The organism is Pseudidiomarina fusca (genome assembly GCF_032227045.1).
Lineage (GTDB): Bacteria > Pseudomonadota > Gammaproteobacteria > Enterobacterales > Alteromonadaceae > Pseudidiomarina > Pseudidiomarina fusca.
Genome location: NZ_JANFPJ010000022.1, coordinates 1 through 55,182, shown reverse-complemented (window position 1 = coordinate 55,182; position 55,182 = coordinate 1). Strand labels below are relative to the sequence as shown.

General features: G+C 48.6%; 47 protein-coding genes and 1 riboswitch. Of the genes, 17 read left to right on the top strand and 30 right to left on the bottom strand.

The annotated features are described in order from the left end of the window. Positions 1–80 precede the first annotated feature (80 nt). On the bottom strand, positions 81–2,237 hold the full coding sequence (locus NOG12_RS10630) for a S46 family peptidase (RefSeq protein ID WP_313933258.1): 2,157 nt from the start codon (positions 2,235–2,237) through the stop codon (positions 81–83). Between the two features lie 499 nt (positions 2,238–2,736). Between NOG12_RS10630 and rnk the strand changes: the two genes are divergently transcribed. Beyond that, positions 2,737–3,129 carry a nucleoside diphosphate kinase regulator gene (gene rnk, locus NOG12_RS10625; protein ID WP_313933257.1) on the top strand — a complete coding sequence of 131 codons (393 nt, stop codon included), beginning with the start codon at positions 2,737–2,739 and terminating at the stop codon, positions 3,127–3,129. Positions 3,130–3,217: 88 nt separating this feature from the next. Here rnk and NOG12_RS10620 read toward each other — a convergent pair whose 3' ends face one another. Next, a complete protein-coding gene (locus tag NOG12_RS10620; RefSeq protein ID WP_313933256.1) occupies positions 3,218–5,749 on the bottom strand; it encodes an ExeM/NucH family extracellular endonuclease in 2,532 nt (843 codons plus the stop codon). 104 nt (positions 5,750–5,853) lie between these two features. On the opposite strand from NOG12_RS10620, the gene NOG12_RS10615 reads away from it, so the two are divergent. Further along, positions 5,854–6,291 carry a DUF488 domain-containing protein gene (locus NOG12_RS10615; RefSeq protein WP_313933255.1) on the top strand — a complete coding sequence of 146 codons (438 nt, stop codon included), beginning with the start codon at positions 5,854–5,856 and terminating at the stop codon, positions 6,289–6,291. 109 nt (positions 6,292–6,400) lie between these two features. Next, positions 6,401–7,096, top strand: coding sequence for a 2OG-Fe(II) oxygenase (locus tag NOG12_RS10610; protein ID WP_313933254.1), 696 nt, complete (start codon positions 6,401–6,403; stop codon positions 7,094–7,096). A gap of 19 nt (positions 7,097–7,115) precedes the next feature. Here NOG12_RS10610 and NOG12_RS10605 read toward each other — a convergent pair whose 3' ends face one another. Then, entirely contained in the window at positions 7,116–7,559 is a 444-nt protein-coding gene (locus NOG12_RS10605) for an OsmC family protein (RefSeq protein WP_153826879.1), read from the bottom strand. Between the two features lie 70 nt (positions 7,560–7,629). On the opposite strand from NOG12_RS10605, the gene NOG12_RS10600 reads away from it, so the two are divergent. The 3 genes from NOG12_RS10600 (at position 7,630) to NOG12_RS10590 (ending at position 10,894) form a co-directional block, all read left to right on the top strand. Next, on the top strand, positions 7,630–9,309 hold the full coding sequence (locus NOG12_RS10600; protein WP_313933253.1) for an NAD-dependent malic enzyme: 1,680 nt from the start codon (positions 7,630–7,632) through the stop codon (positions 9,307–9,309). 100 nt (positions 9,310–9,409) lie between these two features. Then, entirely contained in the window at positions 9,410–10,387 is a 978-nt protein-coding gene (locus tag NOG12_RS10595) for a hypothetical protein (RefSeq protein ID WP_313933252.1), read from the top strand. A gap of 18 nt (positions 10,388–10,405) precedes the next feature. Further along, the gene (locus NOG12_RS10590) at positions 10,406–10,894 is read left to right on the top strand and encodes a methylated-DNA--[protein]-cysteine S-methyltransferase (protein WP_313933251.1); all 489 of its coding nucleotides are present in this window, start codon (positions 10,406–10,408) and stop codon (positions 10,892–10,894) included. 6 nt (positions 10,895–10,900) lie between these two features. On the opposite strand, the gene NOG12_RS10585 is transcribed toward NOG12_RS10590, so the two are convergent. Beyond that, a complete protein-coding gene (locus NOG12_RS10585) occupies positions 10,901–11,419 on the bottom strand; it encodes a WYL domain-containing transcriptional regulator (protein WP_162014575.1) in 519 nt (172 codons plus the stop codon). Between the two features lie 216 nt (positions 11,420–11,635). Here NOG12_RS10585 and NOG12_RS10580 point away from each other — a divergent pair, with 216 nt between their 5' ends. After that, entirely contained in the window at positions 11,636–11,920 is a 285-nt protein-coding gene (locus tag NOG12_RS10580) for a hypothetical protein (RefSeq protein WP_313933250.1), read from the top strand. Positions 11,921–11,931: 11 nt separating this feature from the next. Here the strand turns inward: NOG12_RS10580 and NOG12_RS10575 are convergent, their stop codons facing one another. Then, the gene (locus NOG12_RS10575) at positions 11,932–13,029 is read right to left on the bottom strand and encodes an NAD(P)/FAD-dependent oxidoreductase (RefSeq protein ID WP_313933259.1); all 1,098 of its coding nucleotides are present in this window, start codon (positions 13,027–13,029) and stop codon (positions 11,932–11,934) included. Positions 13,030–13,311: 282 nt separating this feature from the next. On the opposite strand from NOG12_RS10575, the gene NOG12_RS10570 reads away from it, so the two are divergent. After that, a complete protein-coding gene (locus NOG12_RS10570; protein WP_313933249.1) occupies positions 13,312–14,202 on the top strand; it encodes a MaoC family dehydratase in 891 nt (296 codons plus the stop codon). Positions 14,203–14,216: 14 nt separating this feature from the next. Here the strand turns inward: NOG12_RS10570 and NOG12_RS10565 are convergent, their stop codons facing one another. The 5 genes from NOG12_RS10565 to recC all read right to left on the bottom strand — a co-directional run bounded on the left by NOG12_RS10565 (position 14,217) and on the right by recC (position 26,356). Continuing rightward, positions 14,217–16,706: a penicillin acylase family protein gene (locus NOG12_RS10565; RefSeq protein ID WP_313933248.1), complete on the bottom strand. Its 2,490-nt coding sequence runs from the start codon at positions 16,704–16,706 to the stop codon at positions 14,217–14,219. Positions 16,707–16,835: 129 nt separating this feature from the next. Then, complete coding sequence (arfB, locus tag NOG12_RS10560; protein ID WP_110075498.1) at positions 16,836–17,255, bottom strand: alternative ribosome rescue aminoacyl-tRNA hydrolase ArfB; 420 nt, start codon at positions 17,253–17,255, stop codon at positions 16,836–16,838. A gap of 2 nt (positions 17,256–17,257) precedes the next feature. Then, positions 17,258–19,243: an exodeoxyribonuclease V subunit alpha gene (gene recD / locus NOG12_RS10555; RefSeq protein ID WP_153826886.1), complete on the bottom strand. Its 1,986-nt coding sequence runs from the start codon at positions 19,241–19,243 to the stop codon at positions 17,258–17,260. Continuing rightward, positions 19,233–22,928: an exodeoxyribonuclease V subunit beta gene (gene recB / locus NOG12_RS10550; RefSeq protein ID WP_313933247.1), complete on the bottom strand. Its 3,696-nt coding sequence runs from the start codon at positions 22,926–22,928 to the stop codon at positions 19,233–19,235. The genes recD and recB overlap by 11 nt, the downstream gene beginning before the upstream one ends. After that, on the bottom strand, positions 22,925–26,356 hold the full coding sequence (recC, locus tag NOG12_RS10545; RefSeq protein WP_313933246.1) for an exodeoxyribonuclease V subunit gamma: 3,432 nt from the start codon (positions 26,354–26,356) through the stop codon (positions 22,925–22,927). Before recC ends, recB begins: the two co-directional genes overlap by 4 nt. A 174-nt stretch (positions 26,357–26,530) precedes the next feature. Between recC and NOG12_RS10540 the strand changes: the two genes are divergently transcribed. From NOG12_RS10540 to NOG12_RS10525, 4 genes are all read left to right on the top strand, one after another. Continuing rightward, positions 26,531–27,040, top strand: a complete 510-nt coding sequence (locus NOG12_RS10540; protein ID WP_313933245.1) for a protein tyrosine phosphatase family protein — start codon at positions 26,531–26,533, stop codon at positions 27,038–27,040. A gap of 72 nt (positions 27,041–27,112) precedes the next feature. After that, positions 27,113–28,042, top strand: coding sequence for an oxygen-dependent tRNA uridine(34) hydroxylase TrhO (gene trhO / locus NOG12_RS10535; RefSeq protein ID WP_313933244.1), 930 nt, complete (start codon positions 27,113–27,115; stop codon positions 28,040–28,042). Between the two features lie 89 nt (positions 28,043–28,131). Further along, on the top strand, positions 28,132–28,605 hold the full coding sequence (locus tag NOG12_RS10530; protein WP_110075504.1) for a Dps family protein: 474 nt from the start codon (positions 28,132–28,134) through the stop codon (positions 28,603–28,605). Positions 28,606–28,762: 157 nt separating this feature from the next. Further along, positions 28,763–28,960, top strand: a complete 198-nt coding sequence (locus NOG12_RS10525) for a DUF3185 family protein (protein WP_110075505.1) — start codon at positions 28,763–28,765, stop codon at positions 28,958–28,960. Between the two features lie 96 nt (positions 28,961–29,056). On the opposite strand, the gene NOG12_RS10520 is transcribed toward NOG12_RS10525, so the two are convergent. The 6 genes from NOG12_RS10520 to ubiD form a co-directional block, all read right to left on the bottom strand. Next, complete coding sequence (locus tag NOG12_RS10520; protein WP_313933243.1) at positions 29,057–30,412, bottom strand: MFS transporter; 1,356 nt, start codon at positions 30,410–30,412, stop codon at positions 29,057–29,059. Between the two features lie 58 nt (positions 30,413–30,470). Then, on the bottom strand, positions 30,471–31,250 hold the full coding sequence (locus tag NOG12_RS10515) for a phosphotransferase (RefSeq protein WP_181394900.1): 780 nt from the start codon (positions 31,248–31,250) through the stop codon (positions 30,471–30,473). Further along, on the bottom strand, positions 31,232–31,798 hold the full coding sequence (gene pnuC, locus NOG12_RS10510; RefSeq protein WP_313933242.1) for a nicotinamide riboside transporter PnuC: 567 nt from the start codon (positions 31,796–31,798) through the stop codon (positions 31,232–31,234). Before pnuC ends, NOG12_RS10515 begins: the two co-directional genes overlap by 19 nt. Before the next feature lie 9 nt (positions 31,799–31,807). Beyond that, entirely contained in the window at positions 31,808–33,958 is a 2,151-nt protein-coding gene (locus tag NOG12_RS10505) for a TonB-dependent receptor (RefSeq protein ID WP_313933241.1), read from the bottom strand. Between the two features lie 55 nt (positions 33,959–34,013). Then, a riboswitch (TPP riboswitch) is annotated at positions 34,014–34,124 on the bottom strand. A 21-nt stretch (positions 34,125–34,145) separates the two neighbouring features. Continuing rightward, positions 34,146–34,850, bottom strand: coding sequence for an NAD(P)H-flavin reductase (fre, locus tag NOG12_RS10500; protein WP_313933240.1), 705 nt, complete (start codon positions 34,848–34,850; stop codon positions 34,146–34,148). 31 nt (positions 34,851–34,881) lie between these two features. Then, a complete protein-coding gene (gene ubiD / locus NOG12_RS10495; RefSeq protein WP_313933239.1) occupies positions 34,882–36,360 on the bottom strand; it encodes a 4-hydroxy-3-polyprenylbenzoate decarboxylase in 1,479 nt (492 codons plus the stop codon). Positions 36,361–36,481: 121 nt separating this feature from the next. Here ubiD and NOG12_RS10490 point away from each other — a divergent pair, with 121 nt between their 5' ends. Further along, positions 36,482–37,462, top strand: a complete 981-nt coding sequence (locus tag NOG12_RS10490) for an endonuclease/exonuclease/phosphatase family protein (protein WP_110075511.1) — start codon at positions 36,482–36,484, stop codon at positions 37,460–37,462. Positions 37,463–37,513: 51 nt separating this feature from the next. Here NOG12_RS10490 and rho read toward each other — a convergent pair whose 3' ends face one another. Continuing rightward, positions 37,514–38,779 carry a transcription termination factor Rho gene (gene rho, locus NOG12_RS10485; RefSeq protein ID WP_110075512.1) on the bottom strand — a complete coding sequence of 422 codons (1,266 nt, stop codon included), beginning with the start codon at positions 38,777–38,779 and terminating at the stop codon, positions 37,514–37,516. Positions 38,780–39,007: 228 nt separating this feature from the next. After that, on the bottom strand, positions 39,008–39,334 hold the full coding sequence (gene trxA / locus NOG12_RS10480; RefSeq protein ID WP_110075513.1) for a thioredoxin TrxA: 327 nt from the start codon (positions 39,332–39,334) through the stop codon (positions 39,008–39,010). An 88-nt stretch (positions 39,335–39,422) separates the two neighbouring features. On the opposite strand from trxA, the gene rhlB reads away from it, so the two are divergent. Together rhlB and NOG12_RS10470 are read left to right on the top strand one after the other, a co-directional pair. Beyond that, positions 39,423–40,694, top strand: a complete 1,272-nt coding sequence (gene rhlB / locus NOG12_RS10475) for an ATP-dependent RNA helicase RhlB (RefSeq protein WP_313933238.1) — start codon at positions 39,423–39,425, stop codon at positions 40,692–40,694. 6 nt (positions 40,695–40,700) lie between these two features. Next, positions 40,701–41,633: a Ppx/GppA phosphatase family protein gene (locus tag NOG12_RS10470; RefSeq protein ID WP_313933237.1), complete on the top strand. Its 933-nt coding sequence runs from the start codon at positions 40,701–40,703 to the stop codon at positions 41,631–41,633. 1 nt (position 41,634) lies between these two features. Here the strand turns inward: NOG12_RS10470 and hemB are convergent, their stop codons facing one another. The 12 genes from hemB to trmH are packed head-to-tail and all read right to left on the bottom strand — an operon-like array spanning position 41,635 to position 52,994. Next, a complete protein-coding gene (hemB, locus tag NOG12_RS10465; protein WP_313933236.1) occupies positions 41,635–42,639 on the bottom strand; it encodes a porphobilinogen synthase in 1,005 nt (334 codons plus the stop codon). 26 nt (positions 42,640–42,665) lie between these two features. Then, positions 42,666–44,471 (bottom strand): sensor domain-containing diguanylate cyclase, encoded by a 1,806-nt coding sequence (locus NOG12_RS10460; protein WP_313933235.1) that lies wholly within the window; start codon positions 44,469–44,471, stop codon positions 42,666–42,668. Between the two features lie 7 nt (positions 44,472–44,478). Beyond that, on the bottom strand, positions 44,479–45,267 hold the full coding sequence (locus tag NOG12_RS10455; protein ID WP_110075518.1) for a TatD family hydrolase: 789 nt from the start codon (positions 45,265–45,267) through the stop codon (positions 44,479–44,481). A gap of 8 nt (positions 45,268–45,275) precedes the next feature. Then, positions 45,276–45,827, bottom strand: coding sequence for a hypothetical protein (locus NOG12_RS10450; protein ID WP_313933234.1), 552 nt, complete (start codon positions 45,825–45,827; stop codon positions 45,276–45,278). Positions 45,828–45,829: 2 nt separating this feature from the next. Beyond that, positions 45,830–46,594, bottom strand: coding sequence for a twin-arginine translocase subunit TatC (tatC, locus tag NOG12_RS10445; RefSeq protein ID WP_110075520.1), 765 nt, complete (start codon positions 46,592–46,594; stop codon positions 45,830–45,832). Then, positions 46,587–46,934 carry a Sec-independent protein translocase protein TatB gene (gene tatB, locus NOG12_RS10440; protein WP_110075521.1) on the bottom strand — a complete coding sequence of 116 codons (348 nt, stop codon included), beginning with the start codon at positions 46,932–46,934 and terminating at the stop codon, positions 46,587–46,589. Before tatB ends, tatC begins: the two co-directional genes overlap by 8 nt. A 3-nt stretch (positions 46,935–46,937) precedes the next feature. Continuing rightward, positions 46,938–47,162, bottom strand: a complete 225-nt coding sequence (tatA, locus tag NOG12_RS10435) for a Sec-independent protein translocase subunit TatA (RefSeq protein ID WP_110075522.1) — start codon at positions 47,160–47,162, stop codon at positions 46,938–46,940. Between the two features lie 17 nt (positions 47,163–47,179). Further along, positions 47,180–48,787 (bottom strand): ubiquinone biosynthesis regulatory protein kinase UbiB, encoded by a 1,608-nt coding sequence (gene ubiB, locus NOG12_RS10430; RefSeq protein WP_153826951.1) that lies wholly within the window; start codon positions 48,785–48,787, stop codon positions 47,180–47,182. A 47-nt stretch (positions 48,788–48,834) separates the two neighbouring features. After that, the gene (locus NOG12_RS10425; RefSeq protein WP_313933233.1) at positions 48,835–49,431 is read right to left on the bottom strand and encodes a ubiquinone biosynthesis accessory factor UbiJ; all 597 of its coding nucleotides are present in this window, start codon (positions 49,429–49,431) and stop codon (positions 48,835–48,837) included. Further along, entirely contained in the window at positions 49,431–50,186 is a 756-nt protein-coding gene (gene ubiE / locus NOG12_RS10420) for a bifunctional demethylmenaquinone methyltransferase/2-methoxy-6-polyprenyl-1,4-benzoquinol methylase UbiE (protein ID WP_110075524.1), read from the bottom strand. Before ubiE ends, NOG12_RS10425 begins: the two co-directional genes overlap by 1 nt. Before the next feature lie 43 nt (positions 50,187–50,229). Beyond that, positions 50,230–52,311 (bottom strand): ATP-dependent DNA helicase RecG, encoded by a 2,082-nt coding sequence (recG, locus tag NOG12_RS10415; RefSeq protein WP_110075525.1) that lies wholly within the window; start codon positions 52,309–52,311, stop codon positions 50,230–50,232. Then, entirely contained in the window at positions 52,308–52,994 is a 687-nt protein-coding gene (gene trmH / locus NOG12_RS10410; protein WP_153826905.1) for a tRNA (guanosine(18)-2'-O)-methyltransferase TrmH, read from the bottom strand. The genes recG and trmH overlap by 4 nt, the downstream gene beginning before the upstream one ends. A gap of 110 nt (positions 52,995–53,104) precedes the next feature. Here trmH and NOG12_RS10405 point away from each other — a divergent pair, with 110 nt between their 5' ends. Together NOG12_RS10405 and NOG12_RS10400 are read left to right on the top strand one after the other, a co-directional pair. Further along, a complete protein-coding gene (locus tag NOG12_RS10405) occupies positions 53,105–53,767 on the top strand; it encodes a TIGR01621 family pseudouridine synthase (protein ID WP_313933232.1) in 663 nt (220 codons plus the stop codon). 28 nt (positions 53,768–53,795) lie between these two features. Then, positions 53,796–55,088: an amidohydrolase gene (locus NOG12_RS10400; RefSeq protein WP_202912515.1), complete on the top strand. Its 1,293-nt coding sequence runs from the start codon at positions 53,796–53,798 to the stop codon at positions 55,086–55,088. Positions 55,089–55,182: the final 94 nt, after the last annotated feature.

Sequence of the window (55,182 nt, the reverse complement as noted above, 5' to 3'; positions counted from 1 at the left end):
GGTCAACCGATCGCTAAAATATTTCTTAACTGATCGGCATTAGCCCAAATGGCCCGTTTTTATTAGCTATAACAAGGTGATTATTTCACCCCAAGCTCACGCAATAGTTCATCTGCGCCGTCTACTTTTTCCATTTGCCAAAGCATGAAGCGAGAATCCACTTGAATAGAGCGAGTATTGTCTAGATTGAAATCCCAATCAGAAATAATCGAATCAAGCGTTCCATCAAAGGCGAGACCAACTAATTCTGCTTTATCGTTTAATACCGCAGAGCCTGAGTTACCGCCAGTAATATCAAGGGTTGCTAGGTAATTCACCGGTACCGAGTCTAAGCTCTTGACATAGTAATCACCGTAGTCTTTTGCCTTAATCTTGTCTAATTGCGCTTGTGGCGCATTAAACTCGCCCTCACCGGTAGCTTTATCGGCAATCCCACGTAAGGTAGTGAAGGCAGTCCACGCAGTACCATCATGAGTTCCATGGTCACGTCCTGTCACATTACCGTAGGTGACCCGCAAGGTGTTGTTCGCATCTGGATAAACAGCTTTACCTTGCGCCTTCATAAAGGCGATTTTTGCTTTCATGTAGTTTGCGTAAGCTTGCTGAACCTTACCTGCGTGCTCTTCGGCTTCTGCTTCTTGCTCACGGTCGTAATCCCACATAGCTACAGCCGCTTTAATGAAAGGATCTGAGCTCTGCGCAAACTGCTCAGGACTTTGCTCTAACAAGGCAGCCCGAGCCTTACCATCAGTAAACAAGGTACTGGCATACCAGCTGTCGATTAAGGCATGTAAATCGTTGGTGCTCATATTATCAGTAATGCCCATAGCGGCATCAAACTGAGCATCGCGCTCGGTCTTAGGTAGCGCAACGTAACGCGCTAAAAAGTGCTTATCTAAGGCTTTTTCAACGCTCACATCAAAACTACGATCTAAGCCTGCAACGAAGGCACGGTAGCGTGGTAAATCACGCTCTTGGAATCCGGCTTTACGTTCCGCATTAGGCTTGGTTTGCTCGTTACTCAAACGATACAGAGCTTTGGCCATACCCAATAAACGTGGTGTAGCCACATCTAACGTATAACTCTTGCGACCTTCGTCCTGGGCCTTTTTCAAAAGAGCTTCAATGGCCTCTAAATCAGCGGCATAAGCAGCACGATTCTTCTTATTGCTATTAACCCACTCTTTTAACGCTGTATGCTCAGCTTGCTTGCGCTCTAATAAATCGCTTTCTGCATAGCTATCGAGCATGCCTTGACGGTTCTTCATGTAGTTATTCAAACCCGCCACACGGCTTGCGTATTTCAGTTCAGCGTCTTTGTTGTCCGCAGTTTGCTCAGCAATGATGTCTAACGTTTCTTTAAAGCGACTAACCGTATTCGGGTAGCTCCATTCAAAGGTATCTAGCACTTCAGATGGCAGACGATGACGGTTAGTGCGGCCTGGATAGCCTAATGCCATCACGAAGTCGCCTTCTTGCAGTGGCTTTTTAGCTAACTTGATATGAAATTCTGGCTGATAAGGCACGTTATCTTCTGAATATTCAGCTGATTTACCTTCAGGGCTAACATAAGCACGATAGAAGCTGTAATCACCAGTGTGGCGCGGCCACATCCAGTTGTCAGTATCGCCACCAAATTTGCCCACCCCTTCGGCTGGAGCATGAACTAAGCGTACATCTTTAATTTCTAATTGCTTAATGAGATAAAACTCTAAACCACCGTAGTAAGAAGCGACCGTACAGCGGTGTCCTTCGTCAGCTTCACAGGCTGCTACTAAAGCTTTTTGGTTGGCCTCAATGGCATTAATACGAGCTTGACCAGTAAGCTTAGCCGTAGCTTTATCAATGATTTTATCGGTGACATTGTCAACGGCTTTGGTCACATAAATACGGCTACCAGGAGCTGCCGCTACTTCGTCACTAAGAGCTTTAGCTAAGAAACCATTAGCCAGCAGATCGTTTTCTGGAGTTGAGTTGTAAGCAATGCTGTTATAAACACAGTGGTGGTTAGTCGCCACTAACCCTTGCGGGCTCACAAAAGATGCTGAACAACCGCCCAAACTTACGATAGCTCCCATCGGGAACTCAGTCAGCTGAGTGAGCTCTTTCGGGTTTAGCTTTAAGCCAGCTGCTTTTAACTGCTTAGCGATGTCAGGTAGTTGTTGCGGCATCCACATGCCTTCGTCAGCTAGCGCCGGAGCACTTAACAATGCTAACGCAATAAGTGTTTTTTTCATGATATTGCTGCCATGTCTCTTGGTCTGTTGAAGTTGATATTTAATAAATAAGCCAGCTTGGCCTATCAATTAAATATGTAGTTAGTTAAGTCTTCTTAAATAAAGCTAAATTATCAGCTATAGGTTTCCCAATCATTCGCTGCTAGCGCGTCAAAGTCAATTATGAAATGTAACCAAGATTGTCGCAGCAGCCTTAATATCGACTCAGTCACAGGTTTATCTCAAGGTGATTGACGATTGCCTGTATTTAATCAATACTTAGGATATGTTCAAATCAAACTTTCGCATAATGAGCACCACGCTCACCTTTCCTAAGTTGGCCGGACGCAAGCAGCGCCCGGCACGAACTCGACTGTCCTTTTCGTAATATATTCGCAAGATAGTTTCATAGCTTAGTTATTTAACCCTTTCGTAGTTGATTAATACAAACATAGACACTGTTACATCTTAACTTGTTAGCTTCTAACAAGATTTTTTAAGCTGTCAGTTGGAGTAGATCATGCAAAACAAACCAGACATTATTTTAAGTGCGGCCGATGTCGCGACCATTGAACGGTATATAGAAAAAATGCCACACGCCAACGAGCAAGTGTTAGCGCTAGAAAACGAGTTAGCTCGCGCTAAAGTGGTGAAGCATCAAGATTTGCCCAGCGATGTCATCGCCATGGGTTCGCGCGTTACTTTTAGAATTGCAGAGTTGAACAAAGAGTTTTCCAAAACGCTGTGTTATCCAGAGCAGCTAGCCAATCATGAGGATGGAATTTCGATTTTCGCACCCGTTGGCAGTGCACTGATAGGTTTACGCGTGGGGCAAAGTATTGATTGGCCGCTCAATGGGAGCGTCCGTCATGTGGAGATCATTGCCGTCAGCCCTGCCCCTGTTGCGGCTTAACAAGATACTGTAAATCCAAATGAAAAAGGCGCCGGAGTTATCCTCAGGCGCCTTTTAAAGTTGTCGTTAACTGAATCCGCAGTAGCGCTTAAGCGCGGCGACGGAAACCTGCCATTAACAGGGCAACTAAACCAAACCACAGTGGGAACGAGCTGCTAGTAGTAGCATGATCGATGTTCACATGCTCTTCTTCTGGCGTTTCCGCACCTGGATCTTCTATGTCTGGGTCAGTACCGCCATCGTCATCTGGGTTAGACTCAACCGTGGTAAAGGCAACGATAACTGGATCGTGGTCAGAGCTACGATACGGGTCTTCGTTATAGTATTGAGTATCTAATGGGATATCTTTGTACTCAAGGTTGTAGTCGAATACCTTAGGTTCGTCAACATTGATGTGCCAAGCTTGAGCTGCAACAACTTTCGCAGTCATAGCTTCTGAACCGAACGCGTGCTCTAGACTACCTGACTCATCACGATACCAGTAAGTATAAGTAGCTTGACCTTCTTCTGCAAAGGCTGCCTTCAGGTTAGTAAAGCCACCTTCAACCATTGCAGTGATTGGGTCTTCCATGGTGTAAGCATTCATGTCGCCCATCACGATAACGTCTTCGTCAGTACGTCCAGTTGGGTGACCTGCTAACCACTCTTGTAACTTCTCTACTGCCGCTACGCGAGTCGCATTCCAGCAACCTTGGCCATCGCCAGTGTCTTTGTCACCATCAGCAGCGCTGCTGCTACAGCTTCCTTTAGAGCGTAAGTGCGCTACTACGAAAGTAAATTCATCTTCGTTCACTAAGTCTTTAAAGGTTTGTGCTACTGGAGGACGGCTACCGTAATCAAACGGTACCTGGGTGGTGAATACGCCAGTACCGGTTTCAGCAACACGGTCTGTACGGTAAATAATAGCGTTAGTAATAGCATCGCCACCGATAATACCTGAGCCGCCAACGTTAACGAAGGCCCACTCAGAGTCACCAGCGTCGTTAAGTGCTGCAACTAACTGCACCAACATGCTGTTTTCACCATTACCGTCATTTTCTAACTCAATTAAACCAACCACATCGGCTTGTAAGCCCAGGATGGCAGCAACTGCTTTAGGTAATTGACGATCGTATTCAAGAATATTGTTCGCGCCACGCTCGGTCGGGAAGCCACCGCCTTGGCCGTCACCGTTAAACAAGTTCAACAGGTTGAAGACAGCCACGCGCACGTCACCCATTTCTGCTGCTGCCGGAGCAGTAGTACGTGGGTTGACATCAACAAATTGTAAATCTTGAGTTGGTAACAAACGATACTCGTCAAACGAGTAGTGCATGATACCTTGTGGATTGGTGATTTCTGTACCTAAACGCAAGGTGTTATCGGCACTTAAACCGCCTGGAGGGAAAGGCACGTCGGTAGCATTAGTTACGCTGCGAGCGTCATCAATGCGGAACACACGCGCAGCTTTGGCAGCAGCGACCGCTTTAGCTGGTTCACCAGGTGCGGCAATTTCAGTAGGTGTCATAAGGCGCTCATCGGCCACTTTAAATTCACCGTACTGGCCTAATTGGTCGGTACCAGTCACTACTACTGGGTGTTGCACTTGTACCAACATACCTTCAAAACGCTCAAACTCGTCGCGTGAAGTAAGTGGCAGTTCTAATGCAGCTGGAGTCACATCTTGGCCTTCCGCACAAACAACCATGTTGCTGATGTTTGATAATTGAGTGCCATTAAAGTATTCAGCTACTTCACCTTGTATCCGTACTAATTGACCCGCAACTGGAGCATAAGTATCGGTTGGTGAATAAACGAAAATACCTTCTGAGCTGTTTGGATCATCGTCTTGATGAGCATCTTCTTCTTGCAAGAAGAAACCGTTTAACGGACGCTCGCCTGACTTATAAACACCAGTCACAACCGCTTCTACGATAACAATTTGGCCCACTAAAGGTGAGGCACCAGTAGCTTCAGATAAAGCGTTGCCTTGAATAGCTGAAATACGGTGGGCGCTGTCGCCACACACACCAAACTCAGTTGGTTCTGGCTCCGGCTCTGGCTCTGGCTCTGGATCGCTACCAGCATAACCAGCATGCGAACCTAAACCGTCAAAAGTATCCTGAGCAAAGGCATCCCATTCGACCGCTGGGTCAAAGGCATCTTCAAAGTTGCTATCACCAGTCATCACCGCATCTTTACGGCGCAAGGTCATATTTACTGTACTAACGTCACCGCTTTCCCACGCTGTGCCTGGGTCTTCACCTAATTTGCCGAAGCTATCAACAATCACGTCGCCTTTAACCAACGCCCAACCGTCATCACCGTTGTGGTTAATGTCTGTGGTTTCGATATCAGCATAACCTTTCAAGGTAGCGTTGGCTGATGAATGTACTAAAACGTAAGTTGATTTAGCTGCGAGAGTGCCGCTTAACGCAATGTTTGTTGGGCTGGTGCCACCATTAGAAAAACGCTGTAAAGCATACTGACTTAAGTCAACGGTAGCATCTGTGGTGTTAAAAAGTTCAATCGCTTTATTGTTCGAAGAACCTTCGATATATTCAGAAATGATAATGTCTGCACTAGCTGCGCTACTGGCCAAAAGCGCCGTAAGTGCAAGAGCAATATTGTGACGTTTCATAGTCTAATCTCTTGTTGTTGTGTAAGCCTAGAGTGTAGGGTCTTGTACTATAACCCAGAACGATTAACATTTTAATGACTTTTTGTGACAAACGGGTGACAAGATTGCAGATTAATGACGCTATAAAGTTAAAAAGAGTGTATGACGCGGCTCAGAGCGACGATGGTAAACGAGTGTTAGCTGATCGACTTTGGCCACGGGGCCTTAGCAAAACTAAAGCTCAGATTGATCTTTGGTGCCAGGCGGTTTGCCCCTCAACCAAGCTACGACAGCAATACCATCGTGGTGAATTAAGCTATGCTGAATTCGTACCTGCCTATCAAGCCGAATTAGCAGAGTTAGATCAACCCTTATTGGAACTCATGCGCATGATTCGGCAAGGGCCTATTACTTTGCTCAGTGCTGTTAAAGACCTGCAGCAATCCCACCTGCCGGTGTTGCAACATGAGCTAATTCAGCGTTTACATGCCGAAGATGTAGCAGCTAGCGATGAACCAAGCTCCCCCGTTTGCTACGGTAAGCAATTTAATCATTGGGATTAACAGCCGCAGCGCATCCTGCTAAGCTCAAGCAATTCAAAAAGCTGGCTATGAGCCATTTATGGACTACCCACATAGGTAGGCATCCACACTATTACTGCTGGAGCATGCTGTGACGACTGATTTTATTGAAGTGTATGATAACGCGCTATCTGCTGAGTTTTGCCAAAACTTTATTGACACTTTTGAGCAGAGCCCGCACCTCACGACCGGTCGCACTGGCGGTGGGGTGGATACCAACAAGAAAATCAGTGAAGACCTCTATCTTAACCAACATCAAGAGTACGCCGCACCACTGGCCACCATCTGTGATGTCACGACTCGTTATGCGCTCGAGTATTTCAAAAAATATCACTTTGCGTTGATTGCGCCGGTAGGTCTCCAAGTTCGCCACCCTAGCACCGGTGAACCGGTTCATCTAACCCACGAAAATTTTAATGAAGTTGCGGCCGGACAAGAGTTGGCCTTTATGCAGTTGCTGTATCGACTAGGCCCAATTCAAGCGCAAAAGTACGCGCAAGGGCGCGGCAATTATAATTACTGGCATTGTGAGGTTTTTCCAGAAAAGAACAGTACCGAAGCGCTGCATCGCACCTTGTTATTCATGTTTTATTTGAATGATGTAGAACAAGGCGGAAGCACCGATTTTTATTACCAGCAACGCTCTATCCAACCCAAACAGGGACGGATGGTGATAGCCCCCGGATACTTTACACATACCCACCGCGGCACTGTGCCTGTTTCTAATGATAAATACATTCTCACCAGTTGGATTTTATTGAATCAGGGCAACCGTATTTTTCCTTAACGGTTGCCCACAGGCGTGATTAAGTGTTAAGCACTTGACCATCGCTGTCTAACACAGTGACTGCAACATCAATACCACTGCGTACGCTCTGAGTAACCACACAGAAATCTTCAAACTGTTCCAGCACCCGCTCCAGTTTGTCGATACTGGCAGCTGGTTGCCCCAAATGTAGCTCTACCGCTAAGTTAGTGATGCGCCAACGACCATCAACTCGTTCTGGATCGCCACTTACACGCGCCCAAACTTGGCCTGGGTCACCTTTAAACTTGCGAATAGCAAACATTAAACTCGCCGCTAGACAGTTCGCCACAGCAGTGGCTAACAACTGACTTGGACCTGGCCCCTCACCATGCCCAACGGGCTCATGCTCATCCGTTACCATCTGCCCAAACTCACCGAAGTCAATTTCAAACTTGTAGTTCTCGATTAACTGAAGTTTTATATCAATTGCTGGATTTGCCATGCCGTACTCCTATTTTTCTGCAATAATAGTGCGTCGTAACTAATACCCCTTCGTGCAAGGAGAATGATTCATGAAGAATCCGTTGTATATTCCCTATGCAGGCCCCAACCTGTTAGAAACCCCATTGCTCAACAAGGGGAGTGCTTTTACACGCGACGAGCGTGCCGCCTTTAATCTAACCGGGCTACTGCCGCCACGATACGAAACGATTGAAGAACAAGTAAAGCGTTGTTACCTGCAGTATTCAAGTTTTGATACCGCCATCAACAAACATATTTATTTGCGGGCCATTCAAGATAATAACGAAACTCTTTTCTACCGCTTGCTCACCGATAATCTCGAAGAGATGATGCCGATTATCTACACCCCTACTGTAGGTGATGCATGTGAACAATTCTCTGATATTTATCGTTCTTCGCGCGGATTATTTATCTCTTACGAAGAACAAGATCAAATGGACGACATTTTACGCAATGCCACCAAACGTAAAGTTAAGGTGATTGTGGTTACCGATGGCGAGCGGATTCTCGGCTTAGGTGACCAAGGCATTGGCGGCATGGGTATTCCCATTGGTAAATTAAGTTTGTACACCGCCTGTGGTGGTATCAGCCCGGCCTATACCTTGCCAGTTTGTTTAGATGTGGGTACCAACAACGAAAAGCTCCTAAACGATCCTATGTACATGGGCGCTCGGCATAAGCGTATTGACCAAGCTGACTACGACGCTTTCATTGAACGCTTCATGCATGCCGTGAAGCGACGTTGGCCTGAAGCCATGATCCAGTTTGAAGATTTTGCCCAACCCAATGCTATGCCTATTTTGCGTAAGTACCGCAACGAAGTCTGCTGCTTTAACGACGATATTCAGGGTACGGCTGCAGTCACTGTTGGTACTTTGTTGGCGGCCTGTAAAGCTAAAAACGTGCGCCTACGTGATCAAAAAGTGGCCTTTGTGGGGGCGGGTTCTGCCGGGTGTGGTATCGCTGAGCAAATCATTCAGCAAATGGTTGCCGAAGGCCTTACTGATGCCCAAGCGCGCCAGCAAATCTTTATGGTCGACCGGTTTGGTCTATTAACCGAAGGTATGGCCGATTTACGCGACTTTCAGCAGGCCCTAGCGCAGCCGCTTAACCAATTACAAGACTGGCAACATAGCGGTGATTACGCCTCCTTGTTGGATGTGATGCATTGTGCCCAACCTGGCATTTTGATTGGCGTATCGGGTCAACCGGGGCTGTTTACTGAGCAGGTGATTCGTGCCATGCAGCAATACACTGAGCAGCCAATTATTTTTCCGCTGTCTAATCCATCCCGACAGATCGAGGCACATCCAGCCCATGTCATTGAATGGACTGACGGACAAGCTATTATTGCCACCGGTAGCCCGTTCGACCCAGTCACTTATAAAGGCCAGCAGTACCCTATAGCCCAGTGTAACAACAGCTATATTTTCCCGGGGATTGGTCTCGGTGTGTTGGCGGTGAAAGCTCGCATCATCAGTGATGAGATGCTAATGGCCGCCAGTAATACGCTGGCAGCTCATTCACCAAGGGTTACCGGCGAGGGTGATTGCCTATTACCTGGCTTAACTGCCATTGCCCAATTAAGCAAGGCAATAGCTTTTGCGGTTGCTAAAGTGGCCCAAGCGCAAGGCTTAGCCTTAGAGATCAGCGACGAGCAACTGCAGCAGAAAATTGATGCCAATTTCTGGACCCCGCAATACCGTCAATATAAACGTGTAAGTATTTAATGAATACGCTGGCATCGTTACCATAATCTTTGTATCTTCAAAGGCATCTATTAGCTGGAGAAGATACATGCGACGGCTGGGGCGATGCCTTTTTTTTAGTTTGCTGTGCGGTGTTGGGCTGGGGTGCTCAAGCACAGCTGCGCAAGCAGCAGAGCAAGCCAAACAGGTGGAGCAAACAGAACAAGCCGAGCAGACCGAGCAAGCCGACGACACAGCCTTGGTTGATAAATTTCGCGAAGGTTTAACCTACTCAGTCAACGCCTCTGCGCGTTGGCTAGACTCGTTTTTTACCGATGAAATCAACCCAGCGGATTACAACACCGCCAGTGGTAGCCTGACGCTAATCCCAGAGTGGGATGAATACGATGGCTTTTCGATTGATTCTAGTTTTCGCGCTAAAGTGGTTTTCCCTCATGCCAAACGTCGTTTTTCTGCCATTATCGGACGTGGTGACTTCGATGATTTTATTAACGATACCCAACAAACACGCCCCTCGGTGATTCGGCGTGACCAAGCCGACGAAGAATGGATGCTTGGGCTTGGCTTTGATCCCTATATTGAAGACCATCACAGCTTATCTTTTGGCGCTGGTATCCGCGGCGGAATTAATCTAGACCCCTACGTAAGAGCACGCTATCGTTACGAAACCATTGCCGATGAAAATACCGAATACCGACTGCAATCCGTTGCTTTTTGGCGCGATAGTGATGGTTTTGGCGTAGCACAAACCGTCACTGTTGATACCGCGCTCACAGACCGATGGTTCAACAAGGCGTGGGTACGCGGCACCTTTGCCGAACGCACTGAAGGCGTACGTTGGCATGCGTCAGAAAAAATCTATTACATGTACCACCACGAGCGCGCCATCGGCGCTGAAATTTGGTGGTATGGCGAAACCAGACATCAAGTTCCACTGCAAGATGTCGGGCTACGCGCCATCCACCGCAGTCGCTACTCACGCGATTGGCTGTATTTTCAAACTTGGGTAGGTGTCCATTGGCCGCGCGAAGTTGTTATCGAAACACGACAGCCACGCTGGCTAGTTGGCTTTGAAATCGAGATGCTATTTGGTAACTAAAACACGACGAGGTTTTTAATGATTTTTCAGCAAGCCATCATGAGTCCATTGGGGCCGCTTATCATTACCAGCCGTAGAGACTTGAATGAGCGCAACATCAAGGGTGTTGGTGAAGCCATAACCGCTATTGATTTTGTTGCTGAACCCGATGCTTTAGCCGCACCCAGTGCCCTCACCGAACAAGCGGCAAAGCAACTAGAGGCCTATTTTGCCGGACAATTAACCCAGTTTGACCTACCGTTAGCTGCGGCTGGCACTGCGTTTCAGCAACAAGTGTGGCAAGCTCTGTGTACCATTCCCTCTGGCACTACCGTCAGCTATCAAACCATCGCAAACAGTATCGCCAAGCCCAAAGCGGTACGAGCTGTCGGCATGGCGAATAGCCGTAACCCCATTGCGATAGTAATTCCATGTCATCGGGTGATCGGTGCCAACGGAACCCTTACGGGTTACGCTGGCGGCCTAGATAAAAAAGAAGCTTTATTACGTTTGGAAGGAAGTTGGTAATGCGCGCTAGGAGTGCGGATAGATCTCAACCATTTTTCGCAGCTGCTTGGCTATCTCAACACGCAGTTGTTTAGGCTCCAGTACCTCTGCATAGGGACCACAACTTAAGACCCAACTGATTAACTCTTTTGAAAGAGGCAACTGCGCCGTTAACAAAATTGACTCACCATTTTCTTCGATTTTCTGATTCGGCAACAACGGCTGCGATTTCAGAAAATGTCGTAAACATGGCTGACATTTTAGTTTGACGGTCTGCACCGCAAAATTGCTTTTACCATCAGACGGAATAGACAACAGCGGCAATAAAGGCGCATCTTGCACAATACTCCATCCATACGGTCGTGAGCGTTCATCTGCAACTAGCGGGAAAACTTCTGACAACTCAACTAAATTGCGTTGCACGGTACGAACGCTGACATCAATCCCATGCGTGACGAGCTTATCACATAGCGAACTCACATCTATCTTTTGAGGCTGCCGCGGAATATGCCGCAACAACATCAAATATCGCATCACTCTCTGCACAGACATACTCCTTGTCTCAACTACTTATTGTTTTTTTTTACTTTTGTAGCTTACCGCCAATATGCGTCATATCATGACGCATGCAATCCACCCTGTAAAGATAAAGCAAAAAGTTACTATGCTACATTGTATAGTCAAGCTTAATCCGCTTAACTTATGTGCTAGAATGCCTTTCTGGTTGTTATGGCATTGACCTCAACTTAGCGGAGAATACTTATGCGACATATTCTGATGATGATCTTAGCTGCGGCTAGCTTAGCTCTGTTGGCTCAACCAGCTCATGGACAAAGTAGCGAACAAAGCAAGGAACAAAGCAAACAAACGGCAGAACAGGCACGCGAAGAACTGAAAGCCAAACGCGACGCCCTACGTGAAAAAATGAAAGCCGAAAAAGAAGCTCTAAAAGAGCAACGCACCACCGAGCGTGAAGCGCTGCTCAAAGATAAAGAGAAAAAGAAAGACGATAACGGTAAGAAAAAAGACGATAATGGCCGCTATTAAGCGGCCATTGTTTATTTATCTTTTAACCGCTCTACACCCATAAACTTAAGTGCAATTCGCTCATATACCGGCTCACTAGTACCTCGTTTAACTTTAAACATAAAGTATTTCTCAAAGGCTATTTTGGCTAAATGAACCCATTTACCTGAGCCCGTCCAATTACGATTACGTGGTGGATTTTGCGGTACTGCCAAAAATGCCGCACCGGTATTCCCCATATCTGCCAAGCACAAAGCACTCAGCGTAGGAATTGAGTCCACCTGCTTACCCTCTACTAGCGCACAAATATTATGCACAATAGCGGTCGTCATTGATTCAATCATGAGGCCAGTTTTAGGCGCCCCAACCGGCACTGGTGTGGTTTCAATAGGGGCCAAGGCAACACAGACACCGGCTGCAAAAATATTGTTATACGTAGGAGAACGTTGATATTTGTCAGTGATCACAAAGCCTTTCGGGTTGCAAAGGTCAGGTACTGCAGCAACGGCCTCCGAACCTCTAAAGGGCGGTAAAAACATCGAATGAGCAAACTCAAGCTGCTGGCTTGCTACTACCTCAGCTTTGGTATCGAGTTCATCAAAATGCACTACACCGTCAGTGAGCTTGGTGATCTTGGCGTTGCAAATCCAGCGAATGCCATGCTCGCGGAACTTATGCTCCATCAGTCCTTTTGAGTCACCGACACCGCCTAAGCCCATATGCCCAATGTAAGGCTCTGGCGTCACAAAGGTAATTGGCACTTGGTCACGGATTTTGCGTTTACGCAATTCGTATTCCAACGACAACACATACTCGTACGCAGGACCGAAACAACTGGCTCCAGGCAGAGCTCCGATCACCACTGGGCCTGGATTTGAATAAAGACGCTTAACATCTTCATGCGCTTTCACTGCATGATCCACCGTACAAATAGACTGACTAAAGCCCTCTGGACCACTGCCTTCCACAGCTTCAAATGCCAGCCGCGGACCACTACAAATCACTAAATAATCAAAAGCTCGATGGCTACCATCACCCAAAGTTAACTGATTATTCGCAGCATCGATAGCAGCTACGCCAGCAGGAGAAAAGGCCACCCCCCGCTTGGTCAGGTACTTAGCAATTGGCATCACCACGTCATCGCGCGTTCGCGTAACTCAAAAGCAACGGACACCCCACCTAAACCAGCACCTATCACGATCACATTAGCCATCTCGAATCTCCTGCTGCTTTCTTGCTTTTGTATTTCGCAATTAACTAAAATATGATTCAAGATAGGTCATTAGTCAAACTTTTACGCTCCATTCTGATAAGTATTTTTAGATCTCGGCTTGAATTTACTAGAGGTATAACCTGATTCCAGCAAATTTATGGTATAAATACACCCTGACTTTCTTTAAGGACTTGGCGTTATGCATATGGAACACCCAACCACACTGCCAAATTTGCCAGGCATGTTTTTTCGTTCACTATTTACCGTGGCGCGAAAAGACGATGTAGCCGCAGATGCTTTTCAAATAAGTGATGTGTTTCAAGCTCCAGGTTTTACTAATGAGCGCTTGCAGCGCTATCACGAAGCCTTTGCCGGATTCAGTAATGAGGTGCCGTTAACCTTAATGTACTGTTTGGCACAGCGCGTACACTTAGCGCAAATGCTAGGTGAACAGTTCCCTTGGCCAGCACCTGGGCTAGTGCACGTGAGTAACGCTCTAGAACAACATCAAGCGGTGGCAACAAATACCGACTTTATTATGAAAGCAAGCATCGCTATTCCTGCGCGTGGACCCAAAGTGTCGCCGCGCCGTTTACGCCCGCTATTTACCGTTGAGTTCTGGCAAGACGAACAATTGGTCGTCACCTGTACCAGCGAATATCAAGTGATGCCGAAATCATCAGCAAAAGCTCCGTCTCGCGACAAGAAAGCTGCCGAAGCGCCCAGTGAACCCTGGCAAGCTTTGTCGGAATGGCAATTAAATGAAGCGAGTGGGCGCCAATACGCGCGCTTATCAGGTGACTTTAACCCGATTCATCTACATCCGTTAGTCTCGCGCTGGTTTGGCTTTGAACAACCTATTATTCATGGGATGTATATGGCAGCTCGAGCTCAAGCAGAAATTGAACGTGCCGCTGGTAAAGCCGTGCGTGCCATTGATGTGTCGTTCAAGCGTCCGGTCCCCCTGCCAGCTCGTATTCGTTTGTGGCAACAGTTAGATGAGCAACAGCAGAGTGGTCGTTATCAGATTTGTGGAGCTGAAGACCACCTTCAACGACTTGAAGGTGGCTTTCAGTTTCTTGCTGACTAACCCTGGCTAACGGCTTACTGGCTGCTGCCAGTAAGCTGTAATTCAACCTCAATATGGGCGTCGATATCCGCTTGATGGAAATATAGCGGACGTAGTTGTGGCTCGCTCGAGTAAAGCAAGGTCTGATCAATAAAGTGGTCTGATTCACTGTTTGAACTTTGCGAGTACGATAACAAGCCCTCTGCAACCGGACCTTCATCAGTAAACTCTAAAGCGAACATCCAGCTTGAACCATAAGTAATATGGTAACCACCAGCGGCGGCACTCAAGTCAGATCCTGGCAATAACGGATAGCGATGACGCGGCAATACCGTACCATCGTTACCCATATTGCTGCGGAATACGTTAAAGCCACCTTCAATATTGTGAGCTCCGCCCCATGGCAGCTTCAGGCCAGAAGCGCTGCCATCAGCTAGACTTTTCTCAACAAACTGCACACTGCCCAAGGGCCCATTAATGTCTAACCCTGCGTTAGTAATACGTTGTTGTGCGGCGGCTAATTGCTGCACCACAACCTCGTTAGCAGCTAAGGTATGAGGCGTCGTAAGCGGTAGCTCTGGGTTATAAGGAACCTGCCATTGCGGGTTACGATTAAACTCAAAAGCAAATTCACGGAACACCATGGCACCCACGCTGTCCACATTCATTAAACCGTCCCACTGCGCTAAAGCACCACAAGCCGGAGCTATCACATCCGTCGTTTGAGCATCGCATAAAGCCAGTAAATCGGTCAAAATGGCTTCACCTAAATAGTTGCGGTTACCAATCAAGCGATCCACTAGGTCCGCACGGGTAAACAATCCATTTGCCGAACCACCCTCAGCTAGCATTTTTTGCCCTAAGCGCGAGCGTAACGACTGCTGATTACCGACCGGACCCCACAATGGCGATACCCCAGAAATCGGTGCCTCTGGATTGGTTAACCAAAAACTATCGTTTGAGTTTTGGACAAAATCGGTACGCTCCAATTGCGGTGCTTGCGCAAAAGGCACGGTACCCTGTGGCATAAAGGCACTATCATCACCCGGGAAGATAAATAAGCCCGATTGCTGGGTTAAAGCCTGATACAACGGATGCTGTGACCAAACAGCTAGAGCTTCTGGTGCAATATTAGGTACCGAAGAGCCGTCGCTGAAAAACACATTACCGTCTTTATCCGTCGCCATCGCATTGTTAAATATCGTTCCGGTAAAGTCAGCAAAGGTTTGTTTATATTCAGCAATACTGCTAGCTCGGTTCATCCCAAACCAATGGTCAAACAGTTCATAGTTAGGAAGGTTTGCATCATGCAAGGCATAGGCTGCTACTTGACCGGTCGCATCATTCCCCCATGGCAAGGCATTAGGAACAATAATTAGGGGGCCAAATTCGCTGTAATAACTGGTTTTTCTAAGCGTCATGTAGCTATCAGGGCCATTAGCAACGCGAATTTGGTGAGTTTTGGTGGTCATTTTCACCGGTTCACCGTCTAACAGATAGGTAGTGCCTGTGCTGTCATTGGTATCCAGGGTTAAGCGATGGATGGTAAAGCGTGATGCTGTAGAAAACGTATGGGTCCAAGCTACATCCTCGTTAAAGCCGATGTTGATAATACCTGGCATCCCCGAGAGCGAACCACCAACCACTTTTAAGTGGCCCGGAACCTCAATACCAAACTGCCAAAAACGTTGGTTCCCTGAGTGTGGAAAATGTGGATTAGCAATCAGCATCCCTTGGCCCGAGGCACTAAGATCTTTACCGATAGCCCAACCGTTGGAGCCCGCTTCAGTCGGGTTAGTATCCGGAATGCCTACCGACTGCGGATCAAACTTCAATGGCACCGGCTGGCCTGTGGCAGCATCAGTGACAATACTTTGATTACTAGGTACGGCTAAAAATAACGGCCCGGTGAAATTAGCGGCGCCCGGTAATAAAGCCACACCCTGCGCATAGGTCATTAAATCAATCGGCGTGATCGGCTGCACCCATGGCGCATTTGCGCACGCGGGGTCGATATTAGCTACCCCAGTATCAGCTAAATAGCGGTTGTAGCCGGCGGCATAACCGGTGATCAGTGCTTGGGTTTCTTCGCTAATTTGCTCAAAGCCTACTTCTGCATTTTCGCGAATCCCCAACGTTAAAAAGCCAAAATCTGTCAGAATATTTTCTGAATCACCTGAACCTGGCACCGCATCAGGGCCGTGGTAATAGCCACGTTGAGAATTAAATTTCACCACTTGGTCGGCTAATATACAGATATTATCTTGAGCGAAAGCATAACCTACGCCATAGCCTAAGCTTTCCATATTGTCAGCGCTTACATAAGGTACGCCGTAATCAGTCCATTGAATTTTAGCATCGAGCTGGCCATTCGGCGCGAATGCCACTAAGCCGCTGGGTGCTGGGGGTGGTGTTTCTGGTTCAGGCTGCGTATCCGGTTCGCTATCACCGCATGCCGCAAGAGCTAAAGAGCTACTGAGGACTAGGGTCGCCAGCAGCGACCGTTTGAATTTAGGAGTGTACATAGGTGTACCTTTTGTTCTGTGGTTGTTGTTATGGCGCGTTGATTATTAATCAAACGCTTGTTTAATTATTGTACTTCAGTATTACCCGAAACCTAACCATCACGCAATCACAAAAAGGTCACATAGTGTTTAGTCCGCCGGCTTTCTGCGTAAACTTTTAATATCACCGCGCTGCTTCTTTTTGGCTACACGGCGCTGTTGACTGGCCTTGGTTGGCTTAGTGGCAATCCGCTTTTTGCGGATCACATTGACGCTCGCAACCAGGTCAATAAATTGCTGCAAGGCCTCTTCACGATTCGCTTGCTGACTGCGTGACGCTTGGCACTTGATGATGATTTTGCCACTTTGAGTAATACGGTGGTCGCTTTTCGCCAATAGCCGCTGTTTATAAAAATCAGGTAACGACGAGGCCTGAATATCAAAAATCAGTTGGGCTGCCGTGGAAACTTTATTGACATGTTGCCCGCCTGCTCCACTTGAGCGTACAAACTGCCATTCAAGCTCTTGTTCCGGGATCGATACACGTTGAGAAATCATAATCGCGGCCATAGCTATAGCCCTCCACTGCGGGAAATTTTGCGTTTTACCGCCTGTATGATGACCCAAGGATTAGCGCAAACCAAACTCACTCGAGTTTTGCCGCGTGTGATTCCAGTATAAAGGAGTTCTTTACTTAACACCGGCATATCTCGGTCTGGCAGCACCACCACGGTATGCGCAAACTCCGAGCCTTGCGACTTATGAATCGTCATGGCGTAGGCGGTTTCAACAAAACTCAAACGACTAGGCACAATCCAACGTATTCCTTGGTCGGCGCCCCAAAATACCACTCGCAGCGGCTCATCGGGTCGCCGCTGCAACACGATACCCATATCACCGTTACGCAGATTCATGCTGTAATCGTTTTGCGTTATCATCACTGGGCGGCCGTAAAACCAACCATCCACATGCTCTAAATCACCGTGCAACCAGCGAATCACTTGCTCGTTCAAGCCCTGCAGGCCCCACTCGCCAACCCGCGTAGCTGCTAACAATTGAAATTGCCCTAACTGGGTTAGAACGATTCGCGCCCAGTCATCAAATTCGACATCGGTGGCGCTAGGTGCGGGGCGCTGCTGTAACAGCTCTGACAAGCCGCTCAAGCCTTCGAGTACCAGCTCTTTAAACGCAGGAGCGCGTGCTGTCTCAACCACCAACAGGTCAATGTTATCTAACTGCTGCTGTTGGGCAGTTGCTTGCTCTTGGCCGTACATCCAATCATTTAACCAGCCCACCTGTTGCTGATTGACCTCGTTGGCTAATTTGCCAATGCCTTTGTTGGGGTCAAAACGACGGCTCACATGAAACATTGCCGTATGTTGTAAGTAAGGCCATTGCTCTCCTTGCGGATCCATTTTATCCATCGGCAAAGGTTGCTCTGAGGTTTCATTCAGCCAATTGGCGGTAGCGTCGCTATAATGCCCATGCTCAGCCTCTCGACAAAGCTGTCCCAACACAGCGCCAGCTTCAACACTAGCCAGTTGGTCTTTATCGCCCAGCAAAATCAACCTGGCATGTGCGGGTAAGGCATCAACCACCGCAGCCATCATTTCAATATCAACCATTGAGGCTTCATCAATGATCAACACATCAGCAGCTAACGGGTGGCTGTGATTATGTTTGAAGCCACGCTGCTGCGGGAGCGAGCCTAACAAACGATGCAAGGTAACGGCCTCGGTAGTGATCTCTGCCTTCAAGCCATCACTGCAATTAAGATTACTTAACTCGGTGCTAATAGCTTCGCTCATTCGTGCGGCTGCTTTGCCGGTAGGCGCTGCGAGACGCACGCGCAGCGGTTGTTGCTGCTCCCGCAAACGCTGTAAGGTAGCAAGTAGACGTACTACCGTATAGGTTTTACCGGTACCGGGCCCGCCGGTAACAATCGTAAAACAGCTACGCATGGCTAACGCACAAGCCAAACGCTGCCAACTATACTCGTCCGCTGCAGTGAGCGGCCCAAATAACTCATCCAGCACCTGCTTGAGGGCAGCGCTATCCACCGACGGCTGCTGCCGCATACGTTGTCGCAAATCATTTTTGATGCTTAGCTCATAATTCCAATAGCGACGTAAATAGAGCCTTCCGTTCGGCGCTAACACTAACGGGCTATTCGAACTCCCGATCGGTGCGGCGGGGTCTTCTGGTAACACCTGCAGCAATTTACTACGCATCGGAATGCTGCCGTAATCTCGAAAGTACAAACACACCAGCATTGCTGGCCGCATGCAGTCCTCTCTAGCCAGCGCACTGGCGTGTTCAGGTGGCAACGCTAAGGTAGTTTCAGGGTCATAGAGTAAGCCATGCAAATCTAAACAAGGATGACCTCGCCCCAGTTGATGACTTACTAATGCGCCGAATAACACCAAAATTTCTTCGTCAGGGCCGGCCAGCTGCTCTAAGTACTTGGCCAGCGCTAAGTCGATTGAGCGAATCCAACCCTGTTCATGCATTGGCTCAAGAATCTCAACCACAGATAACTTCATCGGGCTATTTGCCATGGGTCACCTCCGCTGTGCTCATTGTGGTGCCCATAAATAAGGCTTCTAACTCAAGAATTAAGGCGCGCGGTGGACGGTCGTAAAACGCCCCGCCATGATCGGTTTCATACCCCCGCATAAACAGATAAACAGCACCACCCACATGAGTATCGTAGTCATAGGCATCACCTAATCGTGCTTGTAACAGTTTATGCAGGGCCAAGGTATAAATAACGTACTGCAAATCGTATCTGCTGGCTAAAATTTTATCCCGCATAGCCGTTTGGGTATAAGCTTCCGCATTCGCCCCAAGGTAATTTGACTTATAATCAGCGACATAATATTTACCATCAAATTCAAATACTAAGTCAATAAAGCCTTTTAGCATGCCATTCAATTTTGCCGGTAACAACAGCGGGCGTTGATGCCCAACCAACACGTACTTACGCACCAAATGGTCAATACTCTGTGCCGATACACCACGAGCTTCAAACCAAAACTCGGGCTCCGCCTGATAGTTTGTTAAATCAGCTAAGCAAAGCTGATGCTCACCTACCTTAAACGGTGTCTTCAGATAGTGAACCAGCCAGTGGCCCAGCATGTCGGCTTCCTCCGCCCACGTTTCAACTAAGCTTGCTTGTTCTGCCAGCTGGTCACCCAACTCAGTAGATGCCGCCACAGTGGCAAAACCCTCATCGGCAGCTGTTTCTAGTAAATGGTGTAAAAAGGTACCCGGGCCAGCGCCTTTCGGAAAACCATGAATGGTTCCTAGCACTGGCGCTTGCTCGAATAACTCGCTGGTGAGCCCCACTGGGCTAGTTTCAGGGGCATCGTCGTACCGGCCCTCGAGCACATTCAAACCATCGGCATCATCTTCAACCAAACTCATTTCGCCATATTTCAAGGCACTGTAACTGGCCACCCACCAACTTTGCAGTTGATATCCAGCTGGCATCCGACAATGCGCTAGCTGCGGTAGTTGTTGCAATGGCGGCTGATAAGTCTCAAGGGAGCTGCTAGCGGTAATTTGTTGTACCGCAGCAGTGCCGGGCAACAGCAGCCCACTCAGTTTTTTGATGGGGCCGTTAAAACCACCCAGAATATAATGTAGGGCACTATTCTTAAATTCTTTAAAGGGTGCAATCCCGACAAATGTGGCGTATTGCGCCCGCGTGGCTGCCACATAAAGTTTGCGAATATCCTCGGCTAAACGCTCTCGCTCGGCCGCTTCAATTCCCTTTTCATCCTGCTTATCGTAAGCAAAACATAACTCACCATTAGCGTCGTGATAACTAGCCGGATACTGCACCCGGAACTGCTTCGGCCAGACGTTGCTGATAAAGGGCAAGAAGACTAACGGATACTGTAATCCCTTAGATTTATGGATAGTGATCACCTGCACCAGTTGGCTGTCACTTTCAAGTCGTACTTGTTGTTCTGAGCTATCGGTGCGGCTGTGACTTTGTTGCGCCAATTGAATATGTTCGGCTAAATAGCGTAGCACTCCGGTCATGCCTTCAGTTACCGCAGCATGCTGCTGCAACAATTCGGCTAAATGCAATACATCGGTTAACTGACGCTCACCCTGTACCTGCTGCAGCAGCCTAGCCGGCACTTTAAAATCATGCAGCAACCGCTGCAGCATCGGCAACACCCCTTGTCGCTGCCAACGTTGATGATATTCGAGCATCTGATCGGCTAATTGGTCCCAGCGCAATTCATCACTAAAATAGTCATCTAGCTCAGCTAAACTTAGACTCAATAATTGGGTGCTTAATGCTGCCCGCACTAGGCCAGGATCACGAGGTTGCGCACAGCCTTGTAATAAGGTGAGTAAATCAGTAGCCACCACGCCGGCAAACACAGAGTCGCGATCCGACAGATAGACACTTTGCACTTGGCGCTGGCGCAAGGCATCACGCATGAGCCGAGCTTCATTGGCGCTATTAACAAGCACTGCAATATCACCTGGTTGCACCCGTTGCACGGCGCCATCCGCAGCCTTAAAACCGCTGTCTGGGTCATTCAATAGCTGCACAATAGTAGCCGCAAAGTGTTGCGCCAAGGCTGTTTTACATTCGCCATCGGAGGTCTTGTCAGCTGGGTCATACATGGCAATCTGTAACGCTGCCAGTGGCTGTTGTGCTGCCACAAAAGTGCGCGATAGACCATTTGCCGCCACTTCAATAAAAGGTACGGGGTTGTCGTCATTGGAAGGGTCAGCAAACATGAACGCACCCAGCGGCGAGGACTCCGCCTGCTTAAATAACGCATTGGTGGCAGTAACCATGGCATGGGTAGAACGAAAATTCTTAGCCAAGGTGTAATGACGCCCAGTGGTAGCCCGCCGCGCCTTTAAGTACGTATAAATATCAGCATTACGAAACGAATAAATCGCCTGTTTAGGGTCGCCGATCAAAAACACCCCGCACGGGTCGGCGGTATGAGCAATATCGTAAACCCGATCAAAAATATCGTACTGTACCGGGTCGGTATCTTGAAACTCGTCAATCATAGCAACGGGAAACTGCTGCTTGATGGTGCTTGCCAGGAGCGGTCCCTGCTCGCTGTGTAGAGCTCGACGAAGCCGCGTGAGCATGTCATCAAAGCCCATTTCCGCGCGCTGCCGCTGTAGCTCGGCAAAACGTTGTTGCAACCAATGAGCTGCATGTTGCAGCAAGGGGGTCTTGAGTTCGGGCAATTTGGCTACCGCTTGCTGCAAATCAGCAAACTTCTGCCAGAATGGATGTTCTGGAACGCCACTAGGAACCACCTCGTCCATGCCATCGGGTGTTAACCGCACAAATCCGGACTCTGGCTTTAGGCTAGGTTGCAACACCAATTGCCCAGCCGCCAGTTGCTGCGCCCAAGCTAATAACTGTTGATGCCATTTAGCTACCGACGCGGCTTGAATTTTGTTCGCATTCTTGAGTTTACCCTCAGTGCGCAATTGCCCAATGATTGCGACGATGTCATCACTCCATTCAGCCCAAGGCAGCTCTAAAAAAGTGTGTTTTAGTTGCTCAATTTGCTCGGCTTGTTGCTGCAATAATTGATGCGGTACAACCTGAGGTAACCGCTCCGTATGAGCCACTAACTTTAACGCACGTTTTAAAAGCTCTGCGGGGGTCGCAAAAGCTTCAATAAAAGCTTGATAAAGCGCCACTTCGTTGGCCGCTAATGGAGCAATAAAACTGCGCCAATAGTCCTGCGCTGTTTGTAGCCAAAGCTCCTGATTGTCGGTATTCAGCTGCTGAGTGAATAAACTGCCACTCGCGAATGCATGCTCTCGCAACATCCGATTACACCAGCCATGAATCGTATGTACTGCGGCTTCGTCCATATTTAGAGCCGCCTGCGCTAACAATTGTGCAGCCGCTGGCAAATCCGTTTGCTGCTCACGTAAGGTCACTAGATAGTCTTTGTCGGTACCGACCTGACTATCGCGAAAATATTCGGCCGCTTCACTTAAGGTGGCACGAATACGATCACGTAATTCTTCGGTGGCCGCTTCGGTAAAGGTCACAACGAGAATCTGCTCGGGTAGCAACCGACGCTCGAGCACGAGACGCACATAAAGAGCTGCGATGGTGTAAGTTTTACCGGTACCGGCACTGGCCTCAATCAGACGACTGCCCACCAGTGGCATAGTTACAGGATCTAAACTAATAATTGCGGGCGATGCGGTAGCTTGTTCCATGCTCATTCACTGTCTCCTGTGTCACCTTCACTACCATGGCCAATTGCGGTTAACGTGGCAAACCAAGGTAAGTACAAACGCTTGACCCACGCCAACATCTGTTGATCTGCCACTAACTCGGTGTAAGTTGGATAAAAGCGTGCTACGTATCTTTTACTGGTGACCAAAGCTGCCACTGTTCTATTGCCATCTTCGTAAGCCTGCTCGGCATCGTCATGCACCAGCTCGAGTTGTTCTGCGTTGAGCATGTTAGCTAAGGTCTTATGGTGAGCAACTAACCCGGCAGCAGCAGTTTCAAGCTCCAGCGGTAATGGCCAGGTTAAGCCCTCTGCCACCGCCGCCAAAATATTCTGCAGTTGTGCCTGCGCATTAGCTGTAGGTAGCGGCGCTAAACTTAAACCACCAATCGGCCCTAACATGAAGGTTTGCGTGGGCGCAGCAGTATTCAGTATGAGATGCTCAAGGTAACAACGCACGGCATGCTTTAAGCGTGGTTGTAATTCTTTACCGATTGAGTGCACCAGTTTTGATGGGCTCAAGATCAAATGTAAGCGCTCACCCACATGATTTTGCCGCAGTCCCTGAAAGGTTTCACTAACCGTCAAAGGTGGCGTTAATTCGGTACTCTGTACCCTGATTGTTTGCACCGGCACCGGCTGCTTATACTCGGTTAACAGTGGCTGCGCTTGGGCGATGATGGCTTGTACTTGGGCCGCGATATCCTGCTTCATGAGCTCACCAGCAGCCCCTTGCGGCAAGTTACCTTGGCGCTGTAAACGAGCCAGTGCTAGTTGCAAGTACATGTGACAATGCCCTGCATCAGCTGACTGCAACAGCGGTTCGTGCACCGCTGTCAGCGCCTCTTGCGTTAATTGCCAGCGGCTTAAGCCATCCAGCACAAAACATTCGTCATCCTTTGCCGTTAACTGTTGTTCACGTAGATACACCCCAAAGCGCAAGTTCATCAATAACTTGGCCGGCTCTTTAAAAAAGTCCGTCAATTGGCTTACGGTAAGCTCACCCTCTTGGACAAAAGGCGGCAAGGTCACTATCGGTTGATTGAGCGTATCGGTTGGCTCGCTATGAACGACCTGCCATTCTTCAGCAAAGGTAAACCACTGTTGGTACTGCGGTTGGCTGGTCTTAAAATAAGCGCGACTAAACGGCTGCAGTTTATGTTCTTGTACCCACGCATAGGGCCCCCACAGACGCTGCAAGTGTTCTAATAGCTGGCTCACTAACACCGAGGGTGGCTTTTCAGAGTTATCGCGAATACTACGCCCGTGCCAGCTGACATAAAAACGCTCACGCGCAGATAGCAGAGCTTCTAAAAATAGGTAGCGATCATCCTCTCGACGAGAGCGATCACCTGGACGAAAATCTCTCGCCATCAGATCAAAATCAACGGGCTTTTGCGAACGCGGATAATCACCATCATTCATCCCCAACAAACAAACGACTTTAAACGGGATGGCACGCATCGGCATCAGTGTTGCCACATTCACACTACCGGCTAAAAAGCGTTGATTTAACTGCGGTTGATCGACCTCACTCAACCAACTTTCAGTAACCACTGTAAGCGGTATAGTTTGCGTAAAACCGGCTTCGTCGCAAGCTTGCAACCACTGCTCTAATTGCTGTCGTAACCGCTGCAAGAGAATTTCATCGGCATCACTGCTAGCTATAAATAAGCTGGTAAGCAGCCCAGCTAAATACTCGGTCCAATCCAGTGGGGTACGCGGCTGTTCAGCGGCACTAAAATGCGCCAAGAGACGATCAATAAACAGTAATAAAGCGCCAGCCGCTTCGGCTTCAAGACCAGCCACATCGGCATAGGGTTCGGTCTCCTGCCACTCACTATCTAGCAGTGGAGTCGCTCCGGTTGCGTAACCCAGCAGCATCCGCCGCAAGCCAAACATCCAACTGTTACTATCGCTACTGGGCAATCCTAGCGCAGTCCGATGCTCAGCCGCCAACCCCCAGCGGATACCGGCTTGCTCTATCCAGCGCTGCAACAAGGGTAAGTGTTGCTCAGCCAAGCCCAGTTTGGCGGCCACCGCTGGTACTTGCAGTAAGTCAATGATGTCACTGGCGGTGGCTCGTTGTTGCCGAATCGCCAACACATAATCTAGCGCAATCAGGATCGGATGCCGATGACGCTGACCTTGGTCGGCAATAGTGTAAGGTAAGAAACGAGGATCGCTGCGCTCGATACGCCCAAATACCGCATCGATATGCGGTGCATACAAGTTAATATCTGGCACCATCACCATCACATCGCGCGGCTGCAAGGTTTCGTCTTCGGCAAACCAAGCCAACAACTGATCATGAAGCACTTCTACTTCACGTTGTGGGCTGTGCGCACAATGAAACTGCATGGCCTGCGGCTGTTGTAATTGCGGCCACTGCTGCTGTGACTCAGCCACGCTGCGTAAGCGCAGAATATCGTCTTGCAGCATGTTTAAAACACTAGGTTGTGGCGGTAAGCTGTGCGGAAAAATGTCAGATTTTAGATAATTAAGCTGTTCGCGTACCGCTGCAGACTCATCGGCAAGCTCTAACAAGCGAATGTAATCGCGGCCTTGCTTGCCCCATGCCGCTAGCAGTGGATTGGCCTCGGCATGCAACCCCTCTTGCTCCAAAATTCTCTTATTATCAACAATATGACTCCAATGCTCAGCACAAGGGTTGTGCACGCACAAAATCACCTGCACGCACGAGCTCAGCGCATTAAATAATTCGAGTAATTGCTCGGGCAAACTTGAGATACCAAAGATAATCACTCGCCGCGGTAAGTTCTTGGGTCGGCTGGCGGCAGTTAGCTGTTGTGCCGCTTGGATGAATTCGCGATGCAAAGTGGCGCGGTTATTCCAGCGCTGGTCTCCAACATCGGCCAGCAAATAACGCCATAACAGCGGTTGCCATAGGTCGTCGTCACCCACTTTTACATCGGTACTGCTGCCATCGGCCCAATTATCTAACCAGTCAGCCCGATACATTTGATATTGATCATACAAGTCCGCCAAACGCTGGCTTAGCTGTAACAACTTACGTTGGTCACTATCATCTTTCATATAGCGTTGCAGCACTGCAAATTCAGGCTCGGCCAAATGCAGTGGCAAGATCCGAAATATCCGCCAGGTTAGACGGTTTTTATCAAAGGGGGACGAGGTGGGTAGTTGATCGCCAAGTACGGCCCGATAAGCTCGCCACTGAAACCGCGCGGGTAACGTCACCTCTAACATACTAGCGATGCCCGTGGTCTTTGCTACATGCAACTTCAACCATTGTGCAATACCATTCGATTGCACTAAGACAGTCTCGGTTTCTAGGGGCTGCAAAGGATAGCGCTGAGTCACACCAACCACTAGATCGGTTAGTTCCTCTAACCTATGGCTGTGTACAACAATCATACCTGGCGTTATTTCACTCATTTGATATCCTCAAATTATTCTAACCGTCATCGTACCTAAACCCACTACTGTAAACTAGCATGATTAAACGACATTATGCGTCGCCTACTTAGTATCACCCCAAATAAGGTAGCGATAGTAAGTTAACAGAGCCTGGTTTAAAGTGATCTTGAATCGTAGTGACTTGGAGCTAACATGAAAATCATCACCCTACTTGCCGCAGCAGTCATCTTCACCAGTGTCCTCAGTGCATGCGCACCAACGCCAGCGACGCCAGCGCCAACTCCGCTAGCTGATGTGTTGCAACCAAGCCCCGACCGCTATGTCAGTGGCCAGCCGACCAAACAACAATTGGCTGCATTACAGCAGCTAGGTGTGCGCCAAGTCATTAATTTACGCTCTGATGCCGAAGTTGCTGATCATCCTGAACCCGAATGGGCCGCCGCACTGCAATTAAATTATCAGCATTTACCCATTCGTGGTGCTGCTGATTTAACCCTAGCCAATATACAAGCCTTTGATCAGCTTTTAGCTACGCCACAACCCACCCTGCTGCATTGCTCCAGTGGTAATCGGGTTGGTGCGATGATGGCATTACGCGCTTATTGGCTACAACAAGCTAGCGCTGAGCAGGCTTTGCGCATTGGCTATGAGCATGGTTTGGGTGATTTAGAGGATAGTGTGAAACAGCTGCTTCAAGATTAACTTTATGCTAGACTATGCGCGCATTTTTTGACCTCGGATTTACGTTCCGAATCGCCAATAAAAGGAAATCTTATGTATATTTGCGCCGCACTTTATAAGTTTGTGGAATTTAACGATTTTGCTGAATTTCGCGAGCCCCTCTATCAAGCCATGATCAGCAACGACGTTAAAGGTACGTTACTGTTAGCCCGCGAAGGTATTAACGGTACTATTTGCGGTACCCGCACAGGTATCGATAAGGTCCTTGATTTTTTACGCCAGCAAGCTGTATTTGCCGATCTTGAACACAAAGAATCGCCCAGCGATACCCAAGCTTTCTACCGTACCAAAGTGAAGCTTAAAAAAGAGATAGTCACCATGGGCATCGACTGGGTGGATCCGAAGAATGTGGTGGGCACCTACGTAGATCCGAAAGATTGGAACGCTCTCATCCGCGACCCTGAAGTACTGCTTATCGATACTCGTAATGACTACGAATACGCCGTCGGAACTTTTGAGGGTGCGATCAACCCTAAAACCGAGAGCTTTCGTGAATTTCCTGAGTATGTGAAAGAACACCTCGACCCAAGCCAACATAAAAAGGTTGCCATGTTTTGCACCGGTGGCATTCGCTGTGAGAAATCTACGGCCTATTTAAAGTCACTTGGCTTTAACGAGGTATACCATCTTAAAGGTGGCATTCTTAAATATTTAGAAGAAGTACCCGAAGAAGAAACCAGCTGGAATGGTGATTGTTTTGTGTTTGATCAGCGCGTGACCGTAAGCCATGGCTTGAAGCAAGGCAACTATGATCAGTGCTACGCTTGCCGCATGCCGATTACTGCTGAAGAAATGCAATCAGAGCATTACGTTAAAGGCGTTAGCTGCCCTCATTGTCATGACAAAACAAGTACTGAGCAAAAGCAACGATTTGCTGAACGCGAAAAGCAAATTCAGCTGGCAAAACAACGAGGCGAACAGCACATTCGCGATGGCAAGTTAGAGCAGTTACAACAGAATTAAGCCGTTTCTATTGCCCTTGAAAAGGTCTATACTCGGTCATAGATAGAGTGATAGAGAAAGTTTTTTCTTAGCGTAACAAGGAGTCATAGATGAAACAGCTGAACGTGATTGGCTTAGACCAAAAACATTCTGAACAGCTTGCTGAACGGTTAAATCAACTACTGGCCAACTATCAGATTTTCTACATGAATGTGCGCGGCTTCCATTGGAACATTAAAGGTAAAGAGTTCTTTGAACTGCATGCTAAGTTTGAAGAAACCTACAACGAGTTGTTGCTGAAAGTAGATGAAATTGCAGAGCGTGTCCTAACCTTAGGCCAGCGTCCGCTGCACGCATATTCTACTTACATTGAAGCAAGCGAAATTCAAGAATCTAAAGATATTCATGATGGCAAGGCTTGTGTTCGTGAAATTCTTGATAGCTACAAAATCACTATCCGCTTGCAACGCGAAATCCTTGAGCTTGCTAGCGAAGCCGGTGATGAAGGTACGTCCTCATTGATGAGTGATTACATCAAAGAGCAAGAGAAAACTGCTTGGATGCTCACCTCATACTTGAGCTAACAGTATTTGTTTACTAGCAGCTAGTTAAATGAAAAATAAAGAAAAGCCCGACACCTAATATTGGCGTCGGGTTTTTTTTATAAAAAATCTGCTATGCTTACAACTGCTGTACGATAATAACAAGAGCAATAATTAAACAGACCATAAGGAATAAACTATGAACAAGCTTATCGGCATTGTCTTACTAGTGGTTGGTATTATTTTGTTGTATTTCGGCTGGGAAGCCTATAACTCGGCGGCATCGGAGCTCAGCCAAATGGCAACCGGAGAAACCACAGATAACGCGATGTGGTATCTGATTGGCGGCGCTATTGCAGTTATTGTAGGCCTCTACGGCATCATTCGTGGCAAATAACTGAACACAGCTGCGGTGAGTTCTTGCTGGCGAGCAACCAGCTCGGCTCACCGCCACTTTTGACCCACAGCCAAAACGGCGAAGGGCAGCTAGTCATTAATCTTGTTGCACATTAGGTAACCGCCAAGCCCGCACGGCTGCTAATAAGCCTAAACCAATCAATGTGAGCATCACTGCTTCAATACCTAACAGGCTATCTACTACACCTAACAGCATGCCTAACAATAAAACCACACCAATAACTGTGTTCGACACCGCAGTAAACTGGGCACGATTATCCTGCGTTGCCATATCCACCAAATAGGTTTTACGGCCCACGCGAGCCCCATGATGAGCTACGGCTGCAGCAAAGATCAGTCCACCGCCTACCCATGGCTGCGCTAACCAAGCAGGGGCCAAGGCCATCACCGCCACAGCTATCGCCATCACTGCCGTAGCCAACAAAGCTGCTACCGCCATCACTTGGTGGCTAGCGCGATCGGACCAGCGCCCCCAAAACCGACCTGCAAGTAAACCAGCAAGCCCGCTCGCCAACATCAAACCGCCCAAGCTAGTGAGTTGCAAATCATCACCCGTTTGGTCGGCGCCAGCAACTTGTATCATCACCACCAAATAAGGGATGGCAAAGGCCGAAGCCACCAGCAGCGCGCGGGTTATTACAAACTGACCAAACTGACGGTCTTGCCAAAGCAAACGTAACGACTTGAGTGCTTCAACTAAGGCATTACCACCACCTTCGGTGGCACCTGGTACTTCCGGTACCGCAGCATAAATCAGCGCAGCGCACAGCCATAGGAGCGCAGCCGCACCCAGTAACGCTGCAAACAACCACTCACTAGCTTGATTGTCGCTACCTACCTGGGGCACCCCAATAATCACTAACGCAGTTAACAACGATAGCAGCCCAGCGATTGAAGCCGCCAAACCTGTGAGGCGACCGCGTTTGGTTTTAGAAATGGTTTTACCTTGCACATCTTTGATAGCAACGGAACAGACGCCCCGGGCAATGCTAAAGAGCGTAAGTAACACAATAATGATCCAGCCTAGCAGCTCACCGCGCGTGGTAAGTACAGCCACCAACATGCCCACCAAGGCCGCTGCTTGACCAAGGCTACCTGCTACCCAAAACCATTTTCTTACTGGGGTCTGCCGCAGTTGCTGGGCAATAATTAATTGCGGTAAAAGAGCCAACGACTCACGTAGCGGCACCAGCGCACTGATGAAAAAGCTCGGCGCACCTAAGGCGGTTAACATCCACGGCAGCACCAGCCGAGCACTTACTAAAGAATCACCCAACTTAGTTAGGGTAAGCGCCCATAAGTGAGCTAAAAAGGCTTGTGGTTGGTCGTTACAGGCGGCGTCGGGGATATCTTTGCACACGCGCGCATCTTCATCTTCTGCTAGGTAGCCATAGAGTTTGTTTGTTAACGACTGCTGCTCGGTACTACTCATAATGGCTCCTTGGTTGACGATGTTAGCGGCCCTAGCGGCCTAACACCGGCGCGGCCAATTAAGTATGGCCTTGTAAGTTATGATGTAATTCATACCATAATTGGCTGACAGTTTCAGCCAACTGCAGCCAATCGGCTAATTGTTGCGAGTGAATATGAATACCAGCAACACCTTCGTAGCTATGAATAAAAGCTCGTTGCTGAGTGTTATCAAAATCGTTGGCCAACATGCTATTCGCCAAATCAAAATAGCGTTCACCCATGCCCGCATATTCCCAATCGATCACCTGTAACTGCGGACGGGTAAAAACATGATGAAAAGCTAAGTCGTTGTGACAAAAAACCGGGTTCATACCAAAGCAATCAATTAACTTGCGTTGCTGCCCAATACGTTTACGAAACTGGCGCGCGCGCTCTTCATCATAACGAGCCAAGGCATCACAATAGATTTGTAACCGCGACCGCAACGACCACACCGGCACATCAACTTGCACCCGATGAATTCTGGCACTCACCTCGGCTAAGTGCTGGATTTTGGTGCTCATAGCCAAGGTGCTGTGAGCTAAATCATCGCCGCTAATAAACGGCTGTAGTAGCAATCCCTGAATGGTATCGTAATAGAGAACGGCGGGGGCGAGTTGTTGCTCGGCGAGTTGTTGTTGTAACGCTACTTCTTGGTCGCGATTAAGACCGTAAGGATGATCGTAGCGGAAATGCTTTAACACATAACTCTGCTCGGTCGTGATAATTTTATACACGTCGTTAGCAACCCCTTTGAGAAGGGGTTGCGTATCTAAAACACCATGAATAGGAAGGTTAGTTAACCACTGCTGTTGCATGCTTGTTGTTGTCCTTGCCGCCATTGCCACATTGCATAAACTACCAAAACTAAATACACCACATAAAGCCCAGCGGTTTGCTCAAATCCCTTGATGGCATATAAATAAATATAGGCGCTATCAATCACCAGCCAATACACCCAATTAGAAAATAATTTGCGCGTAAGAAGCCAAGTAGCAAACAAACTATAGACAGTAGTATAGCTGTCTAACCACACTTGGTCAGCCTGCGTATAGGTTTGCATCAACCAAGCCAAAAGTGCCGCAATTAGCGCCAGCAGCACGCCAACAATGACATGCCAACGCCAACTATACCCTACTTGAGTAGCAGCACTATCACTTGCCGTGCCATAGCGCCACTGCCACCAACCGTAACCCGCCAATAGCACATAGATGGCTTGTAAGGCACTTTCTAAGTACAACTGCACATGAAACATCAGCCAAGCATAGATGGCGCAACTTAAGGCGCCAGCTAACCAACACCATACCGACTGCCGAGCCGCCAACAGTAAATACAGAAGTGCTAGAATAATCGCGAGGATTTCCATCCCTTGCTCCTAAAAACTATAGCTTGCGGTGAAGCCAACCCGTCGTGGCTCACCCCACTGCTCATAGGTTTGTGGCGCATATTCAATTCTTGGATCATTGCCAAAATAGAAGCCGCGTATACCATAGTCTTGGTCACTGAGATTACGCGCCCACAGGCTCAAATGCCAGTCTGCTAACTGCCAATCCACACTGGCGTGCCAAAGTTGTACAGCAGCACTACGACTATTATGCGAATCTGAATAATAGAAGCTATCTTTGTAGTCTGTTTGCAGCGTCACCGACAGTTGCTCTAATGGCTGCCAAGTTATGCCGACATTGGCCTGATGATTTGGTGCATAGGCCAACTCGCGACCACTCATGTCAACCCCATCTTCGGTCACAAAGCCTTGCATGTCACTTTCTAACCAGCCCAATGCAGCAAAGCTCTGTAACTGCTCCGTAAAGCGATACCGTAGCTCTAATTCCGCACCATAGCTATTGCCACTGGCAGCGTTTTCAATGTAACCAACAAACTGCTGTTGTCGATTAATCCAACTCTTAAGTTGTACGTCATTACGGTCTTGGTAAAACAAAGCCGCATTAAACAACAGGGTATCGCTATCGTTGATATATTTGTAACCAAGCTCGTAACTGGTGAGCAACTCAGGTGCAAAGGTAGCCCGCTGCTGCAGGAACTGGCCCAACTCGGTATCTAACTGACCACTCACCTTACCCAGCGCCTCACCATTCACCCCACCCGTTTTATAGCCACGCGCTAGGGTGCTGTACCACATGCCACCAGCTAGGGTTTGATAACTTAAACTCAGCCGTCCGCCCCACATAGAATCACTCGGCTTAGCTGCCACCTGATTACTATCCTGATAAGGATTACGATAACGCTCTAAACGCAGTCCGGTAGTGAGTTGCCAGCGATCGCTTAACTGCTGAACCAGCTCACCATAAAGGGCGAGGTGCCGGCTTTGATAAGAACTAACAAAGCGATCTTGCTGGTCAATGTCCCAGTTCATAAAATCTCGTTGCATGTCCTCATCACGCTGATAGGCATACAGCCCTAACACCCAATCTGTTGGTAAGCCCAGCCATACTTGCGGCTGTGTACTTAACCAACGTACTTCTACACTATGGTCTTGGCGCTGCCGTTGATAGCTATCTACCGAGGCATATTCCCATCCCGGCGCAATCCCTGGATAGCTCCAATCTTCGTCATAGCTGTACTTACTATCAGCATTAAGATAACTGTAAGCCAGCAACAACTCGCTGTATTGCCAACCCGAAAAGGTTGCGGCAAAGCGCACTGCTTGCTGGGTTAAATCATCTTCACCAGGTTGGTCGGCATAACTTTGCCGGGTATTATCCAGGCTAAAGGCATCGTAGCCATTATCTTGCCGATAGCTATGCAGGGTAGAACGTAAACTCCAATCGCTGCCTAACTCGGTAAAAACATTCAAACGTACTGCACGTTCGGAACGCTGTTGGGTATCGTCTCGTTGCAAATAGAGGTTTTCGGTAAAACCATCATCCCGCTGTTGATAAATACTTAAACGCGCGTCGCCCAAAGCACCAACCGCCCCACCCAGCGCTAGGCCAGCGCGGCGACCACCGTAGTTTGCAATGCCGAGTAACCACTCGCCACCATGTTCTGCTTGAGCTCGAGTGCTTTCAAGCACCAACATGCCAGCCATGCCATCAGCACCAAAGCGGCCACTTTGGGGACCACGATAGATCTCAACTTGGCTAATATCAAACAATTGTGCGGCTTGGCCTAACCCACTGTAATTAATACCATCAATAAGTAAACCAACGGAAGGATTAATAGGGTCAACAAACTGACTACGCTCACCAATTCCACGAATTTGAATAAATCGTGCGCGCGAGCTCCCCCCTGCAAAATTAACGTTAGCAACGCCTTGCAGTACTTCATCAAGATGCATAGCGCCGCGCTCAGCCACCATGCTTGCGCTAATAGAGGCGACACTGGTAGGGGTTTCATTGACCGTTAGCTGCCGAAATTGACCTTGCACGCGAATACGCTCTAACTCGATAGCAGCGTCATCAGCGGAGGTTGGCTGCGTGGCCTCAGTGGCGGCATGGGCAAGACTAGTGACTAGGGTGAAGCCTACTAACAGGCTCGAAACAACAGGTACAACAGAGTTAAACATTGGATTATTTCCTTAAAACACATAAGAAACAATCCGGCTTGGCAGGTCTATAATGGAGGTTGTTAGCTACCATCCCTACGCCAGTATTAACCGGATCAGGTGCAAAGGGTTCGCAAGTTGCATCTCAGCCAGTCGTCGTGAACGACCGGCACCCCTTGGTAATGCGGACAAAGTATAACAGAGACGCTTAGATAAAGGCCAGAGCATCGCCGTAAAGTTGGACCAGTGGTAAGCCATTGGCATGAAATTCGTCGCGAATAATCCTTACCATTTCAAAGCGCCCAGCAGCATAAACATCGGCTTCGCCAAGATCACTTTGGTCGGTTAGCACGGCTTGGTGAACCAAGCCAGTAAGTCCCGTCCAAGTGGGCTCTGGGTATTGCACCACAGGGCGGTAATAAAAATGAGGATAGGCTTCGGCTAACTCTTGCAATTGATCATGCATATAAAGATCAGCAGCGCTACGCACGCCCCAATACAAAGTGACTGGACGAGTTGATTTGCGCTGTAAATGTGCCTGTGCAATAGACCATGCGTAAGAAAACCCGGTGCCTCCAGCAATCAAAATAAGCGGTCGAGTACTTCGCGTATCATCACGGTACCAAGCGTCGCCGAGCGGTCCTTCAATCTCGATACAGCCATTGTTGCGCATGCTTTCAAGCACCTCATAGGCGTACTTATTCTCTGGCGTAGCACCAATATGCAACTCTAACAGACTGCCATCTGAGGGGCACGAGGCGATCGAGAACGGCCGTTTATCCCGCTCCCCCATCACTACTTGCAAATATTGCCCCGCTTTAAATTTCATCGCTTGCGGCGGTTGCAGTTGCACGCGATACACAGCGGCAGTCAAAGCTTCGATGGCCGTTACTTGGCACAGCATGGTTTGCATCACATTTTTCCTATATCTATGTTGTAGGTGTTTACGGCTGAGTATTAAAGATATCCAGCTCATCCCACAATTGGTCTACCCGGGCGCGGACTTGCTCATCCATCACAATTGGCGTACCCCACTCGCGTTGGGTTTCACCTGGCCATTTATTGGTCGCGTCCATCCCCATTTTTGAGCCAAGCCCTGATACTGGTGAGGCAAAATCCAGATAATCAATCGGGGTGTTTTCTATCAACACCGTATCGCGTGCAGGATCCATCCGAGTTGTCATTGCCCAGATAACATCTTTCCAATCACGGGCATTGATATCGTCATCACAGACAATGACAAACTTGGTGTACATAAATTGGCGTAAGAAACTCCACACGCCCATCATCACTCGTTTAGCGTGTCCGGCGTATTGCTTCTTCATGGTCACCACCGCCACTCGGTACGAGCAGCCTTCTGGTGGCAGATAAAAATCAACAATTTCTGGAAATTGTTTCTGCAGCAAAGGCACAAACACTTCGTTAAGCGCCACCCCCAGTACCGCCGGCTCATCGGGTGGGCGTCCGGTATAAGTACTATGATAAATGGGTTGCTTACGCATGGTGATATGCGTCACGGTAAAGACAGGGAAATCATCCACCTCGTTATAATAACCGGTGTGATCGCCATAGGGTCCTTCTGGAGCCATTTCGTCAGGCGCAATATAGCCCTCTAAAATAATCTCGGCATGAGCTGGTACTTGCAGAGAGTTGCTAACGCACTGGGTTACCTCGGTCTTGCCATCACGCAGCAGGCCAGCAAAGGCGTATTCTGAAAGCGTATCAGGTACCGGCGTTACGGCGCCAAGGATGGTCGCAGGGTCGGCTCCTAACGCCACAGCTACTGGAAAGTTTTCGCCCGGATGACGACGTTTGAACTCTTGAAAATCCAATGCACCGCCGCGATGCGACAACCAGCGCATAATGAGTTTGTTTTTACCCAGCACCTGCTGTCGATAAATACCTAGGTTTTGTCGTTCTTTGTGAGGACCTTTGGTTACCGTCAAGCCCCAAGTCACGAGCGGAGCAACGTCGCCTGGCCAGCAATGCTGTATCGGCAACTTGGTTAAATCCACTTGCTCACCCGTTAAGACCAACTCTTGGCACGGTGCCTTTTTCAGTTGTTTAGGAGACATGCTTAGCACTTTCTTATACAACGGCAACAGATTTAACGCATCTCGAAAGCCCTTAGGCGGCTCTGGCTCTTTCAAAAAAGCCAATAACTTGCCTACATCCCGTAACGCTGCTACTGAGTCTTGCCCCATTCCTAGCGCGACCCGTTCAGGTGTACCAAACAGATTAGCTAACACCGGAATATCGTGGCCTTTCACGTTCTCAAACAACAATGCTGGACCGCCCGCCTTGAGCGTTCTGTCAGCTATTTCTGTCATTTCTAGGTAGGGATCAATCGGCTGCTGAATACGCTTCAGTTCGCCTCGTTGTTCCAATAATGCTATAAAACCACGTAAATCTTGATATTTCACGGTGACACTCACTATTTGCATGGGTGCTGTAAAAGCAATTAGGCGCGCAGTATAAATGTTTTTGATATAGTTTTCAGCGATAGCTGTTTTTCTACCAAGGAATTCTACCAAGGATAATCAAATGCTCGCATTTTGGATCATTTCTGCACTAACGCTAGTGCTCGTGATAACAACCTTAGCGCCATTTTCTAGTAGTAAAGTATGGTGGGTCAGAATCTGGGATTTTCCGCGTTTACAAGAAACCGCCATCGCACTCTTCTTATTAATCGCTAGTGCAACTTTTCTGCCTGCCCACCAACCCAGTACCTGGGTGCTAGTAGCGCTACAACTAGCTTGTGGGGCTTGGCATTTGTGGTGGATTTTTCCCTACACTCCTTTTGCTGAACGCACCGTTGCTAGATATCGACGCAAGCATGAGCCGAGCATCAGTGATCATTTACGGATTCTCACGGTCAATGTACTCGAGCCCAATCGCAATGCCATTAAACTCCTGAAATTAATTCATCAACACCGCCCCGATATTGTTGTAGCGGTAGAAACGGATGCTTGGTGGATGCAACAACTTGATGAAATACAAGATCATTTGCCTTACGTGCAGCGCTGCCCGTTAGATAATTTATACGGCATGCTGGTGTATTCTAAATGGCCGTTAGTGGATGCTGAAACGCGCTTTATGGTAGAGCCACAGGTACCTTCAATGCATTTTACCTTGCAGTTACCCAATTCACAGGTACGCATGCACTGTGTGCACCCTGCCCCACCTAGCCCTACTGAAAACGAAAAATCGCGCGAACGTGACAAAGAATTGCAAGCGGTGGCCCGCATCGCCTTAAATGAAACCGGCCCGGTGATAGTCACGGGTGATCTCAATGACGTTGCTTGGTCACGCTCAACCCGCACTTTTATGCGCATTAGCAAATTATTAGACCCTCGGATGGGACGCGGTATTTATAACACCTTTCATGCCAAAATCCCGTTGCTACGCTGGCCGCTCGACCACATTTTTCATAGTCCCCACTTTATGCTGGTGAAGATTAAGCGCTTACCAGCGTTTGGTTCCGATCACTTTGCGTTACTCACTGAGTTGGCTCTGAAAAAATAAAAAAAGCCAGCAAGGTAAGCTGGCTTTTTGCTAATAACTAAGACGAGCGACTTAGCTCTTTTGGCGTTTCATCGCTTCAAAGAATTCATCGTTAGTTTTGGTCATTTGCAACTTATCAATCAAGAACTCCATCGCTTCTGTTTCACCCATTGGGTGTACAATTTTGCGTAGAATCCACATCTTCTGTAGCTCTTCTTGATTGGTCAGTAACTCTTCGCGACGGGTACCTGAACGATTAAAATCGATCGCTGGGAAGACTCGTTTTTCAGCAATTTTTCGGTTTAAATGAAGTTCCATGTTACCGGTACCTTTAAACTCTTCGTAAATCACTTCATCCATCTTCGAGCCGGTATCTATCAACGCGGTAGCAATAATGGTTAAGCTGCCACCTTCTTCAATGTTACGGGCTGCACCAAAAAAGCGCTTGGGTTTATGTAACGCGTTCGCGTCCACACCACCGGTGAGCACCTTACCAGAGCTAGGAATCACGGTATTGTAGGCACGCGCCAAACGAGTAATGGAGTCGAGCAGGATAACCACATCCTTTTTATGCTCTACCAATCGCTTAGCTTTCTCAATCACCATTTCAGCGACTTGCACGTGGCGGCTAGCTGGTTCATCAAAAGTTGATGCAACCACTTCACCTTTTACCAAGCGATGCATCTCGGTGACTTCTTCTGGACGCTCATCAATTAGCAATACCATGAGTACACAATCCGGATGATTGGCCGCTATAGACTGCGCAATGTTCTGTAATAGTAAGGTTTTACCAGCTTTCGGTGGCGCAACAATCAAGCCACGCTGACCTTTACCTATAGGCGATGCTAAATCTAATACCCGTGCAGTAATGTCTTCCGTTGAACCATTTCCACGTTCCATCCGCAGACGTTCGTCAGCATGAATCGGAGTAAGGTTTTCAAAAAGGACTTTATTGCGGGAGTTTTCAGGTTTGTCGAAGTTTACTTCACGGATTTTGAGGAGAGCAAAATAACGTTCGCCTTCTTTGGGCGGGCGAATCTTACCCGACACCGTATCACCCGTGCGTAAGTTAAAACGACGGATCTGGCTGGGCGACACATAGATATCATCAGGGCCAGCTAGATAAGAAGAATCGGCCGAGCGCAAAAAGCCGAAGCCATCTTGCAAAATCTCAAGCACGCCATCGCCGTAAATATCTTCACCGCTTTTGGCATGAGCTTTAAGAATAGCAAAAATAATATCTTGCTTGCGCATCCGAGCCATTGATTCTAGGCCCATAGTTTCTGAGAGCTGCACCAGCTCGCTGATTGGTTTGTTCTTTAATTCAGTTAAGTTCATAGGGGGGTAATGACTTTTGTGGCCAATAAAAAATTGAGTTGTTTAATTTAGGGATTTCGACTGCTTCGGGTACCTGAAGGCTGGCACCCTGAGAAAAGTTATGCGAAGAAAAGTAACACCTAAATCGAAAAACGTCCAGTTTTTCGTCGATTTTAATAAAAAAATAGCGAAATGACCCACTCAAGGTTGCCTTGGATCAATCTAAGACAACCTTAATGGGCCAAACAATTACAGATTTTGCTCAATAAACTCAGCTAACTGAGCTTTTGATAAGGCACCCACTTTAGTGCCAGCCACTTCACCATTTTTGAACAGCAACAGGGTTGGGATACCACGAATACCGTACTTAGGCGGAGTTTGATTGTTGTGGTCAACGTTTAATTTACCCACAGTGATGCGATCGCCAAAGTCGTTGGCAATCTCATCTAGAATAGGTGCAATCATTTTGCATGGGCCACACCACTCTGCCCAAAAATCTACTAAAACTGGTTTGTCTGAATTAAGAACATCGCTCTCAAAACTTTCATCACTTAGCTGAACAATTTTATCACTCATGATAATCTCCGCTGCTGAATACGCGTGAAATAATAAAACACTATTATTTCTGTTTTTGAATGTTAGCGCAAACTGATATGCTTACGCCATGAGTAAAACACATTTGACAGAGACACGCTTCGCCGATCTCGACCTGCACCCGCAGGTATTAGCCGCGCTACAAAGCGCTGGGTTTGAACATTGTACACCTATTCAAGCATTAAGCTTACCGATTGCCCTAATCGGAAAAGACGTTGCAGGACAGGCGCAAACCGGTACAGGTAAAACTTTAGCCTTTTTAGTCGCTACTTTCACCACGCTGTTAAACAAACCGCGTACTGGTGACCAACGTTATCCGCGTGCCATCATTATGGCGCCTACGCGTGAGCTTGCCATTCAGATCGCTAACGATGCTGAATTGCTTGCCAAACATTGCGATATGCGTCTTGGCATTATTTATGGGGGCGAGGGTTATGAATCTCAACGGCAGCAGTTAGAACAAGGCGTTGATATTCTGATCGGTACCACGGGTAGATTAATAGATTACTGTAAACAAGGCATCTACCAACTGGATAAAATTGAAGTGGTGGTGTTAGATGAAGCCGATCGCATGTTCGATTTAGGCTTTATCAAAGACATTCGCTACATGTTCCAGAAAATGCCACCACCTAAGCAGCGTCAGAGCTTGTTGTTTTCTGCCACGCTATCGCAGCGGGTTCAGGAACTGGCTTACGAGCATATGAACTCACCTACTAAAGTTGAAGTAGAACCTTTACAAAAAACCGGTACGCGTATTACCGAGGAGCTTTTCTACCCGTCTAAGCAAGACAAAATAAAGCTACTGCTTACGCTGATTGAAGAAGATTGGCCCGAAAAAGCCATTATCTTTGCGAATACCAAACATACCTGCGAAAAAGTATTTCAATGGTTGGAAGCTGATGGTCACCGCGTGGGTTTGCTGACGGGGGATGTACCACAACGTAAGCGCTTGAAGATTCTCGAGCAATTTACCTCGGGTGAGCTTGATTTCTTAGTAGCTACGGATGTTGCCGCGCGTGGCTTGCACATTCCTGAAGTGAGTCATGTCTATAATTACGACCTCCCGGATGACTTTGAAGATTATGTGCATCGGATTGGTCGAACCGGACGCGCTGGAGCTAGTGGTAAAGCGGTTAACTTAGCCTGCGAAGAATACGTCTATAATTTGCCAGCCATTGAAGAATACATTGGCCATGCAATTCCAGTGACTAAGTATGCTCCCGAGGCTCTACTTACGGATCTTCGTAGCCCTCGTACCAGTCAACGTCGACCGCGTGGTGGTCGTCGGGGTGGCAGCCAACAACGGCGACCACAGAATAGCCGCAAACAAAGTCCGCGGTAATCATTTATGACGCAGGAAGCGCGCTTTGCAGCAATTGATCTTGGTTCGAATAGTTTTCATCTAATTATTGCTGCAACCAAGCGCGCTGGCGGTTATCGGATCATCTCCCGCTACCGCCACAAAGTCCGTTTAGCTGCTGGCTTAGATCAGCAGCTATGGGTCAATGATGCGGCCATTGGTCGCGGCTTACAGTGCTTATCCATGTTTCGTAACATGCTGGCCGACATTCCGTTGGGTCATATTCGTTGCGTGGCTACCGCAACCTTGCGCAAAGCCAGTAACCAGCAGCAAATGATCGCCCAATTTGAGGAAGCTTTAGGCTGTCCCATTGAAGTCATTTCTGGTCACACTGAAGCCAAACTCATTTACCAAGGGGCGACGAGTGCCTATGCCGGCTCAAGCAAGCCCCTACTGGTGCTGGATATCGGCGGTGCCAGCACAGAGGTTATCGTCGGTCATGGTACTGAACCTCTGCACTTAGAAAGTTTTGATTTAGGCTGCGTGGTTTGGCAACAGCGCTTTTTTCATAACCAAACTATTTCAGCAACTGCCTGTAACGACGCTATCGCCTCAGCACGAGCACTTTTGGCCGACCATGTAGGTAGGTTCAAAGAATTGGGATGGGAGCACGTAAGCGGCGCCTCAGGCACCTTCCGCGCGCTGTTAGACTTAAGGCAGAGCCGACAACTCACTCCAGTGATAGATGCGACTTGGTTACAGCAGGTGTTAGCTGAAGTTATTGCTGTAGGACATGTACAACGGTTACACGAGCTTCCGTTACGGCGCGACCGCACGGCTGTCTTTGTAGGTGGGCTCTGTATCTTGATTGCCTTGCTCGAAGAGCTAGGCATTCACCGGGTGCATCTGGCGGCGGGAGCATTGCGTGAGGGGCTGTTACTACAACAACTAGCGGCAGTAACAGCACCCAGCAACAATTAAGTTAGCTTGCTTGCTGCAACTTTTGCGCAGCTACCTTGGCAAAGTAAGTTAAGATGCCATCGGCACCAGCGCGCTTAAAGCCTAACAACGACTCTAAAATCACATCTTCACTCAACCAACCGTTGGCGATAGCCGCCTGCATCATGGCGTACTCACCACTCACCTGATAAGCAAAAGTAGGCACCTTAAAGGTATCCTTAACGCGTCGTACGATATCCAGGTAGGGCATGCCCGGCTTAACCATCACCATATCCGCACCTTCTTCAAGATCAAGTGCAACTTCATGCAAGGCTTCATCGCTGTTGGCCGGGTCCATTTGGTAGGTCTTTTTATTACCGCCTTTTAAATTACCGGCAGAGCCGACCGCATCCCGAAACGGACCGTAGAATGCAGACGCATATTTAGCAGAATACGCCATGATTTGGACGTTGATGTAGCCATGCTGCTCGAGGGCTTCACGAATAGCGCCAATCCGGCCATCCATCATATCTGACGGTGCCACCACATCAGCACCAGCCTCGGCATGAGATAGTGCTTGGCGAACTAAGGCTTCCGTGGTGATATCGTTTTGCACATAACCGGCTTCGTCAATAATGCCGTCTTGGCCGTGGGTGGTAAAGGGATCTAACGCTACATCGGTAATAACGCCTAACTCAGGTACCGCTGCCTTGATAGCGCGAACCGCTTGCTGGGCGATGCCGTTCGGGTCCCAAGCGGCCTCAGCAGTCAATGATTTATGCTCGGCTGGAGTAACAGGAAACAAAGCTACGGCAGGAATACCTAACGCTGCAACTTCTTTACATTCTTGCACTAACAAATCTATGGATAAGCGCTCAACGCCTGGCATGGACGCCACCGTTTCACGTTGTTCAGTACCCGGTAAGACAAACACCGGATAAATAAAATCGGCAGCTGTTAGCTGATTTTCTGCCACCATACGACGACTAAATTCATGACGGCGTAAACGGCGCATACGACGAAACGGAAAATGGCTGACATGCTGCATAGATTATCCTCTAAGATGGCGGACGGTTAGTCGCTCGCTAAACGCTTAGCAACCACCCGAATTTGGTCACGACCAGCAGCTTTAGCGCGGTACAGCGCTTCATCGGCGGCTGCTAGTAATTGGGTGGGCTGATCATAGACCCCAGGACGAGCTACTGCAACCCCCATACTGACGGTGATGCGCATCTCCCCTTGATCCGTATCAAAGGCATGCTGACGTACCTTCTCGGCAATCTTCATGGCAATATCACGAGCGCCAATTTCATCCGTATCTGGCAGCAGCACCACAAATTCTTCACCGCCATAACGATAGACAGTATCACTAGCGCGACGTAGCAATTGCCGCAGCACCTGCGCCAGTTCAATTAATATTTGGTCGCCCACCAAATGTCCGTGGCTATCGTTCAAAGGTTTAAAATGATCGATATCAAGCATAATCAGCGTTAGTTCGCGGCCACTGCGCATGGACCGACGAAACTCGCGCTTAAATTCTTGGTTCAGAAAACGCCTATTGTACAAGCCAGTCAGACCATCTTCGTTGCTCTTTTGCTCGAGTTCTTGATTGGCTTTTTGTAGCCGTAGCATCACCTGCTTCAGCTCTTGAGTTCGTTTCGTCACCATATCTTCGAGTTGATGATTTAATTGCTCTTTCAACACCAACTGCTCTTGCCTACTTTCGTTAAAGCGCAATGCCAAAGCCCAAGACAGCAGCAACACCTCAAATGCTGACGCTGCCATGATGGCGTAACGTTGCACAAAAACCGATTCAAACAGCCCCAAGTAGCCCAAGGAATTAACACTGATAGCGGCCAGCAAGCCGCCTAATGCGAAGGTATAAATACGCGCGTAAATCAGGCCGCGGCGCCATAAAATGATGCCGCAACTCAGTAAAAAGCCACAGCATATAACCGCAAATCCAAGTACAAAAGGTATCAAAACCGCGTAGGGCAAAATCAAGCTGAGCAGAAAAATAACGCCATACAGCGCCATAAAGAAGCGCAACACCCTATGTAATCTGGCACTGTGCTGCTTGGTTTGTAACACGCCCATGGTCACCAGCGTTGCAAACAAAATCATGATGCTACCTATCATGGTAACAATTCGATCTTGAATCCATACCGACCATGGCCACAGGTACTGATAACCCACCCCATCTAAACCGGCCATTAGCAGCCCGACGGAGAGAGTGTAAGCTGAGTAATTTAAGAAACTACGGTCTCGAGTGACCAAATAGGTGAAGAGGTTATAAAACACCATGCACAAGATCAGGCCGAAATACAGCCCAGTAGCGGCCACCTGATACTGATGAAACTCCATGAATTGCAACGGTGACCAGATCTCTAGCGGAAACCTTAGCGAGCTTTCAGTTTGGACTCTGAGGTAAATATCGTGGGCTGCATGGGTAGGCAGTGGAACGACAAAGTTTTTATTGTGAATGGGTCGCTGCGCAAAGGGATATTGATCGCCCATGCTGACCTGACTCAGCACTTGCCCTGCTTGCACAAAGTAAACGTCGATCGAGTCGAGTAAGGGATAGCCTAAATAGAGCATACGATCGGCGTCATTAGCACCTACCGATACTTTAAACCAATACGCCTGTGGCGTGTATCCAAAAGACACCGCCTCACCTGCTGGCATCTGCTGCCATGCTGCGGCTGGCTGTTGCAGCAAGCCTAGGAGCGTGGTTGTATTGGTTTCAGCTTGATAATGGATGGTTGGTTTAACAACCTGTGGCGGCTTTGGTGGTGTCGACTGCGCTTTAACCGCAGCTACGGCTACACCAATAATAAGCAACAGCACCAAGGTCACCCAACGGCCCCAAGAAACGTTCATAGCATCCCTATTGTTGTATAAATTCTAGGCTGTTCTGCCAGCACTGAGCAGCAATAGTGGTGACTTCCTGTTGTCTTAGCTGCGCCAGATACTCACCTATAGCGGGGAGTAAACTAGGTTCATTGTATTTGGGTCTTGGCCGAATCGTTCGCGGTAGTAAAAACGGTGCATCGGTTTCTAACAGCAATCTGTTCGCTGGTATCCATGGCACCGCCTGTTGTAACTCTGTTCCTCGACGTTCATCACATAGCCAGCCCGTGATGCCTATATAACAACCAAGATCGAGGTAATTAGCAAGCTCTTTTTCGCCGCCAGTAAAACAATGCGCTAGCATCCGTGGAATACTTTTTAAGAAGGGCTTTAATAATGCTAATTGCTGTGCTTGCGCATCACGTTCATGTAAATAGACAGGCAACTTCAATTCAGCAGCTAGTTCCAACTGAGCGGTAAAAACCTGCTGCTGAATAGCTGCGGGCGAGTAATTACGGTTAAAATCTAGCCCGCACTCACCAATCGCTACCACCGCTGGATGTTGAGCTAGTTCTCGTAGTCGGGCTAAATCGGTGGGCTGGCTAGCCGCCGCATCGTGTGGATGAATACCAACACAGGCCACCAACTGCTGCGGAAAACGTTCACACAAAGCCAGTGCCTGCTCGCTTTCCAACACATTAGTACCAATCACCAGTTGACGCTCAACGCCAGCGGCTAAGCCACGTGCAATCACCTGTTCGGCTTGCACCAGTAGCTTAGGATTGGTTAAATTCACCCCAACATCAAACCAGCGTAATGCGCTCATGCTTAGAGTTAATCGATGCGCCGCACTTTAATCCGTCGCGGGGTGCCTTCGTAACTTAAGAAGAAACTGGTAAAGGCGCCACGCTCAATGTAGTAGCGTGCGTTATCCTTAAACAAAAATGTTCCGGACTCAGATTGCTCCCAGATTTGCCCATCTTCAGTTTCAACCACCCAATAACCGCGCGCATTTTGTTCCAGTTTGGTAATCGTAATGTACTGTCGATCAGGGGCATCTTCGGTTGCGGTACGATGTTCCTTACCAAATTTTTGCTTCACATCAGCTTGGCTTCGCTCTGCCGCGCGGGCCGAGCGATTCATACCACTTGCACCCGGCGCACTAGCTGCTACCGCAGTCTCATCACTACCGCGTTGCGCTACGGTAACTTGTGCTGCGAGTTCATCAAAACAAACCAAGCGCTGTAACGCATTCTTGATATCAGCACAACGTAACAACTCAGCATCCACTGCTGTTTGTGCCGTTGCTGGCGCCGACCAAGCGGCCGTCAGTACTGTCGTCAACATCAAAGCACTTGTTCCAAACCCATACATCAGCTTTCGCATAGCTACTTCCCATTCGTATTAGTTGCATCGGCGGAGTCAGCAGCTGGCTTAACTCCCGCTTTTTGATATAGACCTGCAATAACTAGCCCAAGTTCAAACAATAACCACATTGGAATAGCAAGCAACGTTTGTGAGATGACATCCGGTGGTGTCAGAATCATGCCCACAATAAAAGCAATTACAATGACATAAGCTCGCTTAGCACGCAATGCAGCGACACTTGTTACGCCACTCCAAACCAATAAAATAATAGCGACTGGGGTTTCAAAGGCAATCCCAAACGCCATAAAAATGGCCAGCACAAAGTCTAAATAGCGAGCTATATCAGTTGCTACTGTCACCCCTTCTGGAGCGGCCCCAGCTAAAAAGTTTAAGGCTAACGGCAACACCACCCAGTAAGCAAACGCCACCCCAGCATAAAATAATAACGTACTACTTAACAGCAGCGGCACCACTAAGCGTTTTTCGCGCTTATACAAACCCGGGGCGATAAATCCCCACAATTGCCACAGCAAAAATGGAATCGCCAATGCAATAGCTACTACTAAAACCAACTTGAAGGGGGTGAAAAATGGTGTGGCCACATCGGTGGCTATCATACTGGTGCCCTGCGGCAAACTCTCCAGCATAGGCAGCGCTAGCCAGTGGTATAGATCGTTGGCAAAGGCCGCCAACAGGGCAAAAATAACACCTACCGCCAGCAGACTTCGTAGCACCCGCGTTCGTAATTCTAGTAAGTGCTCCAAAAAGGGCATCTGACTAGCCATCTGACGAATCCTTAGGTTTATCGGTGCTGTTGCCCGTATTAGCAGGGGTGGCATAAGGGCGCTGCACTTGTTGCGCTGCTGCCTGTAATTCAACAATAGACCGCTGCACGTCGGGCGGTAATTTGTCCATGCCAAGTTCTTCAGCTTGCTTCAAATGCTCATGCAACTCTTTAATCCGCAGTTCGTGATTCAGCTCTTGTTGCATGTTGCTGGTAAACTCTTTGACTTTACTCACCCCTCGCTGCATTGAGCGCAAAGCTCCTGGCAGGCGCTCAGGACCCAACACAATCAGCCCCAGCACTGCGATTACCACCAGCTCCCAAAAGCCAATATCAAACATGGTCTACTGGTCTTTGTGGTCGGTACGCGTAGCTTCAGATTGCTGCTGATGTTCAACCTGATCGTTGGTTTTTTCTTGCGGTTTAGTCTCGCTATCGTCATTCACTGACTTTTTGAAGCCTTTAATGGCTGAGCCTAAATCACTACCAATGTTGCGCAGACGCTTGGTGCCAAATAACAGCACAATAATCAATAACACAATCAGCGCTTGCCAAATTCCAATTCCCATATCTTTGCCTTTGCCTCTTACGATGAACGTTTGCGTCGCCAACTTAGCCACGCACTAACGAGTGCTGCAGCGCCGGTAGCGGCAGGATAAAACCAAGCGACCTTAGCCACCACCAATAAGGTGGTACTGACCAGCATGGCCGCGGTAATCATTCCCCACCATACTTGCTGTGCATGTTGGCGTTGTTGCTCTGCCAATTGCAACATCATGCGTTGTTGATAATCCGCCTGATGCCTTTGAGTATTTAAGTAATCATAAAGCAAGGTCGGCATTTCTGGCAGCTTTTCTGCCCAAAAAGGCGCATTTTCTTTTACCGAGCGTATCACTGCACGCCAACCCAACTGCTCGTGCATCCAACGTTCTAGGAACGGTTTTGCTGTTTTCCATAAATCGAGTTGTGGATACAAAGTACGCCCTAAACCTTCTACATAAAGCAAGGTCTTCTGCAGTAACACCAACTGCGGTTGTACTTCCATTTCAAAGCGGCGGGCGGTATTGAACAAATTAACCAAGACGTTACCAAACGAAATCTCAGCTAGGGGCTTATTGAAAATGGGTTCGCACACGGTTCGAATGGCACTTTCAAACTCTTCCACATTTACGTGCTTTGGCACCCAACCCGAGTCGATATGCAGCTCAGCCACCTTGCGATAATCACGATTGAAAAACGCCAAAAAGTTCTCGGCCAAATAACGCTTATCTTCACGATTGAGCGTGCCGACAATACCAAAATCAATCCCTAGGTACTGAGGGTCGTCGGGGTGTTGACGTGACACAAAAATATTGCCAGGATGCATATCGGCATGAAAGAAACTGTCGCGGAACACTTGCGTAAAGAACACCTCAACACCACGTTCAGCGAGCTTCTTCATATCCACGCCCATGGCCATCAGGGTATCAACATCACTCACCGGGATGCCGTCTATGCGCTCCATGACCATCACATTAGGGCGACTGTAATCACTGAACACAGTCGGAATATACAATAATTTCGAGTCCGCAAAATTACGTTTCAGCTGAATTGCGTTGGCTGCTTCACGCAATAAATCCAACTCATCGATTAAGGTTTTACGGTACTCTTTTACCACTTCGCGCGGCTTCAAACGCCGCCCGTCTGGCAGATGTCGCGCTAATACGGAAGCCAAGGTTTCCATTAACCGTAAATCCGCATCAATGGTCGGTCGGATATCAGGTCGAATCACCTTGATGACAACCTCAGTACCCGCATCATCACCATGTTTTAGGGTGGCGGTATGAACTTGTGCAATGGATGCCGATGCTAACGGCTGCACCATAAAATCGTCAAAAGCGTCATGAATATTTTCTAGCTCAAGTGCTTTTTCAATCAGCCGTTGCGCCTGTTGGCCATCAAAAGCTTTAACTTTATCTTGCAACACGGCCAATTCATTGGCGATATCAGGCGGCAACAAATCGCGACGGGTGGACAGCATTTGTCCAAACTTGACCCACACCGGCCCTAGCGACTCTAGCGCTAATCGAAGGCGCACTCCAGCAGGTTGCTGTTTGTGCTTGTTCGGAATCCAAAACAACAAATGCCGCCCCAAACGCACCGACCAAGGCAGCCAATGGGCGGGAATGATTTCGTCTAAACCATAGCTGAGCATGGTTTGGGTGATTTTATACAGGCGTTTTAGTCGAGTACTCACAATCCCTACCTTGTTTTTAACGCGCGCTCTAGCTTATCTACTTGCGCACGTAATTGCTGCACCTGCTGTTTAAACTCCGCCATTTGCTGGGAGCCAACTAAAATATGTTTTTCTTCAATAAGGACATCCGCTAGCCACTGTTGCTGCTCTGCTAACCGTTGCTGTAGCCATTGTTGGCTGCGCTTAAAAGCCTGGCCAACAACATGCGCTGGGACATCACCTATACGCTGGCTCAATTGCTCTTCCCAATCAATATCTAAGGCTACAAACAGCTGACTGAATTGTTGCGCCAGCATAGGATCACCCTCAATATCTAAGGCATCGGCTTTAATTAAGCGGGTGATATTGGCACTATCTTGCAACTCAGGGAGAACCGCCAAGCGCGTGATAATATGGCAATCAACGCTATCAGCATCGACCCAGCTCAACAATACACCTTGCTCACTAGCCTGCAACGTAAGGGGTTTACCGAGTTCAGTGAGGGTCACTCGCAAACGTTTCCCCGCCACCTTCTGCAACCGCGCTGAGCTAGCACCGTCCAAGCCAAGTAAATGATTTGCCAAGGCCTCTGCGGCACTGGTCGGCAATACAGTCCACAGCATTAGAATTTAAACCCACGATGCAGCGCTACAATGCCGCCGGTTAAATTATCGAACGTGACCTGATCGTAGCCTGCGGTTTCCATCATGCCTTTGAGCGTTTCTTGGTCTGGATGCATCCGGATCGATTCAGCCAAGTACTGATAGCTTTCAGCATCACCGGCCACCAACTGGCCCATCTTCGGCAACACATTGAAGGAGTAAAAATCGTAGGCTTGATTTAACAAAGGTTGTACCGGTTTCGAGAATTCTAATACCAGTAAGCGACCGCCCGGCTTTAACACTCTAAACATCGACTCTAAAGCCTTCTGCTTATCGGTGACATTACGTAAACCAAAAGCAATCGTAATGATGTCAAAACTATCATCAGCAAAAGGCAGCTCTTCAGCATTGGCTTGAACATAACTGACGTTGCCAACAATGCCGCGGTTACGCAGCTTGTCGCGCCCTACTTCTAACATGGCATCGTTGATATCTGCCAACACCACTTCGCCTGTAGGGCCTACTCGACGCGCGAAGGCAGCGGTTAAATCGCCGGTACCACCAGCAATATCTAATACTTTCATGCCCGTCCGAACACCGCTGCAATCAATGGTGTAGCGCTTCCATAAGCGGTGGATACCGAACGACATTAAATCGTTCATCACATCGTATTTTTGCGCCACTGAGTTAAACACATTGGCCACTAAGTTTTGCTTTTCTGTTTTGGCAACTTGTTTATAGCCAAAATCTATGGTGTCTTGCTGGTTATCTTTCATCTTTAAACCTTTTTCTGTCGCTGCGCCCTAGTGTACTACGAAATCATGCTTGGGCGTAGTGATCCCGTCGTGGTAACCACCGCTGTATCAGTGCATCAGCAGTGTGCGGGTAATGGTGCCAGATTTGGCTTGCCAAGTGCTGAACTTGATCAAGTAAATAACTATGTTTCATGAGGTCGGCTACTTTCATTTCGGTTAAGCCGGTTTGTCGCTGCCCAAGCAATTCACCTGGCCCACGTAACTCCAAATCACGCTGGGCTATCACAAAGCCATCGGTACTGTCGCGCAACACGCCGAGCCGCTGCGTAGCAGTTTTCGATAGCGGCGCATGGTATAACAGCACACAGTGACTCGCCGCTGCCCCCCGGCCTACTCGGCCCCGTAACTGATGTAACTGAGCCAGCCCCAAGCGCTCTGGATTTTCAATAATCATTAAACTAGCATTGGGCACATCCACCCCAACCTCAATCACTGTCGTTGCCACCAGTAAATCGAGTTCGTGGGCCTTAAAAGCACTCATCACCGCTTCTTTTTCGGCACTTTTTAAGCGCCCATGCACTAAGCCAATACGCAATTGTGGCAACGCTGCTGCTAGTTGCGTGGCGGTATCCTCAGCGGCTTGGCATTGCAGCGCCTCGGATTCTTCAATTAAGGTGCACACCCAGTATGCTTGTCGCCCTTGTTCAGTACAGACATGTTCGACTCGCTGGATCACTTGCTCACGACGGGTATCAGGAATCGCAACCGTGGTTACTGGAGTCCGTCCTGGCGGCAGCTCATCAATGATGGAAGTTGCTAAATCAGCGTAGGCGGTCATCGCCAAAGTTCGCGGAATAGGGGTTGCGGTCATGATGAGCTGATGCGGCTGAAATCCCTGATCAATCCCCTTTTGCCGCAGTTCTAGGCGCTGGTGCACGCCAAACCTATGCTGTTCGTCAATAATAACCAATACCAAATTGGCGTAGGTCACTTCGCTCTGAAATAACGCATGGGTGCCCACCACCAGTTGCACCTCACCGGCAGCTATCGCGGCTAGGTTTTGTTGCCGCTCTTTAGCTTTCTGTTTGCCTGCTAACCAGCCCACAGCAATACCGAGGGGCTCAAACCACTGTCGAAAAGTAAGCGCGTGTTGCTCAGCCAGAATCTCCGTTGGGGCCATCAGGGCTACCTGAAAGCCTTGCCCTATAGCCGTCAGTGCGCTTAAAGCAGCGACCAAGGTCTTGCCTGAACCCACGTCTCCTTGTACTAAGCGCATCATCGGTTGTGACAACGCCAAATCCGCTTGTATTTCGCCAACCACGCGCTGCTGAGCTGCGGTCGGTGCAAAGGGTAATTGCTGCAAAAATTGCTGCTGCAAGACAGGATTCACGGCTAACGCTCGCGCTTGATGAGCCTGCTTTAGCGCTCTCAATTTCAATAAGCTAAGCTGGTGTGCCAATAACTCTTCCGCTGCCAGTCTCACCTGAGCAGGATGTGTACCCTCTGCTAACTGGCTTAAACTAACGTCCAAGGGCGGCCGGTGTAAAACCCGTAGGGCGGCTGCCAACGAAATTCCACCTGGCTGCAGAGATTCTGGCAGCAATTCAGGTAATGCTTGCTCATTTAGGTAAGTAAGCGCTTGCTCAGATAGCTTTCTTAAAGTGGCTTGTTGAACCCCTTCTGTCGCTGGGTAGACGGGGGTTAACGACTGCTCGGCTAGGATGGGCACTTGCCCTTCTATTATTTTATATTCTGGATGAATCATATCGGGGCCCTGCAGGCCTCGTTTTACTTCACCAAAAAGCTGTAACCTAGTGCCTTGTTCAAACTGTTTCAGCTGGGCTGCACTAAACTGAAAAAACACTGCGGTTAACACGCCGCTCGTATCTTTTACTCGCACCTTGAGCATGCGCTTGCGGCCGTAGGTAATCTCAGCTTTTATCACTTCCGCTACCACAGTGGCGGTGGTGCCCTGCTGCAGAGCAGCAATCGGATAAATCCGTGATCTGTCTTCATAGCGCAAGGGTAAATGCAGGAGCACATCTTGCACATTCATCAGGCCTAGTTTTTCTAATTTAGTTTGTAGTTTCGGCCCAACCCCCTTCAGATTGCTCAGCGGGATGAGGTGCAAGCTGCTTAAACTCATCTTTTAGCGCTCCGAATCCGTTGCCACCACTGCTCATCAGCAAGAATTTCACCTTGCTCGCCCACTGCCGGATAAGGAATATCATTGAGTCGACAAAGCCGCGCGAAAATAGGGTGGCCACCCTCAAACAGCACCCGCTGCCGCTCTGCTTGTGGCAGTGAAGGTTGTTGATAGCGCCCAACTGCCGCACGTTGGCGTTGTGCTTCGTATAAAATCACAGCCGCTGCCACGGAGACATTCAGTGACTCCGCCATCCCTACCATGGGCACAATCACTTGATGGTCAGCCGCGGCAATCGCTTCTGGCGTAACTCCGCGACGCTCTTGCCCCAAAATAATGGCCGTTGGCTTGGTGTAATCAATGGCTCTGAAATCCACCGCTTGGGGCGACAAGTTAGTCACTATGATTTGTTTTTTCTCTGCTTTTAACTGCTCAATGGCACTTGGCAAACCGTCATGGTTGTGCACCTTAACCCATTTATTGGTGCCTACCGCAGCCCCCGCCCGTACCCGCAAACGCGGGCCGTACCAAATGGCATGAACCTCATGTATCCCTACCGCATCAGCGGAACGAATCAGTGCTGACAGATTGTGATTTTTATGCACACTCTCTAAGCAGAGCGTTAAATCAGCTTGGCGCTGATCAAGTAATTGATTTATCCGAGCCAAACGCTCGCTAGTCATGGTAAATTCCAAGATCTGACTTCCGCTTTCAAATAATTAGCTACAATAATGAATTTAACACCAAGTATAAAGGGCCGCAGTGGCAGTCCGCACCAGGCAAGTATAACGGCATGCATGAGTTAACCCTAGTTTTTAGCCACCCCGATTTCTACGTGCTGAATAAGCCCGCCGGTGCGCCCATGCATGCCAACGAACAACAAGCAAGCGTGGTACATCAACTCGGACAACAGTTGCAGCAACAATTGTGGCCAGTGCATCGCTTAGATACCCCAACTTCTGGGGCGCTGCTGGTGGCTCGTAATCAGGCTGCGGCAGCCACCTTGAGTGGCCTCTTTGCCGAGCGCCAAATACACAAATATTACCTTGCGGTAGCGGCTGGTAAGCCCAGTAAAAAACAAGGACTGATCTGTGGCGACATGGATAAAGTACGACGTGGCAACTGGCGCCTGTTGCGTACACAAAATAATCCAGCCCGCACCCGTTTTATTAGTCACGCACTAAAACCTGGCTACCGCTATTATGTGCTCAAGCCAAGCACCGGCAAAACCCATCAACTTAGAGTCGCACTGAAGAGTTTGGGGACGCCGATTTGTGGCGACCAGCGTTACGGCGGTGAAGCGGCGCAGCACCTGCATTTGCATTTGCATGCTTGGCAATTGCAGTTCTGCTATCAACAACAGCAGTTCAGCATCACCGCACCATGGCCAGAATATGAACACTTTCTAGACTTACCCCCCCAACCTGATCTAGGCTTGCTTATCTCTGCTACCTAATTGCAAGGAACTCCCTATGCGTATGTCCATGTTAAATAAAGCTGTCATTGCCACCACCTTAGCCACGAGCTGCTGGGTTATCAGCCCAACGCAGGCCGCTGAACCGGTGCAAATTTCGTCATCCTTAGAGCAGCAAGTGATCGAATGGCGACGTGATTTGCATCAACACCCTGAATTAAGTAATCGTGAATTTCGTACCGCAAAAGTCATTACGGAGCACTTGCAGAGCCTTGGTTTAGAAGTGCAGACAGGGGTAGCACATACCGGCGTCGTGGCCCTGCTCAAAGGCGCCAAGCCAGGCCCCACCATCGCCTTGCGGGCCGACATGGATGCCCTACCGGTGGTCGAGCAAACCGACGTTGCCTTTAAATCTACTGCAATAGCCGAGTATCGCGGTAAAGAAGTAGGTGTTATGCATGCCTGCGGTCATGATTTGCATGTGGCTATGTTGATGGGTGCAGCCCAACAACTCACCGAACTGCGCGAGCAATTAGCTGGCAATGTGGTGTTTATTTTTCAACCGGCCGAAGAAGGTGCTCCTGCAGGTGAAGAAGGTGGTGCTGAGTTGATGCTTAAAGAAGGGTTATTCAAACAGTATCAACCTGAAGCCGTGTTTGGTATTCATGTGTGGTCAGCGGGACACACTGGTCACATTGGCTATCGCGAAGGCCCACTGATGGCCTCGTCAGACCGCTTTGAAATAACCGTCAAAGGCCAACAAACTCATGGTTCACGGCCATGGGGAGGCGTGGACCCTATTGTGGCGGCGGGCCAGATTATTAATAACACCCAAGCCATTGTTAGCCGTCAGGTCGATATTACCAAGGCGCCAGCGGTAGTGAGCTTTGGTATTGTTGAGGGCGGTGTTCGCAACAATATCATCCCTGATGAGGTCTATCTCGAAGGGACCATCCGTAACTTTGATATGGATAACCGTGCGCAAATTTTTGCTAACTTAAAAACGACTGCTGAGCATACCGCACAAGCCAGTGGCGCTGAGGCGCATGTGCATATTGATGAGGGCTACCCAGTTACCATTAACAATCCAGAATTAACCCGTGCCATGCTGCCTACCATGCACAAAGTAGCAGGAGCCGATAAGGTAAACGTGAATGCATTAGTAACTGGTGCAGAAGATTTCTCATTTTATGCACTAGAGGTGCCAGGATTATTTGTATTTTTGGGGATAACTCCAGAAGATCAAGATCCTGCTACGGCGCCAAGCAACCATTCACCCTTCTTTTATGCTGATGAGCGAGCGCTTAAAACCGGTACGGAACTGTATGTCAACTGGGCTATTGATTACGCCAAGCTACCTTAACGACCTCGGTGCTAGCATAGCCGCCCTGATAAAAAAGGCCCGTTACGGGTAATGCCGATCAGTTAAGAAATATTTTAGCGATCGGTTGACCGAT

Excerpts from the sequence above, each read along its gene's own strand:
- NOG12_RS10630 (WP_313933258.1), bottom strand. The coding sequence starts at position 2,237 with ATGAAAAAAACACTTATTGCGTTAGCATTGTTAAGTGCTCCGGCGCTA.
- rnk (WP_313933257.1), top strand. The coding sequence starts at position 2,737 with ATGCAAAACAAACCAGACATTATTTTAAGTGCGGCCGATGTCGCGACC.
- NOG12_RS10620 (WP_313933256.1), bottom strand. The coding sequence starts at position 5,749 with ATGAAACGTCACAATATTGCTCTTGCACTTACGGCGCTTTTGGCCAGT.
- NOG12_RS10605 (WP_153826879.1), bottom strand. The coding sequence starts at position 7,559 with ATGGCAAATCCAGCAATTGATATAAAACTTCAGTTAATCGAGAACTAC.
- NOG12_RS10600 (WP_313933253.1), top strand. The coding sequence starts at position 7,630 with ATGAAGAATCCGTTGTATATTCCCTATGCAGGCCCCAACCTGTTAGAA.
- NOG12_RS10590 (WP_313933251.1), top strand. The coding sequence starts at position 10,406 with ATGATTTTTCAGCAAGCCATCATGAGTCCATTGGGGCCGCTTATCATT.
- NOG12_RS10580 (WP_313933250.1), top strand. The coding sequence starts at position 11,636 with ATGCGACATATTCTGATGATGATCTTAGCTGCGGCTAGCTTAGCTCTG.
- NOG12_RS10575 (WP_313933259.1), bottom strand. The coding sequence starts at position 13,029 with ATGCCAATTGCTAAGTACCTGACCAAGCGGGGGGTGGCCTTTTCTCCT.
- NOG12_RS10570 (WP_313933249.1), top strand. The coding sequence starts at position 13,312 with ATGCATATGGAACACCCAACCACACTGCCAAATTTGCCAGGCATGTTT.
- NOG12_RS10565 (WP_313933248.1), bottom strand. The coding sequence starts at position 16,706 with ATGTACACTCCTAAATTCAAACGGTCGCTGCTGGCGACCCTAGTCCTC.
- arfB (WP_110075498.1), bottom strand. The coding sequence starts at position 17,255 with ATGGCCGCGATTATGATTTCTCAACGTGTATCGATCCCGGAACAAGAG.
- recD (WP_153826886.1), bottom strand. The coding sequence starts at position 19,243 with ATGGCAAATAGCCCGATGAAGTTATCTGTGGTTGAGATTCTTGAGCCA.
- recB (WP_313933247.1), bottom strand. The coding sequence starts at position 22,928 with ATGAGCATGGAACAAGCTACCGCATCGCCCGCAATTATTAGTTTAGAT.
- recC (WP_313933246.1), bottom strand. The coding sequence starts at position 26,356 with ATGAGTGAAATAACGCCAGGTATGATTGTTGTACACAGCCATAGGTTA.
- NOG12_RS10540 (WP_313933245.1), top strand. The coding sequence starts at position 26,531 with ATGAAAATCATCACCCTACTTGCCGCAGCAGTCATCTTCACCAGTGTC.
- trhO (WP_313933244.1), top strand. The coding sequence starts at position 27,113 with ATGTATATTTGCGCCGCACTTTATAAGTTTGTGGAATTTAACGATTTT.
- NOG12_RS10530 (WP_110075504.1), top strand. The coding sequence starts at position 28,132 with ATGAAACAGCTGAACGTGATTGGCTTAGACCAAAAACATTCTGAACAG.
- NOG12_RS10525 (WP_110075505.1), top strand. The coding sequence starts at position 28,763 with ATGAACAAGCTTATCGGCATTGTCTTACTAGTGGTTGGTATTATTTTG.
- NOG12_RS10520 (WP_313933243.1), bottom strand. The coding sequence starts at position 30,412 with ATGAGTAGTACCGAGCAGCAGTCGTTAACAAACAAACTCTATGGCTAC.
- NOG12_RS10515 (WP_181394900.1), bottom strand. The coding sequence starts at position 31,250 with ATGCAACAGCAGTGGTTAACTAACCTTCCTATTCATGGTGTTTTAGAT.
- pnuC (WP_313933242.1), bottom strand. The coding sequence starts at position 31,798 with ATGGAAATCCTCGCGATTATTCTAGCACTTCTGTATTTACTGTTGGCG.
- NOG12_RS10505 (WP_313933241.1), bottom strand. The coding sequence starts at position 33,958 with ATGTTTAACTCTGTTGTACCTGTTGTTTCGAGCCTGTTAGTAGGCTTC.
- fre (WP_313933240.1), bottom strand. The coding sequence starts at position 34,850 with ATGCAAACCATGCTGTGCCAAGTAACGGCCATCGAAGCTTTGACTGCC.
- NOG12_RS10490 (WP_110075511.1), top strand. The coding sequence starts at position 36,482 with ATGCTCGCATTTTGGATCATTTCTGCACTAACGCTAGTGCTCGTGATA.
- rho (WP_110075512.1), bottom strand. The coding sequence starts at position 38,779 with ATGAACTTAACTGAATTAAAGAACAAACCAATCAGCGAGCTGGTGCAG.
- trxA (WP_110075513.1), bottom strand. The coding sequence starts at position 39,334 with ATGAGTGATAAAATTGTTCAGCTAAGTGATGAAAGTTTTGAGAGCGAT.
- rhlB (WP_313933238.1), top strand. The coding sequence starts at position 39,423 with ATGAGTAAAACACATTTGACAGAGACACGCTTCGCCGATCTCGACCTG.
- NOG12_RS10470 (WP_313933237.1), top strand. The coding sequence starts at position 40,701 with ATGACGCAGGAAGCGCGCTTTGCAGCAATTGATCTTGGTTCGAATAGT.
- hemB (WP_313933236.1), bottom strand. The coding sequence starts at position 42,639 with ATGCAGCATGTCAGCCATTTTCCGTTTCGTCGTATGCGCCGTTTACGC.
- NOG12_RS10460 (WP_313933235.1), bottom strand. The coding sequence starts at position 44,471 with ATGAACGTTTCTTGGGGCCGTTGGGTGACCTTGGTGCTGTTGCTTATT.
- NOG12_RS10455 (WP_110075518.1), bottom strand. The coding sequence starts at position 45,267 with ATGAGCGCATTACGCTGGTTTGATGTTGGGGTGAATTTAACCAATCCT.
- NOG12_RS10450 (WP_313933234.1), bottom strand. The coding sequence starts at position 45,827 with ATGCGAAAGCTGATGTATGGGTTTGGAACAAGTGCTTTGATGTTGACG.
- tatC (WP_110075520.1), bottom strand. The coding sequence starts at position 46,594 with ATGGCTAGTCAGATGCCCTTTTTGGAGCACTTACTAGAATTACGAACG.
- tatB (WP_110075521.1), bottom strand. The coding sequence starts at position 46,934 with ATGTTTGATATTGGCTTTTGGGAGCTGGTGGTAATCGCAGTGCTGGGG.
- tatA (WP_110075522.1), bottom strand. The coding sequence starts at position 47,162 with ATGGGAATTGGAATTTGGCAAGCGCTGATTGTGTTATTGATTATTGTG.
- ubiB (WP_153826951.1), bottom strand. The coding sequence starts at position 48,787 with ATGCTCAGCTATGGTTTAGACGAAATCATTCCCGCCCATTGGCTGCCT.
- NOG12_RS10425 (WP_313933233.1), bottom strand. The coding sequence starts at position 49,431 with ATGCTGTGGACTGTATTGCCGACCAGTGCCGCAGAGGCCTTGGCAAAT.
- ubiE (WP_110075524.1), bottom strand. The coding sequence starts at position 50,186 with ATGAAAGATAACCAGCAAGACACCATAGATTTTGGCTATAAACAAGTT.
- recG (WP_110075525.1), bottom strand. The coding sequence starts at position 52,311 with ATGAGTTTAAGCAGCTTGCACCTCATCCCGCTGAGCAATCTGAAGGGG.
- trmH (WP_153826905.1), bottom strand. The coding sequence starts at position 52,994 with ATGACTAGCGAGCGTTTGGCTCGGATAAATCAATTACTTGATCAGCGC.
- NOG12_RS10405 (WP_313933232.1), top strand. The coding sequence starts at position 53,105 with ATGCATGAGTTAACCCTAGTTTTTAGCCACCCCGATTTCTACGTGCTG.
- NOG12_RS10400 (WP_202912515.1), top strand. The coding sequence starts at position 53,796 with ATGTTAAATAAAGCTGTCATTGCCACCACCTTAGCCACGAGCTGCTGG.